Annotated in this window: 44 protein-coding genes, 1 tRNA gene and 2 pseudogenes (1 of these 47 running past the window's edge); 29 read left to right on the top strand and 18 right to left on the bottom strand. The window is 59.0% G+C overall.

Going from position 1 to position 57,671, the window contains the following annotated elements; all coding sequences use genetic code 11:
- Positions 1 to 135 precede the first annotated feature (135 nt).
- Both ABD837_RS02645 and ABD837_RS02650 read right to left on the bottom strand, forming a co-directional pair.
- Positions 136 to 333, bottom strand: a complete 198-nt coding sequence (locus ABD837_RS02645; RefSeq protein ID WP_345049955.1) for a hypothetical protein — start codon at positions 331 to 333, stop codon at positions 136 to 138.
- Positions 334 to 447: 114 nt separating this feature from the next.
- Positions 448 to 1,770 carry a competence/damage-inducible protein A gene (locus ABD837_RS02650; protein ID WP_345049956.1) on the bottom strand — a complete coding sequence of 441 codons (1,323 nt, stop codon included), beginning with the start codon at positions 1,768 to 1,770 and terminating at the stop codon, positions 448 to 450.
- A gap of 112 nt (positions 1,771 to 1,882) precedes the next feature.
- On the opposite strand from ABD837_RS02650, the gene ABD837_RS02655 reads away from it, so the two are divergent.
- On the top strand, positions 1,883 to 2,719 hold the full coding sequence (locus ABD837_RS02655; RefSeq protein ID WP_345049959.1) for a DUF4197 domain-containing protein: 837 nt from the start codon (positions 1,883 to 1,885) through the stop codon (positions 2,717 to 2,719).
- Between the two features lie 154 nt (positions 2,720 to 2,873).
- Here ABD837_RS02655 and ABD837_RS02660 read toward each other — a convergent pair whose 3' ends face one another.
- The 6 genes from ABD837_RS02660 to ABD837_RS02685 form a co-directional block, all read right to left on the bottom strand.
- The gene (locus ABD837_RS02660) at positions 2,874 to 3,236 is read right to left on the bottom strand and encodes a hypothetical protein (RefSeq protein ID WP_345049961.1); all 363 of its coding nucleotides are present in this window, start codon (positions 3,234 to 3,236) and stop codon (positions 2,874 to 2,876) included.
- Between the two features lie 355 nt (positions 3,237 to 3,591).
- Positions 3,592 to 4,218 (bottom strand): ABC transporter ATP-binding protein, encoded by a 627-nt coding sequence (locus ABD837_RS02665; RefSeq protein ID WP_345049963.1) that lies wholly within the window; start codon positions 4,216 to 4,218, stop codon positions 3,592 to 3,594.
- 117 nt (positions 4,219 to 4,335) lie between these two features.
- Positions 4,336 to 5,142, bottom strand: coding sequence for an acyl-ACP--UDP-N-acetylglucosamine O-acyltransferase (lpxA, locus tag ABD837_RS02670; protein ID WP_345049965.1), 807 nt, complete (start codon positions 5,140 to 5,142; stop codon positions 4,336 to 4,338).
- Positions 5,143 to 5,241: 99 nt separating this feature from the next.
- Complete coding sequence (locus ABD837_RS02675) at positions 5,242 to 6,636, bottom strand: bifunctional UDP-3-O-[3-hydroxymyristoyl] N-acetylglucosamine deacetylase/3-hydroxyacyl-ACP dehydratase (RefSeq protein WP_345049968.1); 1,395 nt, start codon at positions 6,634 to 6,636, stop codon at positions 5,242 to 5,244.
- A 99-nt stretch (positions 6,637 to 6,735) separates the two neighbouring features.
- Positions 6,736 to 7,776, bottom strand: coding sequence for a UDP-3-O-(3-hydroxymyristoyl)glucosamine N-acyltransferase (lpxD, locus tag ABD837_RS02680; RefSeq protein WP_345049970.1), 1,041 nt, complete (start codon positions 7,774 to 7,776; stop codon positions 6,736 to 6,738).
- A gap of 98 nt (positions 7,777 to 7,874) precedes the next feature.
- On the bottom strand, positions 7,875 to 9,104 hold the full coding sequence (locus ABD837_RS02685) for an HD domain-containing protein (RefSeq protein ID WP_345049973.1): 1,230 nt from the start codon (positions 9,102 to 9,104) through the stop codon (positions 7,875 to 7,877).
- Between the two features lie 259 nt (positions 9,105 to 9,363).
- Between ABD837_RS02685 and porX the strand changes: the two genes are divergently transcribed.
- A complete protein-coding gene (porX, locus tag ABD837_RS02690; protein WP_345049975.1) occupies positions 9,364 to 10,932 on the top strand; it encodes a T9SS response regulator signal transducer PorX in 1,569 nt (522 codons plus the stop codon).
- A gap of 69 nt (positions 10,933 to 11,001) precedes the next feature.
- Here porX and ABD837_RS02695 read toward each other — a convergent pair whose 3' ends face one another.
- A complete protein-coding gene (locus tag ABD837_RS02695) occupies positions 11,002 to 11,448 on the bottom strand; it encodes a DUF4265 domain-containing protein (protein ID WP_345049978.1) in 447 nt (148 codons plus the stop codon).
- A 34-nt stretch (positions 11,449 to 11,482) separates the two neighbouring features.
- Entirely contained in the window at positions 11,483 to 12,739 is a 1,257-nt protein-coding gene (locus ABD837_RS02700; RefSeq protein WP_345049980.1) for a pyridoxal phosphate-dependent aminotransferase, read from the bottom strand.
- A gap of 525 nt (positions 12,740 to 13,264) precedes the next feature.
- Here ABD837_RS02700 and tsaE point away from each other — a divergent pair.
- Positions 13,265 to 13,702: a tRNA (adenosine(37)-N6)-threonylcarbamoyltransferase complex ATPase subunit type 1 TsaE gene (gene tsaE / locus ABD837_RS02705; RefSeq protein WP_345049983.1), complete on the top strand. Its 438-nt coding sequence runs from the start codon at positions 13,265 to 13,267 to the stop codon at positions 13,700 to 13,702.
- Positions 13,703 to 13,793: 91 nt separating this feature from the next.
- Complete coding sequence (locus ABD837_RS02710; RefSeq protein ID WP_345049985.1) at positions 13,794 to 15,020, top strand: alanine dehydrogenase; 1,227 nt, start codon at positions 13,794 to 13,796, stop codon at positions 15,018 to 15,020.
- Positions 15,021 to 15,546: 526 nt separating this feature from the next.
- Here ABD837_RS02710 and ABD837_RS02715 read toward each other — a convergent pair.
- Entirely contained in the window at positions 15,547 to 16,458 is a 912-nt protein-coding gene (locus ABD837_RS02715) for a flavin reductase family protein (protein ID WP_345049988.1), read from the bottom strand.
- A 145-nt stretch (positions 16,459 to 16,603) separates the two neighbouring features.
- Between ABD837_RS02715 and ABD837_RS02720 the strand changes: the two genes are divergently transcribed.
- From ABD837_RS02720 to acs, 11 genes and pseudogenes are all read left to right on the top strand, one after another.
- Positions 16,604 to 17,869: an MFS transporter gene (locus ABD837_RS02720; RefSeq protein ID WP_345049990.1), complete on the top strand. Its 1,266-nt coding sequence runs from the start codon at positions 16,604 to 16,606 to the stop codon at positions 17,867 to 17,869.
- Positions 17,870 to 17,958: 89 nt separating this feature from the next.
- Positions 17,959 to 18,894, top strand: a complete 936-nt coding sequence (locus tag ABD837_RS02725) for a M28 family peptidase (RefSeq protein WP_345049992.1) — start codon at positions 17,959 to 17,961, stop codon at positions 18,892 to 18,894.
- A gap of 86 nt (positions 18,895 to 18,980) precedes the next feature.
- Positions 18,981 to 19,076 (top strand): annotated as a pseudogene (locus ABD837_RS24930) (transposase-like zinc-binding domain-containing protein); the annotation flags it as partial.
- A 12-nt stretch (positions 19,077 to 19,088) separates the two neighbouring features.
- Positions 19,089 to 19,403, top strand: a complete 315-nt coding sequence (locus ABD837_RS02730) for a helix-turn-helix domain-containing protein (RefSeq protein WP_345049993.1) — start codon at positions 19,089 to 19,091, stop codon at positions 19,401 to 19,403.
- 184 nt (positions 19,404 to 19,587) lie between these two features.
- The gene (locus ABD837_RS02735; protein WP_345049996.1) at positions 19,588 to 21,075 is read left to right on the top strand and encodes a hypothetical protein; all 1,488 of its coding nucleotides are present in this window, start codon (positions 19,588 to 19,590) and stop codon (positions 21,073 to 21,075) included.
- Between the two features lie 55 nt (positions 21,076 to 21,130).
- A complete protein-coding gene (locus ABD837_RS02740; RefSeq protein ID WP_345049998.1) occupies positions 21,131 to 22,615 on the top strand; it encodes an MFS transporter in 1,485 nt (494 codons plus the stop codon).
- A 101-nt stretch (positions 22,616 to 22,716) separates the two neighbouring features.
- Positions 22,717 to 22,965 (top strand): hypothetical protein, encoded by a 249-nt coding sequence (locus tag ABD837_RS02745; protein WP_345050000.1) that lies wholly within the window; start codon positions 22,717 to 22,719, stop codon positions 22,963 to 22,965.
- Between the two features lie 86 nt (positions 22,966 to 23,051).
- Positions 23,052 to 25,916 carry an ATP-binding protein gene (locus tag ABD837_RS02750; protein ID WP_345050002.1) on the top strand — a complete coding sequence of 955 codons (2,865 nt, stop codon included), beginning with the start codon at positions 23,052 to 23,054 and terminating at the stop codon, positions 25,914 to 25,916.
- A 113-nt stretch (positions 25,917 to 26,029) separates the two neighbouring features.
- Positions 26,030 to 26,407: a response regulator transcription factor gene (locus tag ABD837_RS02755; protein WP_345050003.1), complete on the top strand. Its 378-nt coding sequence runs from the start codon at positions 26,030 to 26,032 to the stop codon at positions 26,405 to 26,407.
- Between the two features lie 118 nt (positions 26,408 to 26,525).
- Positions 26,526 to 28,460: an AMP-binding protein gene (locus tag ABD837_RS02760; protein ID WP_345050005.1), complete on the top strand. Its 1,935-nt coding sequence runs from the start codon at positions 26,526 to 26,528 to the stop codon at positions 28,458 to 28,460.
- Between the two features lie 297 nt (positions 28,461 to 28,757).
- Positions 28,758 to 30,668, top strand: a complete 1,911-nt coding sequence (acs, locus tag ABD837_RS02765; RefSeq protein ID WP_345050007.1) for an acetate--CoA ligase — start codon at positions 28,758 to 28,760, stop codon at positions 30,666 to 30,668.
- Positions 30,669 to 30,870: 202 nt separating this feature from the next.
- On the opposite strand, the gene ABD837_RS02770 is transcribed toward acs, so the two are convergent.
- The 5 genes from ABD837_RS02770 to ABD837_RS02790 all read right to left on the bottom strand — a co-directional run bounded on the left by ABD837_RS02770 (position 30,871) and on the right by ABD837_RS02790 (position 36,229).
- Complete coding sequence (locus tag ABD837_RS02770) at positions 30,871 to 31,416, bottom strand: hypothetical protein (RefSeq protein ID WP_345050010.1); 546 nt, start codon at positions 31,414 to 31,416, stop codon at positions 30,871 to 30,873.
- An 11-nt stretch (positions 31,417 to 31,427) separates the two neighbouring features.
- On the bottom strand, positions 31,428 to 32,585 hold the full coding sequence (locus tag ABD837_RS02775) for a zinc-dependent alcohol dehydrogenase (RefSeq protein ID WP_345050013.1): 1,158 nt from the start codon (positions 32,583 to 32,585) through the stop codon (positions 31,428 to 31,430).
- A gap of 255 nt (positions 32,586 to 32,840) precedes the next feature.
- Entirely contained in the window at positions 32,841 to 34,322 is a 1,482-nt protein-coding gene (locus tag ABD837_RS02780; RefSeq protein ID WP_345050015.1) for an exonuclease domain-containing protein, read from the bottom strand.
- A gap of 151 nt (positions 34,323 to 34,473) precedes the next feature.
- Positions 34,474 to 34,944, bottom strand: coding sequence for a ferritin-like domain-containing protein (locus tag ABD837_RS02785; RefSeq protein WP_345050017.1), 471 nt, complete (start codon positions 34,942 to 34,944; stop codon positions 34,474 to 34,476).
- A 91-nt stretch (positions 34,945 to 35,035) separates the two neighbouring features.
- Positions 35,036 to 36,229 carry an AI-2E family transporter gene (locus ABD837_RS02790; protein ID WP_345050018.1) on the bottom strand — a complete coding sequence of 398 codons (1,194 nt, stop codon included), beginning with the start codon at positions 36,227 to 36,229 and terminating at the stop codon, positions 35,036 to 35,038.
- Between the two features lie 203 nt (positions 36,230 to 36,432).
- Here ABD837_RS02790 and ABD837_RS02795 point away from each other — a divergent pair, with 203 nt between their 5' ends.
- The 3 genes from ABD837_RS02795 to ABD837_RS02805 all read left to right on the top strand — a co-directional run bounded on the left by ABD837_RS02795 (position 36,433) and on the right by ABD837_RS02805 (position 43,019).
- Positions 36,433 to 38,376, top strand: coding sequence for a DNA topoisomerase IV subunit B (locus tag ABD837_RS02795; RefSeq protein WP_345050020.1), 1,944 nt, complete (start codon positions 36,433 to 36,435; stop codon positions 38,374 to 38,376).
- Positions 38,377 to 39,025: 649 nt separating this feature from the next.
- The gene (locus ABD837_RS02800) at positions 39,026 to 41,824 is read left to right on the top strand and encodes a DNA gyrase/topoisomerase IV subunit A (RefSeq protein WP_425554286.1); all 2,799 of its coding nucleotides are present in this window, start codon (positions 39,026 to 39,028) and stop codon (positions 41,822 to 41,824) included.
- A 340-nt stretch (positions 41,825 to 42,164) separates the two neighbouring features.
- Entirely contained in the window at positions 42,165 to 43,019 is an 855-nt protein-coding gene (locus ABD837_RS02805) for a tetratricopeptide repeat protein (RefSeq protein WP_345050070.1), read from the top strand.
- Positions 43,020 to 43,076: 57 nt separating this feature from the next.
- Here the strand turns inward: ABD837_RS02805 and ABD837_RS02810 are convergent, their stop codons facing one another.
- The gene (locus ABD837_RS02810) at positions 43,077 to 45,794 is read right to left on the bottom strand and encodes a T9SS type A sorting domain-containing protein (protein WP_345050026.1); all 2,718 of its coding nucleotides are present in this window, start codon (positions 45,792 to 45,794) and stop codon (positions 43,077 to 43,079) included.
- A gap of 260 nt (positions 45,795 to 46,054) precedes the next feature.
- Between ABD837_RS02810 and ABD837_RS02815 the strand changes: the two genes are divergently transcribed.
- The 5 genes and pseudogenes from ABD837_RS02815 to rplT all read left to right on the top strand — a co-directional run bounded on the left by ABD837_RS02815 (position 46,055) and on the right by rplT (position 50,934).
- Positions 46,055 to 47,191, top strand: coding sequence for a tetratricopeptide repeat protein (locus ABD837_RS02815; protein WP_345050028.1), 1,137 nt, complete (start codon positions 46,055 to 46,057; stop codon positions 47,189 to 47,191).
- Between the two features lie 129 nt (positions 47,192 to 47,320).
- Positions 47,321 to 49,255 carry a threonine--tRNA ligase gene (gene thrS / locus ABD837_RS02820; protein WP_345050031.1) on the top strand — a complete coding sequence of 645 codons (1,935 nt, stop codon included), beginning with the start codon at positions 47,321 to 47,323 and terminating at the stop codon, positions 49,253 to 49,255.
- A 293-nt stretch (positions 49,256 to 49,548) separates the two neighbouring features.
- Positions 49,549 to 50,106: pseudogene (gene infC, locus ABD837_RS02825) on the top strand (translation initiation factor IF-3); the annotation flags it as partial.
- A gap of 209 nt (positions 50,107 to 50,315) precedes the next feature.
- Positions 50,316 to 50,510: a 50S ribosomal protein L35 gene (rpmI, locus tag ABD837_RS02830; protein ID WP_046242504.1), complete on the top strand. Its 195-nt coding sequence runs from the start codon at positions 50,316 to 50,318 to the stop codon at positions 50,508 to 50,510.
- 79 nt (positions 50,511 to 50,589) lie between these two features.
- On the top strand, positions 50,590 to 50,934 hold the full coding sequence (gene rplT / locus ABD837_RS02835; RefSeq protein WP_345050037.1) for a 50S ribosomal protein L20: 345 nt from the start codon (positions 50,590 to 50,592) through the stop codon (positions 50,932 to 50,934).
- 175 nt (positions 50,935 to 51,109) lie between these two features.
- On the opposite strand, the gene ABD837_RS02840 is transcribed toward rplT, so the two are convergent.
- Positions 51,110 to 51,183, bottom strand: a tRNA-Met gene (locus ABD837_RS02840).
- A gap of 130 nt (positions 51,184 to 51,313) precedes the next feature.
- Here ABD837_RS02840 and ABD837_RS02845 point away from each other — a divergent pair.
- The 6 genes from ABD837_RS02845 to ABD837_RS02870 form a co-directional block, all read left to right on the top strand.
- On the top strand, positions 51,314 to 51,727 hold the full coding sequence (locus tag ABD837_RS02845) for an START-like domain-containing protein (RefSeq protein WP_345050038.1): 414 nt from the start codon (positions 51,314 to 51,316) through the stop codon (positions 51,725 to 51,727).
- Positions 51,728 to 51,838: 111 nt separating this feature from the next.
- Positions 51,839 to 53,293 (top strand): LptF/LptG family permease, encoded by a 1,455-nt coding sequence (locus ABD837_RS02850; RefSeq protein ID WP_345050041.1) that lies wholly within the window; start codon positions 51,839 to 51,841, stop codon positions 53,291 to 53,293.
- A gap of 135 nt (positions 53,294 to 53,428) precedes the next feature.
- On the top strand, positions 53,429 to 53,704 hold the full coding sequence (gene rpsO, locus ABD837_RS02855; RefSeq protein WP_208172960.1) for a 30S ribosomal protein S15: 276 nt from the start codon (positions 53,429 to 53,431) through the stop codon (positions 53,702 to 53,704).
- A 199-nt stretch (positions 53,705 to 53,903) separates the two neighbouring features.
- Positions 53,904 to 56,075: a polyribonucleotide nucleotidyltransferase gene (gene pnp, locus ABD837_RS02860; RefSeq protein ID WP_345050047.1), complete on the top strand. Its 2,172-nt coding sequence runs from the start codon at positions 53,904 to 53,906 to the stop codon at positions 56,073 to 56,075.
- 121 nt (positions 56,076 to 56,196) lie between these two features.
- A complete protein-coding gene (locus ABD837_RS02865) occupies positions 56,197 to 57,060 on the top strand; it encodes a sigma-70 family RNA polymerase sigma factor (protein WP_035566352.1) in 864 nt (287 codons plus the stop codon).
- Between the two features lie 108 nt (positions 57,061 to 57,168).
- Positions 57,169 to 57,671, top strand: partial view of a DUF6985 domain-containing protein gene (locus ABD837_RS02870; protein ID WP_345050057.1) — the 5' portion only. 67 nt of this gene lie beyond the right edge of the window; 503 of the gene's 570 nt are visible here — the first part of the coding sequence; its start codon is at positions 57,169 to 57,171; its stop codon lies off the right edge, out of view.

The raw sequence follows: 57,671 nt of genomic DNA on the forward strand, positions 1-57,671 counted from the left end.
AGTGTTTACTCGACTCATTCCGCAAATAACGAGCATAATGCAAACTAATTCATCCGACCTACTTAGCTCTTAACACCGAAGCCAGCCGGTCCAAGTCAACTGATGTAAACGGGATGCGGTCCTGCGCCACCCGTTTCAATTCTTCAACATCATCAAACAAGGAGCCGATGACGGGCGCGCGCCTTCAAGCTTCTCCCACTCATCGGTGGAAATGAGGGCGTAATAGTCTGTTTCGAGAACAAATGGCTGGTTTGAGGCTGACTGCAAGTATCGAGCAGCTTGGTGCAATAGCCCGTGCAATTCCTGCCCAGTGATTTTGACTGCTGCGTTCATGGGACTAGATGAGGAAGTATCTATAACTGTTCAAGAAAACGGTGCTTTAAATATATGCCGCACTAGTGCCGGGGTATATGCATGTAGGCTGGTCGAGGCGAACACAACCGGATGCTACACTTGCAGGGGCAGCGCCTCTTCCTGCGCCAGCTGCTGCCGCAGCAGCGTGAGCACAGATTGCGCGGCGTATTCCGTGTTTAGGGCGCGGCCTCGGTCGAGCACGTACTCGCGGCTGATGGTTTGGGTGGCGTCGGCGTAGGCCAGGCACACGGTGCCGACTTGCTTGGTCGCGGTGGCGCCGGTGGGGCCGGCAATGCCGCTGGTCGCTACGGCTACATCAACCCCCAGGTGGCGGCGGGCGCCCTCGGCCATTTCGCGCACGGTGGCCTCGCTCACGGCCCCGAATTCAGCCAGGGTCTCGGGTTTCACCCCGAGGTCCTGCTGCTTGATGTCGTTGTGGTAGGCCACGATGCCACCCCGGAAGTAGGCTGAGCTGCCCGACACGCTGGTGAGGCGCTGGGCCACCAGACCACCGGTGCAGCTCTCGGCCGTGCCCACTGTAAGTCCGCGGACTTTCAGCAATTCTCCAATGGCCGCTTCCAGGGTCGTTTCCTCTTCGGCGAAAATGAACTCGCCAATGCGCTCGCGCAAGGCGGGCAGCAGCGCCAGCATGCGACCGCGCAGGTCGGGCTGGCCATCGGCCGTACCGGTCAGGCGCAGGCGCACGGCCCCGAAGCTGGGCAGGTACGCCAATTTGAAGTTGGCTGGCAGGGCATCCTCCCAGTCCTCAATTTTCTTGGCCAGAAAGCTTTCGCCCAGCCCGGCGGTCATCACCACCACGTGCTCGATGGGCGCAATCTCGAAGCGGGCCTGCAGGCGCGGTAGCACGTGGTCCGTCATCAGGCGCTTCATTTCGAAGGGTACGCCGGGCATGCTCACAAACACGGTGCCCTGGTCCTCGAACCACATGCCGGGAGCCGTGCCCACCGCGTTGTGCAGCACTTCGCAGTTGGCGGGCACGAGGGCCTGCTGGCGGTTCACATCGAGCATGGGCCGCTGGAAGCGCTTGAAGATTTCTTCGACGTGGTGCAGCGTGGGTTCGTGCATCACCAACTCGGCACCGAAGTAGCGAGCCAGCACGTGCTTGGTCAGGTCGTCCTTGGTGGGGCCCAGGCCGCCGGTGATGAGGACTACCTGCGCCCGCTGCCGGGCCTGGTTCAGCGCAGCTACAATCTCCTCGGCCCGGTCCGATACCGACGAAATCTGGCGCACGCGCAGCCCAATTTTGCCCAGCTCTTGGCCCATAAAGGCCGAATTGGTGTCGATAACCTGCCCGTAAAGCAGCTCGTCGCCAATGGTCATGATTTCAACATCAGGCGGAGCTGCTGGCGTGAAAGGCGTGGCAGGAACGGCGGCAGGAGTGGGGTTCGTGGACATGTGGGAAGGGGAAAAGTAGGTTTGGCCGCAAAATTGTCTGCAATTTGCACACGCGGCGGCCCAAGGACAGCCACAGGGGCCTTCCGGTTTTCCCGTCGCAGTAGTTTAGTTCATGTTAATCCGACTCGCGAGCGCCTTGCTGCTCACCGGCCTGCTCGCCACGGCCGCCCCCGCCGCCCACGCCCAAACCACTGCTGCCAAAAAAGCCGCTGCTGCTAAAAAAGCTGCCGCCGCCAAAACTGCCGCCGCTAAAGCTGCTGCGGCCAAGACTGCCGCCGCCAAAGCCGCTGCCGCTAAAGGTGCTGCCGTCAAACCCGCCCCAGCCCCCTTGCCGCCCCTCACGCAGGACCAGGCCAGCGCCGGGGTAAAAGAAGCCCTCAATAAGGGCATCATCAAAGCCGTGCAGTTTGCCTCCGAGCCCGACGGCTTCAACGGCAATGACGACATTCACATCCCCACGCCGCCCGACCTCGACTTGGTGAAAAGCACCATTGGGCGCTTGCCCGGCATGACCACGCTGTTCACGCAGCTCGAAACCCAGCTCAACCGCGCTGCCGAAGCCGCCGCGCCCAAGGCCAAGGATATTTTCCTGAACGCCCTGTCTAACATGAGCTTCTCCGATGCCCTATCGCTGGTAACCAGCAGCGAAACCGATGCGGCTACCCAGTTTTTGCGCAAGTCTACGCAGTCGCAGTTGGTGTCGGCATTTCACGGTGACATTGAAGCGGCCATCGACCAGGTAGGTGCCGGCCGGGCCTATGCCACCATCACCAACACCTACAATAAAATTCCGCTGCAACAGCCGGTCACCCTTAGCCTGGCCGACTACACCACGCAGAAAGCCGTCGACGGCCTGTTCATTCTGCTGGCCAACGAAGAAGCCAAGATTCGCAAGAACCCCGCCGCTCGCACCAGCGACATTCTGAAGTCGGTTTTCGGCCGGAAGTAGATTTTAGTTGTCAGTTACTCGTTGTCAGTTATCAGGACTGTTCTAACATAAAGCCCCGGCTGGAATCTCCAGTCGGGGCTTTGCATTTTGGTTTAGAGTGAAAAGCTTTCAGTAAAACCCTAACAACTGACAACGAGCAACTGACAACTGAAATTTAGTAGTCGTCGCTGTCGAAGCTGCTGCCCCGGCGGGCACCGCGGCCGCTGCTGAAGCCTTCGTCCTCGTCTTCGTCGTCGTCGGCGAAATCATCCTCATCATCATCGAGGCTGGTGAAGCCGCCGCGGTCGGAGTTCTCGGCGCGTTCGGCTTCCACAAATTCCTCCTCGGTCATATTGGCCAGGTCGAGGGCTTCGTCGTGCGAGGAGCCGGTGTCGGTCCACATCAGGTAATCGGCGTATTTGGCCGAAAGGCGGTCTTCGGGATTGCCGAGGGCCGCCGCGCCGCCTTTCGCGGCATAGGAATCCAGCGTATCGTCGTCGTCGAGCAGGTCGTCGTCCAGGTCGTCATCATCAATCATGGCCGGGGCGGGGGTAAAATAGGTGGAAGAAATAAGTGCCAGTATCGGCCGCGAAGATACGGCGGACGGCTATTTTGAGTTGATTGAGGGGATTTATTTTGCGACCAAAGAAACAAGCTCAGGAGCTGTAAGCTGCCATTGCCTCCCAGAATCAACCCTATAGCGACGTGGCGGGCTGCAACTTACCCACAATCTTTTTGACCGCGTTTCAGAAAATAATGCACCGTTCGGCTGGGCTGCCGGGGATGGTATTGGCCTTCCAGCTGGCTTCTTGCCAAACTTTCCTGTTCGGCGTGGGCGTAAAGCTGAGCTGGGAATCTACGTTTTGCGAGCCGCTGCTCTTTACGCAATGCGCTTAGCGGGTTGTTTGAAAATCCGTCACCAGGAGTTGTTCATCGCAAAACGCATATTCCGCTGGCACGTTGGAGCTGAGCAGGAGCGTGCGGCCAGTGCGGGTGGCCTGTACGTGCTCCTGGTACCAGGCTACGCCGCTAGCGTCGAGGTTGGTAGTGGGCTCATCGAGCAGCAGCAGCGGAGCCTCCGCGTACAGGGCCAGCCCAAGCTTGAGCCGCTGCTTCATACCCGACGAAAACTCCCGAATGAGGCGCTGCCGGGCTTTCTCAAGGTACATGATATCCACGAGCCGCTCAATGCTTACCCCAGTCCGTAGCGGCTTAAATTGGGTGTGGAAACGCAGCAGCTCCAGCAGCGTCAATTCCTCCAGCAGTTCCAAATAGGGGGCCGCGTACGCCAAGTGCCGGGGCACGTCCTCCACGGCCAGCGCGTGGCCGGCCAATGCGTACGTGAGTTTCCCTTCCGTGGGCAGCAGCTGGCCCGAAAACGTATTTAATAGGGTACTCTTGCCCGCGCCGTTTGGCCCCAGCACGGCAGTAGCGCTGCCGGGCCGAAACGAGCGGGTGAGCCCCCGGAAAATCCAGTCGCGCTGGAAGCGCTTGCCCAGACCGGTGGCGTCAATCTGCAAGGAGATGTCAGTTACTGGTTGTCAGTTGTTAGTTATAATTTTCTCTTCCGAATGGAGGACGAACTGACAATTATCAGTAACTAGCAACTGACAACTAGTAACTGACAACGAATTCCCCTAATCGAGTTCGGCTTCGCCGGCTTTGTCGCGCTTGGGGCCTTTGATGATACCGCGCGTGGCCGCCCGAATGAATTCCAGGGCGTGGTCGCGCTCCGGCGAGGGCTCAATTTCGGCCTCAATGCGGGCAATGGCATCCTGCGTGTTCATGCCGCCCAGAAACAGCAGGCGGTACAGGTTGTGCAGGCCGGTAACCTGCTCCTCGCTAAAACCCCGGCGACGCAGGCCCACCGAGTTTACACCGGCGTAGGTGAGGGGTTCGCGGGCCGCCTTCACAAACGGGGGAATGTCTTTGCGCACCAGCGAGCCGCCGCCGAGGAAAGCATGCGCTCCGATGCTTACGAACTGGTGAATGGCCGAGGTGCCGCCCAGAATGGCCCAGTCACCCACCGTGACGTGGCCGGCAATCTGCACCGAGTTCGAAATCACGCAGTGGTCGCCAATCACGCAGTCGTGGGCCACGTGCACGTAGGCCTGCAGCAGGCAGTGGCTGCCCACCACGGTGCGGCCCCGGTCCACGGTGCCGCGGTTCACGGTTACGCACTCGCGCAGCACGGTGTAGTCGCCAATTTCGGCGGTGGTGTGCTCGCCGGCAAATTTCAAATCCTGCGGCACCGCGCCAATCACGGCACCTGGGAATACCTGACAGTGCGCCCCAATGCGCGTCCCGCTCATGATGGTCACGTTCGGCCCAATCCAACTGCCCTCGCCGATTTCGACGTCCGCCGCGATGGTCGTGAACGGTTCAACGGTGACGTTCGCCGCGAGGCGGGCTTCGGGGTGAATATGGGCGAGGGGGGAAATCATTCTTTATTTTAATGAAGAATGAGGAATGAAGAACGAAGAATTACACAACCGACAACAGGGAGCAATTCTTCATTCTTCATTCTTCATTATTAATTCAAATTACGCGTCTTTGCGGACGATGGCGGCGCTCATTTCGGCTTCGCACACCACTTTGCCATTCACAAAAGCCTGGCCACGCATTTTGGCGATGCCGCGCTTGATGGGGGCCAGCAGCTGGCAGTGGTAGACAATGGTGTCGCCGGGCAACACCTTCTTGCGGAAACGGGCATTTTCGATGCCCAGAAAATATTGCCAGTAGTTCTCAGGGTCGGGCACGGTGTTCATCACCAGAATGCCACCGGTCTGGGCCAGGCCCTCGATTTGCAGCACGCCAGGCATCACCGGGTTGCCGGGGAAGTGCCCTTGGAAGAAAGGCTCGTTAATGGAAACGTTTTTTACCGCCGTTACCACCTGGTCGTCCAGGTGCACCACCTTGTCAATCATGATGAAGGGGTAGCGGTGGGGCAGCACCTGCATAATGCGGTTGATGTCCATCACCGGCTCGCGGTTAGGGTCGTATAACGGCACCGGGTTGCTGCGCGACTCCAGCATCTTCTTCTTGATTTTCTTGGCGAACGCCACGTTGGCGGCGTGCCCGGGGCGAGCGGCCAGAATCTGACCTTTCAGCGGGCGGCCCACCAGGGCGAGGTCGCCCACAAGGTCGAGCAGTTTGTGGCGGGCGGGCTCATTTTTGTGGCGCAGGTCCACGTTGTTGAGAATGCCTTCCTTTTTTACCGCCACGCGGGGCTTGCCCAGCATTTTGGCCAGGTCGTTTAGCTCATCGTCGCTCACCACGCGGTCCACCACCACAATGGCATTGCTGAGGTCGCCGCCGCGAATGAGGTTGTTTTTGTAGAGCATTTCCAGCTCGTGCAAAAAGCAAAACGTGCGCGACGAAGCAATTTCTTCGCTGAATTTGCCAATGTCGTCCAGGGTGGCGTGTTGCGAGCCCAGCACCGGCGAGTTGTAGTCCACCATCACCGTGAGGCGATAATCGGGGAGGGGCAGGGCGGCTATTTCGACGCCGCGCGCATTGTCGACGTACCGGATACTTTCCGGGATTTCGTAGTAGTTGCGCAGCGCGTTTTGCTCCTCATATCCCACAGTGTCTAGGGCCTTGATGAACTCCGCTGACGAGCCATCCATGATGGGCGGCTCTGGGCCGGAAAGCTGAATCAGTACGTTATCAAGCTGCAAGCCAACCAAGGCGGCCAGCGTATGCTCCACGGTATTCACACGGGCCCCGTTCTGCTCGATGGTGGTGCCGCGGCTCAGGTCCACCACGTTGTCCACGTCGGCATCGACGACGGGCTGGCCGGGCAAATCGACCCGTTGAAATTTGTAGCCGTGGCCCACAGGCGCGGGGCAAAACGTCATGGTGGCCTCTACGCCCGTGTGCAGGCCAACGCCGCGCACCGTCACGGGCGCCTTAATGGTGTGTTGCTTGTCGTTCATTTCATTAGTTGTCAGTTGTTTGTTGTCAGTTGTTAGTTGTTTAAACACCTAATGGCGAACAACTGACAACTAGCAACGAACAACTAATAGTCTGCAAAGCTAGGGCTTTTCCGCCGTGTTTTGGGCCTTCTCCAGCGCTACTACGCGCTGTTCGAGTTCGGGCAGGCGGCGGAAAACGATTTGGGCGCGCTGGTTCTGCTTGAAGTCGAAGGCGGTGGAGCCTTGCAGGATGGTGCCTTCCTGCTTCACGTTCTTGCCCACGCCCGACTGCGCCGTAACCGTTGTTTTGTTGGCCAGTGTCACGTGGCCGGCCATGCCCACCTGGCCCGCTAGCACGCAATGGTCACCGATTTTGGCCGAGCCGGCGATACCCGTTTGCGAGGCAATGACGGTGTGCTGGCCGATTTCGACGTTGTGCGCCAGCTGCACGAGGTTGTCGATTTTGCTGCCCCGCCCGATGCGCGTCGAGCCCAAGGTGGCGCAGTCGATGGTGGCGTTGGCCCCGATGCTGACGAAGTCCTCGAGCACCACGTTACCGATTTGCGGAATGGCCTTGTAGCTGCCATCGGGCTGCGGCGCAAAGCCAAACCCGTCGGAACCGACCACCGCGCCGGCCTTCACGACGCAAAACTTGCCAATGATGGTATCAGGGTAAATCTTGGCCCCGGCGTGGATGATGCTGCCTTCGCCGATGGTCACCCGGTCGCCGATGTAGGCCTGCGGGAAAATCAGTACGTTGTCGCCCAACTGGCACTGCTCGCCGATATAGGAGAAGGCACCGCGGTAGTGGCCCGGGCCAATGCTGGCACTTTCAGCAATGAACGAAGGCTGCTCGACGCCGCGCTTGCCCGTACGAGTTGCCTGGGCGTAGAATTCGAGGAGTTGGCTGAAAGCGGTATAAGGGTTTTCGACGCGGATGAGGGCAGGGCGCACGGCCTGGCGCAACGCCTGCTCGCGGCCCACAATCACGGCCGAAGCGCCGGTTTCGTAGAGAAACGGTTCGTATTTGGCGTTCGACAAAAAGGTAAGCGAGCCAGCCTGAGCTTCTTCGATTTTCGCAAGGCTGGAGATGCGCTGGCTCGCGTCGCCCTCCACGGTGCCGCCGAGGACTTCGGCGATTTGTTGAACGGTAAATTCCATAAGGCAAAAGTAGGGCGGAGCCTTTGCTCCGCCATTCCTGCGACGGACTAATGAGGGACGGTCGTGACGCTGATGCATGGCGGAGCAAAGGCTCCGCCCTACACAATTTCCTTGGGGTAGCAGATGTAGAATTTCTCCACCCGTTGGCTCAGGGCGCGGATGTTGGGCAGGTCGGAGGCTTCCATTACGTTCACCACGTCACCTTTTTTGGTCAGAATTTCGATGGGCTCCTGGCTTTCGGCGTTGTAGGCGCTGTTGCTCAGGCGTCCCGGAATCATAAGCAGGGCGGCTTCGTCCATCGGCAGGCTGAATTTCTCGGCGATGAGCTCCTGGATGCCAAGCCGGAATTCTTCGTCGAACGGCTCGGGAGCCAGCACAATCTTGAGCAGATTGCGGTGCAGAATGCTTTTGGCCAGGTAGCTAAGCACCACATCGCGGTGCCCGGCCCAGGCCTTAATGGCCGACCAGATGTCGAAGTCGTCGAGCTCGACGAAATGGCTAAGAATTTTCTCGTTGTTTTCAAATTCGGCCAGGCTTACGGCGCGGCCCAGGAAGTAGCCCAGACAGCTGTTGGCGGGTACTTCCACGCCTTGGCGGGCCAGGTCGCGGGCCCGCTGCACCACCCGAATTACCATCTGCTCGGCCGAGGTGACGGTTTTGTGCAGGTACACCTGCCAGTACATTAGCCGGCGGCTCACCAGGAAATTTTCGACCGAGTACACGGCTTTTTCCTCCAGTACCAGCCGCTCTTCGTGCACGCGCAGCATTTTGATGAGGCGGTCGGCGCCGGGGCGGCCTTCCTCGACACCGGTATAAAAGGAGTCGCGGTTCAGGTAATCGAGGCGGTCCATGTCGAGTTGGCTGCTCACCAGCTGGTGGAAGAACGGCCGGGCGTAGCTGCCCTGAAAAATCGCAATAGCCAAATCGAGCTTGCCGTTGAACTCCTTGTTAAGCCGCTCCATCAAAAAAAGCGAGAGCTGCTCGTGCGGCACGTCCTGGAAAATGGCGGTTTCGAGGGCGTGGGAAAGGGGGCCGTGGCCCACGTCGTGCAGCAGAATGGCGGCCAGCGCGGCCTCGCCTTCGGCGGCCGTAATCTTCACGCCTTTGTCCTTGAGCGTGCGCAGGGCCAGCGACATCAGGTGCATGGCCCCGAGGGCGTGGTGGAAGCGTGTGTGCAGCGCCCCGGGGTACACAAATCCCGTAAGGCCGAGCTGCTGAATGCGCCGCAGCCGCTGAAAATACGGGTGCTCGATGAGGTCGAACAGAAACTCCGTCGGGATGGTGACGAAGCCGTAAACGGGGTCGTTGAAGATTTTCTTTTTGTTCACGGGAGGAGGCAGGGCGCGGGCGGCAAGGTGGCGTCGACAGGTAGAATTCCGGCGTGGCGGAGCAGAAATAGGCAATATTTGCTGCTGCTGCCCGTCAGTAGTCAAACGCGAAGCTACGGCTTGCCATTTCGGCAAATGCAACTTTGTGCGGAGAAGCCCGCTTCTTTAAGCGCGGGCTTCCCGCTATTTTCATCTGGGGCGTCCGAACGTTGTTCTTTCAACCAACGACCCTAAGTCCCCAACTTCCCAAGTCTCTCCTATGCAACAAACCACCATCCTCTGGGCCGACGACGAAATCGACCTGCTTAAGCCGCACTTGCTGTTTCTTAAGGAAAAAGGCTACGATGTGACCCCCGTGAACAGCGGCGCCGATGCCATCGAGGAAATCCAGGAAAAGAGCTACGACCTCGTGTTTCTCGATGAGAACATGCCCGGCCTCACCGGCTTGCAGACGCTGACCGAAATCAAAGCCATTCGGCCTACCGTGCCCGTGGTGATGATTACCAAGAGTGAGGAGGAGCACATCATGGAGTCGGCCATCGGGGCCAAAATCGCCGATTACCTGATTAAGCCGGTGAACCCGAGCCAGATTCTGCTGTCGGTGAAAAAGGTGCTTGACAACAAGCGCTTGGTGAGCGAAGCCACTAACTCTGGTTACCAGCGCGATTTCCGCCAGCTCGGCATGCAGCTGTCCGACCGCCTCACGCCCGCCGAGTGGGCCGACGTGTACAAGAAGTTGGTGTATTGGGAACTCGAAATCAACGAAACCGAGGGCAAGAGCATGGCCGAGGTTTTCAACATGCAGAAGGACGAGGCCAACACGTACTTCGGCCGCTTCATCACGGAAGACTACGAGGACTGGGTGAACGGCGACGACAAAAACGCCCCGCTCATGTCGCACCAGCTGTTCAAGGAGCGCGTGTTCCCGACGCTGAAGGCCACCGGCGACACGCCCGTGTACTTCGTGCTGATTGACAACCTGCGCTACGACCAGTGGAAGGTATTGGAGCCCATCATCACCGAAATGTTCACGGTGGACAGCGAAGAGATGTACTACGCCATTCTGCCGACCACCACGGCGTACGCGCGCAACGCCATTTTCTCGGGTATGATGCCGAGCGAAATCCAGAAGAAGTACCCCAACCTGTGGGTGGACGACCAGGACGACGAAGGCAAAAACCTGCACGAGGCCGAGTTCATGGAAATCAATTTCCAGAAGAACAACCAGAAGGTAAAGCACAGCTACCACAAGGTGACCAACCTGCAGGCCGGCAAGGACTTGCTCGGCAAGATGAGCAACCTGCACAACAACTACAAGTGCAACGTCATCGTGTACAACTTCGTGGACATGCTCTCGCACGCCCGCACCGACATGGCCATGATTCGCGAGTTGGCGGCCGATGAGTCGGCCTACCGCAGCATCACCCGCTCGTGGTTCCTGCACTCGCCGCTGTATGAAATGATGCAGCAGATTGCCGAGAAAAAGGGCAAGCTCATCATCACCACCGACCACGGCACCATCCGCTGCAAGCGCCCTTACAAGATTGTGGGCGACCGCAACACCAATACCAACCTGCGCTACAAGCACGGCAAAAACCTGGGCTTCGAAGACTCGCGCGACGTGTACGTGGTGCGCAAGCCGGAAAGCATTTTCCTGCCCCGTGAGAACGTGAGCACTGCTTACGTCTTCACCATCGGCGACTATTTCTTCGCCTACCCCAACAACTACAACTACTACGTGAACTACTACAAGGACACGTTCCAGCACGGCGGTATCTCGCTGGAGGAATGCATTATTCCTTATGTGACGCTCACAGCGAAGGGGTAGTTAGTTGATAAGAATAAACAAAAAAGCTCTTCTGAAATTCAGAAGAGCTTTTTTGTTTCCAGGCAAGCTTTAATGGGCTAAACATGCCTCTCTGTAAGCTAAAACCTCCTGTTTTTCTTGCCTTTTTAAATACGATTTAATTGGCCCGTATTTAACTTGAGCAGGCACATCAACGGAGAAATAATTAGGTAGATGACTGCCTTCCCAACTGCAGCCTAACGTTTGCAAATGCTTCTGGACTGCTGATATACGGTCTGATTTGAAAGAAATAATCTGCAACGTGCTATGTCCCGACTCTTCTATTAAATCCTGTACTAATAAGCGGCCGTCTTCTGGGATAGCATATACGACATCTTTATAGGAATAGCTTTCTACGAAAAAAGGGATGTTGTCCAACGCATAATATCCCTTTTGCTCATCTACGACAGCTGCACACAAACTTTCAGAGTAATCTTCATCAAGCACCGTGTTGAAGAAGTCAAAAAAAACTTTAACACGTTTCAATGAATCGGTCATTATCCTGATGGTAGTAGGGTGAACAGGACGATGCCTACTTCAACCCGTCCAGCGCCGCCCGTAGCCGCGGCAGGGCCGACTGAATCGACTCCACCGTTTCGGCACCGACCGAGGCGCGGAACCAGGGCTCAGTGGCCGGCGAACCGAAGGCTGAGAACGGCACCAGCGCCAGTTGGGCTTCGGCGATGAGGTAGGAAGTGAGCTCGGCGGTAGTGGCGAGTACGGTACCGTCGGGGGCAGTGCGGCCCAGTACGTCGATTTTGGCGGTGAGGTAGATGGCCCCGGCCGGCGCTACGGCATCAACGGGGTAGCCCTGAGCCTTCAACTCTTTCAAGCCTTTGAACAGGCCTTCGAGCGAGCTGTCGAGGCGCGTTTTCATACCGGCCAGAAATTCGTCGACTGCTTCCGTTTGGGGCAGGAAATGGGCAGTGGCCACCTGCTCGGCCTTTGGGGCCCAGGCGCCAACGTGACCCAGAATGGATTTCATCTGGTTGATGAGAACGGGCGGGCCAAAGGCGTAGCCCACGCGCACGCCGGTGGCGGCAAAGCACTTCGAGGTGCCGTCGATGTAAATGACGTAGTCGCGCAGCTCGGGGCGTAGGCTCACCGGGTCGAAGTGCTGGGTATCGCCGAAGGTGAGGAGGCAGTAAATCTGGTCGTACATGATGTACAACGGTTTCTCGTCGGAGCCGCGGCGCTTGTTCTCCGCAATTACCAAGTCGCAGATTTCTTCCAGGCCTTCTTTGGTAAACACGGTGCCGGTTGGGTTCAGCGGCGAGCACAGGGCCAGCAGCGTGGCGCCGGCCACGTGCGGGGCCAGGTCGGCCGCGGTGGGCATGAAGTTGTTGTCGGCGCGGGTGGGCACGGCCACGGGCGTGGCGTCCACGAGGTGGCAGTAGTGGTTGTTGTTCCAGCTGGGCAGCGGGAAGATGACGCGGTCGCCGGCATCCACAATGGCGCGGTAGGCGGCGTAGATGAGCGGCCGCGAGCCGCCGGCAATGAGAATATCGTCGGGGCCGTAGCTCAGGCCCTGGCGCTCCTTCAGAAATTTCGATACCGCGTCGCGCAGTTCGCCCATGCCGGCCGCCGGCGGGTAATTGGTCAGCCCCGCTTTATAGGCGTCGATGATGCCGGCAGTGAGGCCCGCCGGAATCGGGAAAATCTTCGAGTCGAAGTCGCCGATGGTCAGGTTGCAGATATTGGCCCCCTGGCGCACCTGCTCGCTAACCTGGTTGCCGATTCGAATAATTTCGGAGCCGCGCAGACCGGCGGCCATCTTGGAGATTTGCATAAGCTGAAAGCCGCAGTAGAGTGGCCACCACGGCGCACGAAGGTAGGGGACGCTACGCTTAATGAGGAATGAATAATTAAGAAGGAGGAATTGGTAAATGGCCTGGTGGTTCCAAAATCTGAATTCTTCCTGTAGCGTAGCATCTCTGCGCGCCTGCCATCGGTTAATATCTCCGGGTCCAGAGGCTCAGTAGGCCCGTTATACTGCCCGCACACCTTGGTACGTCAGGCGCGCACAGCAGCATATTGTGGGCACTGGCCTGGCCCTAGCGGGGGCAATGGTTGCCTCCACCGAATCGTTGGCCCACTACAAGGAGAGGGGAAACTTTAGTGTATGCTCCTTGCATTAGCCCTGTCCGGCTGGAAATGCTGGCTAACGGTGTCAAGTTGGAAGGACGCGGATACAGAAGCAGGCGGTTTGTACTGAAGGAATTAGGCAGCTAAGCAGGGTTTGAAGTGAGGCCAAGCCATTGGTATTCCATCAGCTGGTATCAGTGGAGTGCGGCGACAGCGGTAAATTCGCCCCATGCTGCCTCACACCATTGCCCTGCCCACTTTAGCCGAACTCCCCACCGCTGCCGCTGAGTTGCGCGCTGCCATTGCCGAAACGGGTTGCCTGGTAGTGGCCTTCGAAGGGGAGATGGGGGCTGGCAAGACCACGCTTATCCGTGCTCTATGTGCCGCCTTGGGGGTGGCCGACGACGTGAGCAGCCCCACTTTCGCGTTGGTGAACGAGTACCGCGATGGCTACAATAAGGCCGTGTACCACTTCGATTTTTACCGGATTGATTCGGAAGATGAGGCCGAACGCATCGGGGCGAGCGAGTATTTCTATTCGGGGTATCTTTGTTTAGTGGAATGGCCTGCCCGGGTGGCGGCTTTATTGCCGTTGCCTTACCTTGAAGTGCGCCTGACCGTGCAGCCCGACGAAAGCCGGATGATTGAATTAAAAATTATAGATTAAGAATTGAAAATGGCCTTCGTTCTACCAAGCACAGCCATTGTTGATTGTTGGTGATTTTTAATTCGTAACGTATATTTTTTAATTCTCAGTAATGCCCGAGCAGCTACCTTCCGGATTTGAGTCCCTGGCCACTAGTCGTGCCTATTTCACGCAGGAATCGATGCTGGCTGTGGAAACGCGCAAGCGCAAGCTGTTTATCGGCATGCCGCGCGAAACCTCGCTTCAGGAAAACCGCCTCGGCCTCACACCCGAAGCGGTGCAGCACCTCGTTTCGGCCGGGCACGAAGTAGTGATGGAAGCCGGCGCCGGCGAGCCCAGCAAATACGCCGACCACGCCTACTCCGAAGCCGGAGCCCAGATTGCCTATTCCACCGAAGAGGTGTTCAAGGCCGATATTTTGCTGAAAGTGGCCCCGCCGACGCTTGAGGAAATTGAGTTGCTGCACCCCAACCAAACCCTGATTTCGGCCCTGCAAATGGGCTCGATGACGCCGGACTACATTGCGGCTCTCTCTCGCAAGAAAATCAATGCCATTGGCTTCGAGCTGATGAAAGACCCCAGCGGGGCCCGCCCCGTAGTGCGCGCCATGAGCGAAATCGCGGGCTCGACGGTGATGCTGATTGCGGCCGAATACCTGGCCCGCTCCAACGAGGGCAAGGGCATTATTCTGGGCGGTATTACGGGCGTGCCGCCGTCGCAGGTTGTTATTCTCGGGGCCGGCACAGTGGCCGAGTACGCCGCCCGCGCCGCCACGGGCCTCGGGGCCGAAGTGAAGGTGTTTGACAACCATCTTTACAAGCTGCGCCGCCTCAAGCACAACCTGGGCATGCAACTCTACACCAGCACGCTGGACACGTTTGCCCTGAGCCAGCAAATTCGCCGGGCCGATGTGGTTATTGGCGCCCTGGCGGTGGAAGACGGGCGCATTCCCTATATGGTGCCCGAGGAAATGGTGGCCAGTATGGCCCCCGGCTCCATCATCATCGACGTGAGCATCGACCAAGGCGGCTGCTTCGAAACCAGCGAGATGACCAGCCACAGCAAGCCCGTGTTCCGCAAGTACGACGTGGTGCACTACTGCGTGCCCAACATCGCCTCGCGCGTGCCCCGCACCGCCACCAACGCCCTCAGCAACATCTTTACGCCCATCCTCCAGGAAATCAGCCAGCACGGCGGCATCAACGAGGTGCTGTTCACCAACGAGCATTTCCGCAGCGGCGTCTACATCTACCGCGGCTCGCTGACGAATGCGATGATTGCGAAGAAATTTAACCTGCGGTACAAGGAGTTGGGGCTGCTAATTGCCGTGCGGAATTAATGTTATAAAGGAACTAACCTGTAGTATCGCCCTATACCATAAGCTTAGAATGGTATTGCAACTGTAATGAGTGGAAACCCCATTTTTAGGTTTGTTATAGTTATTAACTATTATGTGTATAGCTTTTATCAAAAGTGGTACCCTGACCCTTCAGGTCATGCTGTGCAGGTAAGCGGGTTTCTTTTTGCACTTACCATCGCAGAAGTAGCTAATCTTTTTGGATTATTAGATTCCCCACCTCCAGGAGGACTTTTACTGTGGCTTCTGTTAATTGCTTTGCTTATTTGGTTGAATTATCTATTAGTGTTTTCTAAGGACAAACACAACGAGTTGTTTATACAGATAAGCCACGGAAGTTTAGAAAGCAGAAAGACTAATTTTATTATCTTCTGGTCATATTTTTCTATAACAGTAGTGCCATTCGCTTATTTTATATTCATTAGAATAAGCAACTTAAAGTAAAATAACAGGGGTATTGAAATCCTTGTAGAATGGTTTAGTAATACTGAGGGGGAAAGATGGTTGTTTAACTACCAATTTGTAACACCTTCCACGCCTCCCCCAGCCGCCCTTCCGCCAGAAACTGGCGGCCCAGTTGCAGCAGCTGTTTCTTCAGCTCCGGGTCATCGTCGCGATACTTGTTGAGGAGGTAGGCCACCATTGGTTCGGATTTAAATTCTTCGACTTGCGCAGGCGTGGGCAAGGCGTCGCGCTCGATGTTGGCGAGGCGGCCCAGCTCGTTGCCGGTGAGCACGTCGGAGGTGCGCAGGTGCTCGGGCAGCTGGTCGATGCCGATGCCAATGTGGCGGTTGGGCTTGGGCACTTCGAACAGGCTGCTGCCGCTGGCACGGCAGTACCAGTCGCCGCCGAGGCGAGCCACGGCATCCAGCTTGAAGGGGTCGATGCCGGTGGCATCGGGCAGGAGAATATCCTGGCGGAAGTGGGCGCGCACCACCCGGCAGATGATGAGGTTGCCGGCCCCGTTGTTCTGGCCCAGCTCGATAATCTGCTCCACCACGCACTCAAATGCTGCCGGCGCTCCGGCCACGCGGGGCGGGCGCACCTGCTCAGAGGCCAACTCGGTGAGGCCGGCTTTGGTGAATTCGTTTACGCCCTTCGCGTACTCGGTGCTCGATAATGACATCTGCTCGACCAAAGCGTAGTCGCAGATGTTGATGACGACTTCGGGCACCTCGCGCACGTTTTGCAGGGTGTGCTTCTGGGTGTTGTCGCGCACGCGGTTGGCGGGCGAAAACACCAGAATGGGCGGGTTCGAGCTGAAGGCGTTGAAGAAGCTGTAGGGGCTCAGGTTCACGCGGCCGTCGGCGTCGATGGTGCTGGCGAAGGCCACTGGGCGCGGGGCCACGGCACCCACTAAGAATGGGTGCCACTGAGCGGGCGTGAGGTCGGAGGGGGAGAGGGAATGAAAATCGGCCATAGGGCCGCAAAGAAACGGCGCTCGACCGTAGCGTGGGCTTTTAGCCCGCGCCCGACCGGCCAATGCTGCGCCGGTTGGTTCTCCCTTGGGTGTCGCGGACTAAAAGTCCGCGCTACTTTGCGGATTCAACTGCTAGTAATTGCTCGTGAGCCAACCGCTACTAACTCCTCCTACTACCATTCGTCCCGCCGTGGGCGTGTTCAGCGCCATTGTGTTGGTGGCCTCATTGGGCAATTTTGTTGACCTCTACGACTTGGTGCTTTTCGGCATTGTGCGGGTGGATAGCCTGCACGAGCTCGGCATCACGAACGCCGCTGAGGTTACCAACAAAGGCCTCTACCTGATGAATATGCAGATGGGTGGGATGCTGCTCGGCGGCCTCTTGTGGGGCATGCTCGGCGACAAGCGCGGCCGCCTTTCGGTGCTGTTCGGCTCCATTTTGCTCTACTCGCTGGCCAACATCGCCAACGGTTTCGTGCAGACCGTGGACCAGTACGCCTGGCTGCGGCTAATTGCCGGCGTGGGGCTGGCCGGCGAGCTGGGTGCGGGCGTAACGCTGGTGGCCGAAACGCTGCCCAAGGAAAAACGCGGCTACGGCACCATGCTGGTAACCTCGGTGGGCGTGCCAGGCGCGCTGCTGGCCTATTATGTGGGCGAGCGTTTGGGCTGGCGCAATGCCTATTTCATGGGCGGCGGGCTGGGCCTGGGGCTGTTGGCGCTGCGGGCGGGCGTGTTCGAGTCGGGCATGTTCGAGCACACCCGGCAATCTGGAGTGGCGCGCGGCAACTTCCTGAGCTTGTTTGCCAACCGCTTCCGGGCTTCGAAATACCTGCGCTGCCTGCTGTTGGGCATTCCGTTCTGGTTTATGGCGGGCATTCTGATAACCCTGGCCCCGGAATTTGGGCGCGCCTTCCATTTGCAGGGCGCCGTCACGGGCGGCGCCAGCATTGCGTGGTGCTACCTGGGGTGCACCATCGGGGATTTCACCAGCGGGGCGCTGGGGCAGTTGCTGCAAAGCCGGTTGCGGGTGCTGCGCATGTTTTTCGTGGGCAGCGCGGCGGCAGTAGCCTGGTTTCTGTTTGGGCTGAACGGAGCCAGCGTGGCAGCATTCTACTTCGCCTGCTTTCTGGTGGGCGTCGCCGGCGGGTTCTGGACCTTGTTTGTAACAGTTACGGCCGAGGAATTCGGAACCAATATCCGGGCTACAGTTGCTACCACGGCTCCCAATTTTGCCCGGGGCTCACTGGTGCTGGTCTCGCTGCTATTCAAAAGCCTGAAAGAGGTGCCCACGCTGGGCATGGTTGGCGCAGCGGCGATAATAGGCGCTGTGCTGCTGGTGTTGGCGTTTTTCAGCGCCAGCACGTTGCCCGAGACTTATGGCAAAGAGCTGGACTACGTGGAGGAGGCCTAGTTTGGCTCAGGCCCAGCTCCCTCCCTCGTATTGCCGCAACCTGTATTGATGTAAAGTCAAGCTTAATTAAAGCAGCCTTGATAAACCACATGAATATGACCTTGGCTATGCTGCTGTGTCTGTTACTGGGTGAAGCGAAAGCCGCGCCCCTGGCTCCAGCTCCGGCAGACACGGTTCTGCTTCGGCGGCACCTCGAGTTTCTTACTACCACGCCGCAACCACGTAACCACCTGCACCCGGCTGTGCTCGATTCGGTGGCTGCGTACCTCACCCAGCAGTTCCGGGCGGCTGGGGCACATCTAGTTGGCGAGCAGCCTTATCTGGTGCAGGGGCGTACCTACCGCAACGTGCTGGCATCCTTTGGTCCGGTTGATGGCCCGCGCCTGGTAATTGGCGCGCACTACGACGTCTGCGGCGAGCAGCCGGGAGCCGACGACAACGGCACCGGCGTAGCCGCCCTGCTGGAACTTGCCCGCCTGCTCGGCCAGCAGCAGAACCTGCCATACCGCATCGACTTGGTTGGCTACACGCTGGAAGAACCGCCGTTTTTTCGCACGCCGCAAATGGGCAGCTACGTGCATGCCGCGGCACTGAAGGCCGCCGGCGTGCCAATACGCGGCATGGTCGCCCTCGAAATGCTCGGTTACTACGACGACCACCGGGGCTCGCAGCACTATCCCATCCGGCCCCTGAAATTCATTTATGGCAGCCGGGGAAATTATGTAACGGTGGCCCAGAAATTTGGCAATGGCCGGTTTGGACGGCGCTTTGCGCGGCAATACCGGCAGGCAGCCGCGTTGCCGGTTAAGCGCTTCAAAGCCCCGGCGTGGCTGCCGGGCATCGACTTCTCCGACCACCTCAACTACTGGAAATTTGATTACTCGGCCGTCCTGCTCACCGACACGGCTTTTTACCGCAACCTCAGTTACCACGAGCCCGGCGATACGCTGGCCCGGCTGGATATGCGCCGCCTGGGCCTCGCCGTGGATGCGCTGATGGCCACCGTATTGGCTGGCAGGTATTGAGTTGAAAGCGGACGCTTATTTGCTAAACTGGTATATGTTTGCTAAATAGAAGTAGCTTTGAAGCAGTAACCCAACGATTGTACCCAATGAATGCGCCCGCCTGCCCTAAATGCGACTCCGCTGAAGCCACTAAAAGTGGCGTAATCAATGAACGGCAGCGGTTTAAGTGCCGGCAGTGCGGGTACCACTACACGGTGGCCAAAGTCGGCCGCGAGGTTGATAGCTACTACGTCATCAAGGCCCTGCAGCTCTACATCGAGGGCGTGAGCTACCGCGAGATTGAGCGCCTGCTCGGGGTAAGCCACGTGAGCGTGATGAACTGGGTGAAGAAGTACGGCGTGAAAGCCCCGCGGCAGCCCGACTACCATCCAACTTACAAAATACTCAATCACAAGGAGCTGGCTGATTTTTTCCAGGTGCCGGGGAACTTGAAAGGGGCTGGCATGGTGGTCACGGAGCTGGGCGACAAGTTCATGGTGATTCGTTGGGAGCGGTTTCGGGCCGGGTAGAGGCGGCCGGGTATAGTTGCTTAGCAAAACGATAGCGGCCGGGTAGCTGGCGGCGCAGATTGGGTGCTACTTCACCAAACCAACGGCTTTGGCCGGGGTGGCTGGTGGCGGAACTGCTTCAGAACCTGCTTCTGAGGAAGCCCGCCGACTGGCCGCGTTTCTGTTCCACCATCTTTCCCACCCCATGCGACACACTCGCTACGCCTTGGCCCTTGGGGGCTTACTTTTTGCAGGGGCCGCTTTCGGCCAGGTTATTCCGCCCACCACGGGCACGGCCCCTCCGCCTGCTGAGCCAGCTGCTCCGCCTACGCCAGTAGCCCCGGCCAAATCGGCTGCCTACGGACCGGGTATGAAAATCAACATCTCGCCCGACGGGTCCAAATACCTGCGCTTCCTGCTCTGGACTCAGGTGTACGCCCGCTACACGGAAAACAACACCGGCACCCTGCGCGCGCCCAGCCAGCTCAAGGAGAGCCAGGTTGATTTCGGAATCCGGCGTTCGCGCATGGTGATACTGGCCCAGCTCAATCCGCGGTTTCTGATTTACACGCACCTGGGCATCAACAACCAAAACGCGGTGAGCGGCGGCGTGGCCCCGGCCACCGACGGCAAAAAACCCCAGTTCTTCATTCACGAAGCCGTGACAGAGTACAAGGTGAACAAGTACCTAAGCCTGGGCGCGGGCCTGCATTACTTCAACGGTATTTCACGGCTCACCAGCGCCAGCACCACCAGCATTCTGCCGATGGACCTGCCGCTGACCAACTTCCCTACCATCGAGCTAACCGACCAGTTTGCGCGCTGGCTGGGTATCTACGCCAAAGGCCGCATCGCCAAGTTCGACTACCGGGTGTCGATGAGCGATTCCTACCTCACCAACCAGGCTAGCACCCCACTCAGCCTGGGCACCACCGCGGCCGGCGTGAATACCGGCACGGGCGTAGCCAATTACAACCCGCAGAACACCAGCCATGTGTACCAGGGGTACTTCAGCTACAACTTCCTGGAGCCTGAGGCCAACCTGCTGCCCTACACGCAGGGTACTTACCTGGGCACCAAACGGGTGTTTAGCATCGGTACGGGCTTTCTGTACAACAAGGACGCCATGTACTCGCGCTCGTCCGGCAGCGTGGTGCCCGTAACGTCAGCCGTTTCGGCCGACCCGTTTGGCACCGTGGCCACCACCAAGCACGACATGGTGATGCTGGGCTTCGACGCGTTTTATGACGCACCGCTGGACACGACTTCGCGCACGGCCATCACCCTCTACGGGGTGTACTACAACTTCAACATGGGCCCGAACTACGTGCGCTTTGTAGGAGCAGAAAACCCCGGCTACGGGACCGCTGCCCTGCGCGGCAACGCGGTGCCTCAGTCGGGTACGGGCGGCGTATTTTATGGCCAGGTTGGCCTGCTATTGCCCAAAAACCTGCTTGGCCCCAAGGCCCGCCTGCAGCCCTACGTGGCTTACCAGCACGCCAACTACGACGGCCTGAAAACCTCGGATGGCAGCACCAAGGGCGTAAATATTATGGACGCCGGCCTGAACCTGCTACTCGATGGCCACAACGCGAAAGTGACCCTGAACTACCGCCCGCGTCCCGACTTCACCAACGTGAACGACGTGAAGTACCGCCCCGAAGTGACGCTGCAAACGCAGGTGTTTTTGTAGGCCCAGCCGCTTCCTTTCCTCTGCATTTCTAACTCTTAATTACTTGACCAACGGCATGGAACAGCGTTTAAACCCGCCTTACGCGGCCGCCGATGCGGCGGTAGAGCACGACAACAACACCACCTCGACTAGCACCATCTGGCAGGTTATCACGGCCTCGTCGGTAGGTACGGTGATTGAGTGGTACGACTTCTACATTTTCGGCTCGCTGGCCGCTATTATCGGGCCGGTTCTTTTCGGTTCGAAGGGCAAGATTGAGGACACTCTGCTGGGCGCGCTGGCCGTGTTTGGCGCGGGCTTCGTGGTGCGGCCGTTCGGGGCCATGTTCTTTGGCCGCCTCGGCGACATGATTGGCCGGAAGTATACCTTCCTCGTCACGCTGCTCATTATGGGTGGGGCCACGTTCATCACCGGCCTCATTCCGAGCTACGATACAATTGGCCTCGCGGCGCCAGCCATTGTGGTGGTGCTGCGCCTGCTGCAGGGCCTGGCCCTGGGCGGTGAATACGGCGGCGCCGCCACCTACGTGGCCGAATACGCCCCCGACGCCCGGCGCGGCTATTTCACCAGTTTCATCCAGATTACGGCTACTGGCGGCCTCATCCTCAGCATCTCGGTTATTCTGATAACCCGAAAGCTCCTGGGCGAAGATGCCTTCAAGGAGTGGGGCTGGCGCATTCCGTTCCTGCTCTCGGGCTTCCTGTTGGTAGCTTCGTACTACATCCGCCGCAAGCTGCACGAGTCGCCGCTGTTTGCTAAAGCTAAGGCTACCGGCACCACCAGCAAAAGCCCCCTGCGCGATTCGTTTATGAACCCCGTGAACCGTCGCCTCGTCCTCATCGCCCTGTTCGGCGTGACGATGGGCCAGGGCGTAATTTTCTACACCAGCCAATTCCAGGCCTTCACCTTCATGAATGCCACGCTTAAGCTCGACATCGTGCATTCGAGCATCATTATGGTGGTGGCCATGCTGCTGGCGACGCCGTTGTTCGTGTACTTCGGTTCGCTGTCGGACCGCATCGGCCGTAAGCGCATCATCATGACTGGTATGATTTGCGGGGCGCTGTTCACGGTTCCGCTATTCTATGGCATTAAGGCGTTTGCTGGTCCCCTCACCGAAATCACGCCCGCCACGGTAGATGCCGCCGGCAAAGCCGTGCCCGCCGTCATGAAAGCCCTCACGCCCAACATCCCGGCCATGATTGCCATGGTGTTTTGCCTGGTGGTGTTCGTCACGATGGTGTACGGGCCCATTGCAGCCTACCTGGTTGAGCTGTTCCCAACCAGCGTGCGCTACACGTCGCTCTCGGTGCCCTACCACATTGGCAATGGCGTATTCGGGGGCTTCGTACCGCTGATTGCCACCTCCATCGGCGTGTGGGCGGCGGCCCAGCCGGCCGGCACCTTCGCCAAGGAGCATAGCAGCCTGGTGGGACTGGTGTATCCGGTGGTTATTGCGCTCATTTGCTTCGTGGTGGGCATGGCCTTGATGAAAGACGTGCGCAACGTGAAACTGATTGACGAACAGCCCGCCGCCTAATACGTTCGCGTGCCTGCGGTACGGTACGAAAGTCCGCCGGGCCCCGCGCCCGGCGGACTTTTGCTTAGATTGGCCAGCCGTTCTTCACCCCCCTAATTTCCATGCTGCCTCCCGTCCTCAACTCCTCACCACCGGTCCGCCCGGCCCCGCGCCGCGGTCCAAAGCTGCTGTTTCTGGCGGTGCTTTTCGGGGTGCTGCTCAACTATCCGCTGCTGGCCGTATTCGACCACAACGGCCGCGTAGGCGGAGTACCGGTGCTGTACCTCTACGTGCTGCTCGTATGGATTGCACTGGTGGCCCTGACGGGCTGGCTGGTGCGAAAAAAGGGTGAGCCAGAGGAGGGTACGTGAGGAAGCCAGCAGCCTTGATGCGCAGAATGCTCGGCATCACGTCCTTTTAATACGCTAACATCAGCCTTCACCAATCACCCGACCCCATGTCCAAGCTGCTCGTCATTGGCTTCTCATTCGGCTACCTGGCCTTGCTTTTCGGCGTGGCCTACGCCGCCGAGCGCCGGTCGGAAGCCCGAAAAAGCCTGGTGAGTAACCCTTATGTGTACGCCCTGAGCATGGCCGTTTACTGCACGGCCTGGACGTACTACGGCTCGGTGGGCCGGGCAGCGCACAACGGGCTGGAGTTTGTCGGCATCTACCTCGGGCCGACCTTGCTGGCCCCGGCCTGGTGGCTGGTGCTGCGCAAAATCATTCGGGTGAGCCGGCAGCAGCGGCTCACCTCCATTGCGGACTTCATCTCGGCCCGATATGGCAAGAGCGCCGGGTTGGGCGCGCTCGTTACGGTGGTGTGCGTGCTGGGCATCGTGCCCTACATCGCGCTCCAGATTAAAGCCATTGCTACTTCGTTTGTCACGCTTACGGGCAGTGGGGCGGGGGGGGGCGGGCCAGCTGCCGCCACGGCCCTGTACACCACGGGAGCGCTGGCGGTGTTCACCATCCTGTTCGGAGTTCGCTCGGTGGAAGCAACCGAGCGGCACGAGGGCATTGTGCTGGCCGTGGCGGTAGAAAGCCTGCTGAAGCTGGTGGCGTTTCTGGTGCTGGGGGGCTTTGTCACGTTCGGGTTGTTCAACGGGTTCACCGACGTGTTCGACCAGGCGGCAGCGGTGCCGGCGCTGCGGCAGCTGTTCACGCTGCGCGGCGCGGGTACGAGCGGGGCCGAGTGGTTCACGCTGTTGGTGCTCAGCATGTCGGCGGTGCTGCTTCTGCCGCGCCAGTTTCAGGTAGCGGTGGTCGAGAATGTCGACGAAAACCACTTGCGCAAGGCCATGTGGCTGTTTCCGCTCTACCTCATTGTCATCAACCTGTTTGTGTTGCCCATTGCCTTTGGGGGCCTGCTGAAGCTGGGCCACACCGGCCTCGACGCCGATACCTACGTGCTGGCGCTGCCGCTGGCAACCGGCCATTCGTGGCTGGCGCTGCTCACCTACCTGGGCGGCTTGTCGGCCGCCAGCAGCATGATTATCGTCGAAACCATTGCCCTGAGCGTAATGATGAGCAACCACCTGCTGATGCCGCTGCTGGTGCGCCTGCCCAACGCCCGCGCCAAAGGCCAGACGCGCTGGTTTGCCTACCTGGGCCGCGTGGCCCTCGAAAGCCGCCGCCTGGCCGTGGTGCTGGTGCTGATGATAGCCTACGGCTACTATGCCGAAGTAGGCAAGCAGCTTCCCTTGGTAAATACCGGGCTGGTGTCTTTCGCCGCCGTGGCGCAGTTTGTGCCCGCCGTACTGGGCGGCCTGTATTGGAAGGGAGGAACCCGGCGCGGCGCTACGGTGGGCCTGCTGGCGGGCTTTGCGGTGTGGTTTTTTACGCTGGTGCTGCCCGCGCTGGTGGGGCCGGGCCGGCTCCTGCCCGCCTCGGTGCTCACGGCCGGCTTGGGCGGCGTGGCGGCCTTGCGGCCGTTCGCGCTGTTTGGGCTCGAAGGGCTGGATTACCTCTCGCACGGCCTGTTCTGGAGCTGGCTGTTCAACATCGGGCTCTACGTGGGCCTCTCGCTGGCCTGGCCACCCACGGCCCTGGAGCTGCGGCAGGCCGACGTGTTTGTCGACGTGTTCACCCGCCGCAGCTTGGCCGAAGAAGTAACCGGCTGGACGGGCCGCACGCCCTTCCCCGACGTGCGTGCCCTGTTACTGGGCTTCCTGGGCAAGAAGCGCACGAACCAGGCGCTGCGGGCGTTCACCGACCGGTTTCCGGATGCCATGCCCGAGTCCACGGCGGCCTTTCCGGCTCCCGACGCGGCCGTTACCTCGTTTCCGCCTGCGGCCATTCAGCCCCTGCACGAAACCGCCGACCCGCGCCTGCTCAACTACGCCGAGAAGCTGCTGGCCGGCAGCCTTGGGCCCGCTTCGGCGCGCATGCTGGTGGCCTCGGTGGCAGGAGCGGAGCAAATTAGTTACGACAGCGTGGTGGGCATTCTGCGCGAAAGCCAGCAGCTGCTCGAAGCCAACCGCCAGCTCCAGAAACAAAGCCGCCAGCTGCAGCGCCTCACCGACGAGCTGCGCGCCGCCTACGACCAGCTCCAGGCGCTCGACCAGCGCAAGGACGAATTTCTGTACACCGTGACGCACGAGCTGCGCACGCCGCTCACCAGCATTCGGGCGCTGGCCGAAATCCTGGCCGACAACCCCGAGCTGGCCGAAGCCGAGCGCCAGCACTTCCAGCTAACTATCGGCCGCGAAGCTGAGCGCCTCACCCGCCTTATTACCCTGGTGCTCGATTTGGAAAAGTTCGAATCGGGCCAGGCCACACTTACCCGCACGGCCGTGCCAATAGCGGACCTTGTAGCCGAAGCCCTCGATGCGGTGGGCCAACTGCTGCGCGACAAGCATATTACCCTACACGTCGATACGCCCGACGACCTACCCATTCTGTACGCCGACCGCGACCGCCTGATGCAGGTACTCGTCAATCTGCTCTCCAACGCGATTAAAGCCAGTCGGGCCGACGGTACGGGCCGCATTGCCGTGCTGGCCTGGCCCGCCGCCAGCCTCGTGCTGCTGTGCGTGGAAGACAACGGGCGCGGTATTTCGCCCGCCGCCCAGCACCTCATCTTCGACAAGTTTTACCAAGCCCAGAATCAGACTACCCGCAAGCCCGAAGGCACCGGCCTGGGCCTGGCCATCACCCGCAAAATAGTGGAGCTGCACCGCGGCCGCATCTGGGTCGAGAGTGCCGTGGAGCAGGGCGCCCGTTTCTTCGTGGAGCTGCCGTTGGTGCAGAATGACCCGGAAGAACTGCCGGCTGAGCTTGCCGAGACGTCTTTGCTGCCTGCTGCAATTAACAAGCTGTAGGTGTGTCCGGCAAAATGAATCGATAAACTAAGTATGACCCGCTATTCTGTTTTTTAGGCTTTCCATCTGCCACTGCCACTTGCTGCCCTACTACACGTTTCCTTCCCTGCTGCATGAAAACGCCCCATATTCTTATTGTTGACGATGAGCCCAACATCGTGATGTCGCTCGAATTCCTGATGCGCAAAAACGGCTACCAGGTCGGCATTGCCCGCAATGGAACGGAGGCCCTGGCGGCCATCGACCAAACGCCCTACGACTTGGTGTTACTCGACATCATGATGCCTGACGTGGACGGCCTGCAAGTGTGCCGCCAGCTGCGCCAGCGCCCCGACCGCGCCGGTACTAAAGTCATTTTCCTCTCGGCCAAAAGCCGCGAAGCCGATGTGCAGAAGGGCTACGAAGCCGGGGCCGACCTCTACATTCCCAAACCCTTCAGCACCCGCCAGCTCATGGACAAGGTGCGCGAGTTGTTAGGTCTGGCGGCGTAGGGGCGGGGCTTGCCCCCGCCCGACATTGCGCGGCCGTTATGGCCGTGGCGCACCCGCCGGGTGGGGGCAAGCCCCGCCCCCTACTTTTTTATCTCCTCCCGATTCCTATCCAACTCCTATGAAACCCGCCTGCTCCTACGCCGCAACTCACGCTGCCAGCCTGGCCAATCCGGCCGGTTTCTGGGCGGCCCAGGCCCAACACCTAGCCTGGGACCGCCCCTTTGCCGAAGCGCTGAGCCAGGACGAAAACGGCACTTACCACTGGTTCCGGGGTGGGCAGCTCAACACCAGTTTCCTCTGCCTCGATGCCCACGTGCAGCAAGGCCGCGGCAACCAGTCCGCCCTGATTTACGACTCGCCCGTCACCAGCACGCTACGCACCTACACCTACGCTGAACTGTTGGACCTCACGGCCCGCTTTGCCGGCGGCTTGCGCAACCTGGGCGTGGCGTTTGGCGACCGGGTCATCATTTACATGCCCAACATGCCCGAGGCGGTGGTAGCTATGCTGGCCTGCGCCCGGCTCGGAGCCATTCATTCGGTGGTGTTTGGTGGTTTCGCGCCGCACGAGCTGGCCGTGCGGATTGATGACGCCCAACCGCGCGTTATCATCTGCGCCTCGGGTGGCATCGAGTTCGACCGCGTCATTCCCTACAAACCGTTGGTGGAGGAAGCCTTGGCAAAAGCTACCCACCAGCCGGCCCACGTGGTAGTATGCCAGCGCGGGTTCGTGACGGCCGCGATGCAGCTTGGCCGCGACGTGGATTTCGCCACTTTGCTCCAATCCGAGCCCGTGCCTGCCGTGCCGGTGCCGGCCACGCACCCGCTCTATATTCTGTACACCAGCGGCACGACCGGCCGGCCCAAAGGCGTGGTGCGCGACCACGGCGGCCATGCCGTGGCCCTGCACTTCAGCATGCGCACCATCTACGGCCTTGCGCCGGGCGAAACCATCTTCACCGGTTCCGACATCGGTTGGGCCGTGGGCCACAGCTACATCGTGTACGGGCCGCTGCTACGCGGCTGCACTACCGTGCTCTTCGAAGGTAAGCCCGTGCGCACCCCCGATGCCGGTACCTTCTGGCGGCTGGCGGCGCAACACCACGCCAAGGTGATGTTTACCGCGCCCACGGCCATCCGGGCCATTAAAAAGGAAGACCCTGAGGGCTTGCTGGCTCAACAATACGACCTCAGCGGCCTGCGCCACCTCTTTTTAGCCGGCGAGCGCTGCGACCCCGCCACGTATGCCTGGGCCGGGCAGTTGCTGGGCGTGTCCGTAGTCGACCACTGGTGGCAAACCGAAAGCGGCTGGCCCATGCTGGCCACGCTGGTGGGCCTCGAAGGCATGCCCGCGCCCCGCGCCGGCAGCGCCGGCCACCCCGTGCCGGGCTACGACGTGCAGGTGCTCGACGAGGCCGGCCACCCCGTACCTGCCGGCACCACCGGCCTGGTAGCAGTGAAGCTACCGCTACCGCCCGGCTGCTTTCCCACGCTCTGGCACGATGACGTACGGTACCAGGACTACCTGAAAACCTTTCCCGGCTATTACCTCAGCGGCGATGGCGGCTACCGCGACAGCGAAGGCTACTGCTACATTATGGGTCGCGTTGATGACGTGATTAATGTGGCCGGCCACCGCCTGAGCACCGGCGAAATCGAGGAAATTCTGGCCGCCCACCCAGCCGTGGCCGAGTGTGCCGTGCTTGGCCTGGCTGACAGCCTCAAAGGGCAGGTGCCCGCTGGCCTGGTGGTGTTGAAAGACGGCCAGGCGATGGGAGAGGAGCAGCTGGAAAAGGAATTGGTGGCGGCCGTGCGCGCCCGCATCGGCGCGCTGGCCTGCTTCCGGCAAGTGCTGGTGGTGGCGCGCCTGCCCAAAACCCGCTCCGGCAAAATCCTCCGCAAAACCCTGCGCCAGCTGGCCGACGGCGAGAATTTCGCCCTGCCCGCCACCATTGACGACCCGCTGATTCTGGACGAAATCCGCGCCGGCCTGCAACGGCGGAGCCTCGGCGCGGCTTTCGAAACCTCTCCTCCCACGCCTCCCATGTTATAACCCATCCTCAAACAGCATTTCCCAACCCGCAAAAGCTGTTTGGGGATTGTGAAACATGATTTCCCAATCCCCAAATACGATTCCCCAACTCGCAAAAACCATTTGCGGGTTGGGCAACACGATAACCCAACCCGCAAATACGATTTACCAACCCGCAAACACGATAACCCAATCCGCAAACACGATTTGCGGGTTGCCGAAAAGGATTTACTAACCCGCAAATAGCACTGGCGAACGGCCGTGCCTCCCATGCTGCTCGTTTGCTTTTTACTTTTCAATTCCTAACTCCCCAGACCCATGCACTCCCGCATTCGCACCCTCGCCCAGTACCACGCCGATTACCAACAGTCCGTTGAAGAGCCGGACACCTTCTGGGCCGACGTGGCAGCGCCCTTCACTTGGCGCAAAAAGTGGGACACCGTGCGCGGCGGCGAGTTTTCGCCGGCCGGCGACAGCACCTGGTATGCCGGCGCCCGTCTCAACATCACCGAAAATTGCCTCGACCGCCACCTGGCCCAGCGGGCCAACAAGCTGGCCATCATCTTCGAACCCAACGACCCCAAAACCCGGCACCTGCGCCTCACCTACCGCGAGCTGCACGAGCAGGTGTGCCAGTTTGCCAACGTGCTGAAGAAAAACGGCGTGCGCAAGGGCGACCGCGTGGTGCTCTACCTGCCCATGATTCCGCAGCTGGCCGTGGCCGTGCTGGCCTGCGCCCGCATCGGGGCGGTGCACGGCGTGGTGTTTGCCGGCTTCTCGGCCACGGCCATTGCCGACCGCCTCAACGACGCCGAGGCCACCTTCGTCATCACGGCCGACGGCCTGAACCGCGGTGCCAAGCAAATCCCTGTCAAGAGCGTGGTCGACGAGGCGCTGGCCCAGTGCCCCTCGGTGCGGCGCGTGCTAGTGGTGGAGCACACCGGCTGGCCCATCGAGATGCAGGCTGGGCGCGACGTGTGGTTTCACGACGAGGTGCAGGACGTGGAAAAGACCTGCTCAGCCGAAGAAATGGACGCCGAAGACCCCCTGTTCATCCTCTACACCAGCGGCAGCACCGGCAAGCCCAAGGGCGTGGTGCACACCACCGCCGGCTACATGGTGTGGGCCGACTACACCTTCCGCAACGTGTTTCAGGTGGAAGAAAACGACGTGTACTGGTGCACGGCCGACATCGGCTGGGTAACCGGCCACACCTACGGCCTGTACGGGCCGCTGCTGGCCGGCAGCACCACGCTGCTTTTCGAGGGCGTGCCCACCTTTCCGAGCGCCGGCCGCTTCTGGGAGGTGATTGATAAGCACCACGTCACCATTTTCTACACCGCGCCCACGGCCATCCGCAGCCTCATGGCCACGCCCCTCGACAACGTGTTGGCCTACTCACTCAGCAGCCTGCGCGTGCTTGGCTCGGTAGGCGAGCCCATCAACGAGGAAGCCTGGCACTGGTACCACCAGCACGTGGGCAAGGGCCGCTGCCCCATCGTAGACACCTGGTGGCAGACCGAAACCGGGGGCATTATGATTTCGGCCCTGGCCGGCATCACGCCCAGCGTGCCCGCCCGCGCCGGCCTGCCGCTGCCCGGCGTGCAGCCCGTGCTGCTGAACCAGGACGGAACTGAAATCGAAGGCAACGACCAGGAAGGCTACCTCGCCATCAAGGGCAGCTGGCCGGGCGTTATCCGCACCACCTGGGGCGACCACGAGCGCGCCCAGCAAACCTACTTCCAGCCCTACCCCGGCTACTACTTCACCGGCGACGGCGCCCGGCGCGACGAGCAGGGCCTCTACCGCATCATCGGCCGCGTCGACGACGTGATTAACGTGAGCGGCCACCGCTTCGGCACGGCCGAAATCGAAAACGCCATCAACCAGAGCGAGTACGTGGTTGAAAGCGCCGTGGTGGGCTACCCGCACGACGTGAAGGGCCAGGGCATCTACGCCTACGTCATTTGCCAGCACGGCGTGCCCACCACCGACCTCGAAATCCAAAAGGCCGAGGCCAGCATCGTCGAAGCCGTGGTGGCCGCCATTGGCCGCATCGCCAAGCCCGACAAGGTGCAGTTCGTGTCGGGGCTGCCCAAAACCCGCTCGGGCAAAATCATGCGCCGCATCCTGCGCAAAGTGGCCGAGGGCGAAACCAGCAACCTCGGCGACGTAACCACCCTGCTCGACCCGCTGATTGTGGACGAGATATTGGCGGGCAAGAAGTAGCAGCAGTTTAGTCAGGCATAAGTAATTCGGCATCGGCCCGGTCCGACCGCCCTAGGCGGTCTGACCGGTTGAAGCACCTCCGGTTTTGCGCTGACGACAACCGGTGGGACCGCCTAGGGCGGTCGGACCGGGCGATGACCTGATTACTTCTGCTCGACTACTTAAACGAAGAAAGCCGGCCCACATGGGCCGGCTTTCTTCGTTATAACTGGTTCACCCGGTCGTAATCCCGCTTGTTATACTTCTTGGCTTTTTTGCCAGGCTTACTGCCCGAGGATGCCAGCAAGTACACCAGGCCGGCGGTGATGGCGGCCACGGTGGCCAGCTTGGTTATTAGGCCCTTCTTGTCGTGTTTCCACTCCGAGTTGTAGCCTTTCTCGGCCCAGATGTTGGGCAGCGTGCCGTGCATCAGGTCGTCGATAAGGCCCTCTACCACGTTGATTTTGTCGGCCGCAACTAGCGGCAGCCAGTGCAGGTACTCGTTCTCGCTGTACTTGAAAGCGAAGCGCCGAATCCATCCGCTCAGGCCGGAAGGCGGCACCGAGTTGCCGACCACGGCCGTGTAGTTAGGCCGCTCGATGGAGTGCAGCACCTCGCGGTCGAGCACCTGTTGGGTGGGCCGTATCCAGGAGCGGCCGTCGTGCTCCTCGCCCGTGCGGTGGCGGTTGGGATAGGTGGGGTCGTTTTTGGGGTCGGCGTCGATGCCCCAGCCCGGGATGTGGGCGAAATCTTCTGCGGTCTTTTTCATGGGAAGCGGCGTTACGAATTAGCGGTAGGAGGGAGCAGGACCGGCTTAATCATGTTATCGAGCTTGGCTGAGAACATGTGGTAGCCTTCGGCCACGTCCTCCAGCGGAATGCGGTGCGTAATCAGCAGGCTCGGCTTGAGGATGCCGTTCATCACGTGGTCAATCAGGCGGGGCAGGTGGCGCTTCACCGAAGCCTGGTTGCCCCGGATGGTGAGGCCCTTGTTCATGGCGTTGCCGATGGGCACCAAGTTGTCGGTCGGGCCGTACACGCCCACGATGGACACCACGCCGCCCTTGCGCACCGAGTTGATGGCCCAGTGCACGGCCGTGGCCGAACCGGCCTGCAGCAGCGTCTTGCGCCCGGTGATGGTTTGCAGCGCGTTGCCTTCGGCCTCGGCTCCCACGGCGTCGATGCAGGCGTCCGGCCCAATCCAATCGGTTTGCTTTTTCAGAAACATCACCGGGTCTTCCATGTCGGTCTCGAAGTTGTAGGCTTCGCACTTGGCAAAATTCTTGGCGAACTCCAATCGATAGTCCAAGTTGTCGAGGATGATGACCCGGCCGGCGCCAAACAGCCAGCAGCACCGCGCCGCCATAATGCCCACCGGGCCCGCCCCAAACACCACCACCGTATCGCCGGGCTGAATGCCGGCCATTTCGGCCGCCTGGTAGCCGGTCGGCGTCACGTCGGTGAGCATCACCGCGTCGTCAAGGTCCATGCCCGCCGGAATGATGGTGGGCCCGAAGTTGGCGTACGGCACCCGCACGTACTCGGCCTGGCCGCCGTCGTAGCCGCCAGCGGTATGCGAATACCCGTAAATGGCGCCCACGGCCGTGGCCTCCGAGTTCGATTCGTGGCAGTTGCCGAACATACCCTGCTTGCAGAAAATGCACCGGCCGCAGGCAATGTTGAAGGGCACCATCACCACGTCGCCCACTTTCACCTCGGTCACCTCGGCGCCGACTTCCACGATTTCGCCAATGAATTCGTGCCCGAACGTCATGCCCACGCGGGTATCCGGCACGTTGCCGTTGTAGAGGTGCAAGTCCGAACCGCAGATACAAGTGCGTTTCACCCGCACAATGGCATCCTCAGGATGCTTTATTTCGGGCATGGGTTTCTGCACGGCGCGGACCCTTCGGGGGCCGCGAAAATCCATTGCTAACATAGGGAAGGAGGTTAAAGATGAACGGAACTGTTTCGCCCGATTCGCCGCGGCAACCAACGCTTTCACAAGCCCCAGTGCCCCACCAAGCGATACCAAGGCTTACTCAGTACCATTCTCCGAAGTTGTTTTTTGCCTCCTATTGCGCCGTAAACCGGTATTTATACCAATACCGTTGGTATAAATACGTAAGAGCACAAGCCAATACGGCTCCTTGTTATTCGTGCCGCATTCTGCTCTGTCCCTCACCAGCCTGAGTTAGCCGAATACCTTAATTTTTTCCCCCTTGCGCTTGGTGCGCAAATGCAGGCGGATAATCTGCTGAATGTCTTTATTATCGGTATACTCCTTAATTACTTCGCGGAAATCGGCCAGCTTGCGGGCCGAAAAAGTCTCATCAACATACCCGAAACCTCGGTAGCGCCCATTCTCAACGAGCACAATGCTCTTCTCCAACTCGCTGCGCCCGGGCCCGATGACCACAAACGACTCGTGCTCGTAGCTGATGGAATCGATGGCCTCGTCGACGCGCAGGTTGTAACTCTCGGGCGATTCTTCGCCCACGCAGGCCCCTAGGCAGCGGTGCACCTGGTAGTCGAAGCACGGCCCCGTTGTTTTGTAGAGCCCGCACAGCTTCTGGCACAGGTTGAACTTGGCCACTTTGTGGTACAGAAAGCCCTGCGCCTTGTACTGGTTGCCCAGCGCGATGATGGGAATTTCGGCATTGCGTGCATCGGCCCGGCCGTAAGCCAGCCGCTTATAGCCCTGCTCGTCCGTGCGCAGGTAAATGCCGGCCGGGAACACCGAGCGCCGCTGGGCCCGGTTATAGGCCGGTTTCATGTGCTTAATCAGGTGCGACTCGTACAGCAGCGCCACTAGCTCCGAGCCGGTCAGCTCCCAGGTTATGTCCGCAATTGAGTTTTTGAACTCCAGGCTTTTGCGCGACTTCACATCAATGGCAAAGTGCTGCTGAATGCGCTTGTAGATGTTGATGCTTTTGCCCACATAAATTACCTCGCCCGCCTCGTTGTGAAAGTAGTACACACCCGTGGCCTGCGGGAGGCTGGCCACCACCGAGGCCTGCAACAGCGGCGGCATCAGGGCTTCGCGAATGGCGGTTTGCACGGCGGCCACGCGCTTGGGCGAGGGCTTTTTGGCGCTAGCCGCCTGGCCCGACGGGGCGAGCGCATCGACGCGGGCCAGGGTGTGGCTGGTATCGGTGCCGTGGGGCAAGTCTTCGGTTTCGGAGGTGATTTTGAGCAGCTTGCCGAATAGCAGCGCAGTGGCGTGGGCATCGCCGGCGGCGCGGTGGCGGCCTTCGAGCGGGATGCCAATGTTCTGGCACAACTTGCCCAAACTGTAGCTCGGCTGGCCCGGAATGAGGCTGCGCGAAAGGCGCACGGTACACAGCGTTTTGCGCGAGTAGTTGTAGCCCAGGTCAGCAAACTCCTTCTTCAGAAACGAGTAGTCGAAACGCACGTTGTGGGCCACAAACACGCAGCCTTCGGTCATCTCCACCACTTTGCGGGCAACTTCGTGGAACTTGGGGGCGTCGCTCACCATGTCGTTGGTAATGCCGGTGAGCTGGGTGATAAAAGGCGGAATGGCCCGGCCAGGGTTTAGCAGCGTAGCGTATTCATCAACGATTTTCTCGCCGTCGTGAATGAAAATGGCTATTTCGGTGATGCGGTCCTGGGTAGGCTGCCCGCCGGTGGTTTCAAGGTCGATGATGGCGTACAAGGCGGCGCGGAGATAAGTCGGGAGCTATACTAACAAGGTTAGCCCACCGGAAGGTTGCACAAAAAAAGCGGCCCCTTCCGGAGCCGCCTTTTTAGAGGGGGATGTAGCGGGGCGTATCCGGGGTGGAAAAGCCAACTGCTGCTTTGGCTGGTTAGGCCTGAGCCTTATGCTGGGTAACCCAGTTTTTGGCTTCGAGCACCTTGCTGTGTTGCTTCTCAAGCACCGACTTGGCCTCAGCGGGCAAGTTAGCCGCTTGCATAGCCATTTCGTACGCTTTCAGTGCCACAGAATCGCCGGTTTCGCACTCGCCCAGAATAGCCGAGTCGCTCTGCCCGGTGATGGCCGACTTCAGGTTAATCCAGCCGTGGTGCACGGCAGCGGCCGCGTCGGTCAGCAGGCCTTCTATCGTATTGCCTTCCGTCACGTTCAAGCCGTACTGGCTGGCGTGCTGCGTGAGCTCGGCCGCAAACTGGGCACGCTGCTGCGACAAGCGGCTCAGTTCCGATTTCAGTTGCGGGCTGCTCACGCCTTCAGCAGCTTCCTGGTATCCTTTAGAACCCGTTTTGTTGATTTCAACTAGGTCGTTGTAAGCGCGAGCGGTGGTTTCGTTGGTCGTAGCCATGAGAATAAATAAGAGGGGGTGAAAGAAAAGCTTTGGCCTGTTATACTGCGGGTTGAGTAGAGTAGTTGTCTAAAAAAGCCTAAGCTGGACACTACATTTTCTTAACCATGCGCACGGCCTTGCCAAAAAATCCCAGCTTGGGCACCGCCCGGTGCTGGTGGCTTTCGTCCATGTCTGAAATGTCTCCCAGCAAAAAGCCCCACGGTTCCAGCGACTTATTCGCGTCGAACACCACTTTGAGCACCGCCACCAGCGGAATGCTCAGAATCATGCCGGCCGTGCCCCACAACTCGCCGCCCAAAATCAAGGCGACAATGGCTGCCATGGGGTTGATGCTCACTTTAGAGCCCGTAACCATGGGCGTGATGAAATTGCCCTCTAGAAACTGCACCACCAAAAACACGCCCACTACCGCCGCGGCTCGCGCCGGCGAGCCGGTTTCGACCAACGTTACCAGCGCGGGAATAGCCGCACCCACCATGATGCCGATGTAAGGAATCACCGCCATCACCGAGGCGAAGGCCGCGAAGAAAATGGCGAATTTCACGTTGAGCACCAGCAGCCCGACGGCGTTCAACACGGCTACAATGAGAATAACCGTGAGCAGCCCCGAAATGTAGGCCTGCACCACGCTCTGGATATTGTCCATCGTGGTGAGTACGGCGGTGCGCTTATCGGGCGCTATAAACCGGAACATGAATTGCCGCATGTGGTCGCGGTAGTACAGGAAGCAGAAAATGTAGATGGGCACCAGCGTGAGCACGCTCAGCACGCCGGCCGTGGTGCTGAGCGTAGTGCCCAGGTAGCCTCCAGCCGATTTTTTGAATGACTTCATCGAGCTGTCAATGAGCTCCTCCTTGCTCATCACCTCAAGGCCGAAGCGCTGGTGCGCCCACTGCTGGCCCTGGTCGAAGAGTACCAGCAGCTTTTGCTGCAACAGCGGAAGCTCGGTGCGCAGCTCCAGCAGTTGGGTGCCAAACAGCACGATGAGTACGCTAATGGCCAGCACCATTACCAGCAGCGCCGCGATAATTGCCAGCACCGGCGGCCAGCCCCATTTTTCCAGGCGCAATACGATGGGCAGCAACAGCACTGCAAGCAGGGCCGCGAAAAACAGGGGCAGCAGTATGCCGTCCAGCTTGTGCAGCACAAACACCAGCAGCGAGGCACCAAGCAGCAGAAAAGTGTAGTGAACGACGGGTAGTTGCTTGACCTCGGCTGGCGCGGTGTGGGGCACGGCGGAGGTGGCCCGTGTGCCAGTCCGGGCAATTAAATGTGGGAACATGAAGCAGGAGTAAGGGAGTGAGGCAATTACTAGTAGGGCGACCCAGGCCGAAATTGGCTGCGAAGCGGGCGTGAACCTGCAGCCCGGTGGCGGTGTTGCGAACTAACGAAATTAGTGTGCGATGCTAAACAAGCTGGCAATAAAGCTTGCCCTCGCGCTTATTTCTCCGTTATTTTACCCCAAAACTGGAATACAGTTGCCCGATGAACGACGAATTACTGACCGACGACCTCCAAACCCCCGCCAAAGCCCCCGACCACGGGTATAACGAAGACAGCATCCGCTCGCTCGACTGGCGCGAGCACATCCGCCTGCGGCCCGGTATGTACATTGGCAAGCTCGGCGATGGCTCGGCTTACGACGACGGCATTTACGTGCTGGTGAAGGAGGTCGTCGACAACTGCATCGACGAGCACGTGATGGGCCACGGCCGCACCATTGACATCAAAATTTCCGACGCCAAGGTGCAGGTGCGCGACTACGGCCGCGGCATTCCGCTGGGCAAGGTGGTCGACGTGGTGAGCAAAATCAACACCGGCGGTAAGTACGACAGCAAGGTGTTCCAGAAGTCGGTGGGTTTGAACGGCGTGGGCACCAAGGCCGTGAATGCCCTCAGCGGCTACTTCCTGGTGCAGAGCGTACGTGAAGGCATTCTAAAGGCGGCCGAGTTTGCTCAAGGCAAGCTCACCAGCGACGCCAAGCCCAGCAAAACTAGCCAGCGCAACGGCACGCTGGTCGTATTCCAGCCCGACGACACCATTTTCAAGAACTACCGCTTCATCCCGGAGTATCTCGAAAATCAAGTCTGGAACTACGTTTACCTGAACGCCGGCCTCACCATCAATTTCAACGGCCAGAAGTATTACTCCGAAAACGGCCTGCTCGACCTGCTCGCCCGCAAGGCCGACGTTGAGCACCTGCGCTACCCCATTATCCATCTCAAAGCCCCGGATATTGAGATGGCCATGACGCACGGCAACGACTACGGTGAGGAATACTACTCGTTCGTGAACGGCCAGTACACTACGCAGGGCGGCACGCACTTGGCGGCTTTTCGCGAAGCCGTGGTGAAAGCCGTGCGCGAATTCTACAAGAAGGATTACGATGCGGCCGACATCCGGGCCAGCATCATCGCCGCCATTTCGGTGCGGGTGCAGGAGCCGGTGTTTGAAAGCCAGACCAAGACGAAGCTGGGCTCGGTGAATATGGGCGAAGACGGACCCACGGTGCGCGGTTTCATCCTCGACTTCGTGAAGGAGCACCTCGACAATTACTTGCACAAGAACCAGCTGGTGGCCGAGCAACTGCGCAAGCGCATCGAGCAGAGCGAGCGCGAGCGCAAAGACATGGCCGGCGTAAAAAAGCTCGCCAACCAGCGCGCTAAAAAAGCCAACTTGCACAACCGCAAGCTGCGCGACTGCCGCTTCCACCTGGGCGAAAATGCCAAGGACGGCGCCGAAAAAGAAGCCCTCACCACCCTGTTCATCACGGAAGGCGACTCCGCTTCGGGCAGCATCACCAAGAGCCGTAATGTGGAGCTGGAAGCGGTGTTTAGCCTGCGAGGCAAGCCGCTGAACTGCTTCGGGCTGAAGAAGAAAATTGTGTACGAGAACGAAGAGCTGAACCTGTTGCAGCACGCCCTCAACATCGAAGAAGGCATTGAGCACCTGCGCTACAACCGCGTGGTAATTGCCACCGATGCCGACGTCGACGGCATGCACATTCGCCTGCTGCTGCTCACGTTCTTCCTGCAGTTCTTCCCCGACCTCGTCCGCAACGGGCACGTGTTCATTCTCGAAACACCGCTCTTTCGGGTGCGCAACAAGAAAGAAACCATCTACTGCTACAACGAGCAGGAAAAGCAAAACGCCATGCGCAAGCTGGGCAAAAACCCCGAAATCACCCGTTTTAAGGGCCTCGGTGAGATTTCGCCCGACGAGTTTGGCAAGTTCATCGGCGAAAATATCAAGCTCGAGCCCGTGATTCTGCAGTCGGACCGCAGCATTCAGCAGGTGCTCACGTACTACATGGGCAAGAACACGCCTGCCCGCCAGGAGTTTATCATCGAAAACCTGCGTCTGGAGAAAGATCTCATCACTTCGGATGTGCTCCCCGCCGCCGAGGTGCCGGTCGAAGACCTGGCGTAGTCATTCAAAAAATCGACTTGGCCGGATGCCCATGAGTAGTAGCTTATTCCGCAATGCTCAAGCTCAACCCTAAACGCGTTAGAGTGATGGGTAAAATAAGTATAAAAGTTTGCAGTAGTAAAAAACCTGTGTACTTTTGCATTGTCGGCTAGGGGTAGACTAGTCGACATATTCCACGGAAAAGCTCGCGCCTTTGGCGCGGGCTTTTTTGTTGGATAATATTCCCAGAATGCTGGTTCGGATATTCGGAAAATTGCCGGTGTTGGCTAGTTTATTTAGCTTGGATTTGGGTGAAAAATTAGCGAAATTTGGGCCTATGACCCAGTTAATTCAATTTGGTGTAGTTGCTACGCTTTCAGCAACGCGCTAATATAATTGGGAACTTTCTCCATCACTGACGGTTTAGGTTACTTGCGCTCCGCGCTGATTCCGGTACTTTTGGTGGCACTTCGCCGTCTTCATTCGCTTCTTTTACGTGGCTACTACTGATACTCCTGCTTCCGACGCTCCCGACCAACACTTTCTGCAGCCCGGCGATTCGGTAGACTTTGACCTTGGGGCGTTTTCGCCGGCAGCCAACGCCGACGCAGCCGAACCAATCGACGCGCTCACCGAGCCTGTAGAGGGCGATGAAAACGCGGAGAAACAAATGGACGAGGCCGACGAGGCCCCGCTCGCAGCCGACCTGTTCGGGAAGTTGCCGGTAGCCCCCGTTGCCGAGCCCATTCCGGCCACAGAGCTGACCGAGGAAGAACCCAAATTTGCCCCCGGTGAAACCATCCACGACGTGGCCACGGTGCGGGGCATGTACCAGAACTGGTTTCTGGACTACGCCAGCTACGTGATTCTGGAACGCGCCGTGCCGGCCATTGAGGATGGCCTGAAGCCCGTGCAGCGCCGCATTCTGCACGCCATGAAGGAGATGGATGACGGCCGCTTCAACAAGGTCGCCAACGTCATCGGCCAAACCATGCAGTACCACCCCCACGGCGACGCCAGCATCGGCGATGCCATGGTGAACCTGGGCCAGAAGGACCTGCTCATCGAGACCCAGGGCAACTGGGGCGACGTGCGCACCGGCGACGGCGCGGCCGCGGCCCGCTACATCGAAGCGCGCTTAAGCAAGTTTGCGCTCGACGTGGTGTTTAACCCCGACACCACCGAGTGGCAGCTTAGCTACGACGGCCGCAAGCGCGAGCCCACCACGCTGCCCGTGAAGTTCCCGCTGCTGCTCGCCCAGGGCGTGGAGGGCATTGCCGTGGGCCTGAGCACCAAGATTATGCCCCACAACTTCCGCGAACTGTGCAAGGCCAGCATCGACGTGCTGCGGGGCCGCGAGGTGCAGCTGTTTCCGGACTTTTCGACTGGTGGCTTGTGCGACGTGACCAACTACAACTCGGGCATGCGCGGTTCGCGAATTCGCTTACGCGCCACCATCGAGAAGGTGGACAAGACCCTGCTCATCATCCGCGACATTCCCTACGGCTCCACCACCACGGCGCTAATGGAGAGCATCGTGAAGGCCAGCGAGGCCAATAAAATCAAGATTAAGAAGGTGGTCGACAACACGGCCGCCAACGTCGAGATACAGGTGCAGCTGCCCACCGGCGTGAGCCCCGACCTCACGATGGATGCGCTCTACGCCTTCACCGACTGCGAAATCAGCCTCTCGCCCAACACCTGCGTCATCATCGACGACAAGCCGCGCTTTGTGGGCGTGGAAGATGTGCTGCGCCAAAGCACCAAAGCCACGGTGCGCCTGCTGGAGCGCGAGCTCGAAATCCGGCAGGAGGAACTCTGGGAGAAGTGGCACAACGCCTCGCTGGAAAAGATTTTCATCGAGAACCGCATTTACCGCAAAATAGAGGAGTGCGAAACCTGGGCCGAAATTCTTGAGACCATTGACAAAGGCCTGCGCAAGTTTGTGCGCATCGACGGGGAGAAATCCAAGGCCGACGACCAGCGCATTGTGCTGCGCCGCCCGCTGACGGAAGATGACCTCACGCGCCTGACCGAAATCCGCATCAAGCGCATTTCGAAGTTCGACGCCTTTAAGGCCGACGAGTACTTGCTGCGCCTCACCGAGGAGCTGGCCGAGGTAGCCGACCACCTGGCCAACCTCACGCGCTACGCCATTGCCTACTTCGAAGGCCTGCTGAAAAAATACGGCACCGGCCGTGAGCGCAAAACCCAGCTTCGCACCTTCGACGTAGTGACGGCCCAGAAAGTGGCCATCGCCAACCAGAAGCTGTATGTGAACCGGGCCGATGGTTTCGTGGGCTTTGGCCTGAAAAAAGACGAATTCGTGTGCGACTGCTCGGACCTCGACGACATCATCGCCATCAAGCGCGACGGCACGTTCATGGTAACGAAAATTGCGGAAAAGACCTTCGTAGGCAAGGATATTCTGCACGTGGGCGTGTACAACAAGAACGACGACCGGCTGGTGTACAACATGGTGTACATCGATGGGGCTTCGGGTATTTCGTTTGCCAAGCGCTTTCTGGTATCCGGCATCACTCGCGATAAAACCTACGACCTCACCAAGGGCACGAAAGGCAGCAAGTCGTTATATCTCACGGCCAACCCCAACTCGGAGTCGGAGATTGTGAGCATCCAGCTTTCCGACAAAGCGCCGGCGCGGGTGAAGCAGTTCGACTTTGACTTTGCCGACCTCGCCATTAAGGGCAAAGGCTCGATGGGCAACATCGTAACCAAGCAACCGATTAAGAAAATCACCCAGAAGTCGTTGGGCGACTCGACGCTGGGCGGGCGCGAGGTGTTTTTCGACAGCGTGGTGGGCAAGCTCAACCACACGGGCCACGGCCGCTACCTGGGCACTTTCGATACCGACAATACGGTGCTGGTGGTGTACAAGGACGGCAGCTACGAGTTGAAAGCCGCCGACCCGGGGCTGCACTTCGACGTGCCCAACATTGTGCTGCTACGCAAGCTGGAGGCCGATACGGTTATCAGCACGGTGTACGTGGAAGGCGAAACGAAAACGCACTACGTGAAGCGGTTCAAGATTGAAACCAGCACTCTCGACAAGCGCTTCCTGTTTATCTCCGAAGCCAAAGGCTCGAAAATGCTGGCAGTAACCGCCAACCCCGAGCCGTTGGTGGAGGTGAAGTTTCAGAAGGACAAAAAGGCCGAAAAGGAAGCCGAAAAAATAGCCCTGCACGAGTTCATTGACGTGAAAGGCTGGAAGGCCATGGGCAACAAGCTCAACTATTTCCGCATCAACAGTCTCGACTTGCTTACCGACGAGGGCCCCGAGCCCCAGCGCCGGGAGGTGAAGAAGCGTGTGGCCCAGGCTCCTGCCAAGCCAGGAGAGGAAGCGGCTCAGGCTGCCGAAACGCAGGGGCCAGTCGACATAACGGCTGAGGACGTGGCCCGCTCGCTGGAGTTACTTAAGCGGCCCAAAGCCCAGTTGGGTTTGTTCTAGGTCCGGCAAGCGCAGTTCCCCGCTTCCGCTCTCCCGCATTGTAAGCACCAGTTTTTGGCCTGGTGATGCCACGAGCGAAGGAGAGGAGGCGGGGGCTTTTGCTTCCCGCACCGTATAGCCTCCGAACTTGGCTCATGCTTCCGTCGTTTGCGCCGCTGCTACTTTATTTGCTGCTATGCTTGTGTTTGCTCGGTTTAGGTATGCTGGTGCCTCGCGGTTATCCGTCGGAATGCTGGGCACTGCCATAGCCTTGCTTGTTGGCGTAGCACCGCCCGCAACCGCACAGCCATGGTCGCGGACTGTTGCCAAATCAACGCGGGCAAAAGCTGCAATACCCTTGGTGCCAGACCCGCCCGCCGACCCACCGGCCGTGCGAACCAAGCTGTTTCAGGCAGCAGCTTTGGTCAACACATTCAAGGAGTCGGAGGCCCTGGGCGTATACCAGGAAGTGTTGAAAATCAACTCGCAACACTACCTAGCCCTGTGGCAGGCGGCCGTGCTCAGCGTGAAAATAGGGGCCCGATACTCCGACGAGACCCGTAAATCGGCCTACTTCGACGCCGCTCGCCAATACGCCGACCGGGCGCTCGCTTTGCGGCCTGAGGGCGGCGAGAGCAACTACGCCGTAGCGCTGGCCCTATTCAGCCAGGCTACGCTCTACAATGCTGGCGCGCGCCTCGAAGCCTTCCGCGACCTGCGCTCGCATGTGTACCTGGCCACCCAGCACCGCCCCGATTTGGCCGAAGCTTGGCAGCTGCGCGGCCGTTGGCAATACCGCGTGTCGCATTACAATGTGCTGGAGCGGCTCTACAGCAAGCTGGTGCTGGGTGGAGTGCCCAGTGGGGGCGACAGCCGTGAAGCCATGGAAGACCTTGAAAAAGCGCTAGTTCTGGCCCCGCAGAGCCTGCCTCTGTACTACGACCTCGCTCGCATGTACAAGTACCAGGGCCGCCGCCGCCGGGCCATTGCGACGCTTGAGGCCGCGCAGAAAATCCCCCCCATTACCAGCGAAGACCTGGTGATACTACGCTCCTGCAGCATGCTGCTACCGCCGCTGTTGCGAGCCGATGCCCGCCGCCAGCGACAACGCGTGCGAATGGGCCAAAAAGTAAAGGCGCCACTACAGGAATTGCCCGTCAGCAGCCCAACAACGCTTATGCCGGTACCCGCGGATACGGCCACCAAAAAGCCCTGACTGGGCGCACAAAGTTTGCGCGTTCAGTCAGGGTTTTCGCTTAAGCTTGCCAGCGTTTTAGTGCTTCGTTACGCGACGGCTGGTTTGCCGGCCGGCTTGGATTACGACCAGCGTATAATTGCCAGGCGCCAACGTAGCAGGCACCGGGAAGTGCAGCGCTCCATTTTGTGGTTGTACCGTTGTTGTATACACCCGCCGTCCCAGCGCATCGGCCAGGTATACGGTGGCAGGAGTACGGGCAGCCGTAGGCGCCAGGTCCAAGTTCAGCTCGTTGGTGAAGGGATTGGGGTAAGCTGAGGTGAACAGGTCAGCCGCATTTGGCTTTGTTGCCAACGCCGACGTGGCGAGCACATTCGATGTGAATAGGCCCCGGCCGTAGGTAGCGGCCGCTACCGTTTGGTCACCTGAACGGTAGCGCAACATGTAAACGCTGGTATTGAGCAAGCCGTTGTTGGCAGGCATCCAGGCAGTAGCCGAACCGCTGAGCGATTCAGTCGAATACACGCCCATTTCGGTGGCTAGCATGGCCCGGGCAGGGTTGCGTGGGTCAAAAAGGGCCCACCGTACCGGCATGTCGGGCAGCCCACCTTCTACACTGGTCCAGGTAGGGGTAGCGGCATCGGCATCTTGGGTTTCGTACACGCTCACAATACCGTAGTTCGAATACGTCACCAGCAGGTGCTTTTCGTTGGTGGGGTCGATGGCAACACACGATACGGACGAGCCGGCCGTGCCAGTGCGCAGCGTGCGCACTACCGGCGTCGTGGTATGGGCGCTATCCACCACCAACACTTTGCCGGCATTGGTACCCACGTAGATGCGCTTGCGGATAAACGGCGACACCTTAACGTGGGTAACCCGGCCCGCGCCAGCTCCCAGGCTGGGGGTAATCGTTGTCGGCGTACTAACCGTAACATCACCGGCATTGGTCCACGCCAGGTACGTATCGGTGTTGTAGCAGGCATACAGTATGTTGGCCTGGCTGTCGTATTCCCAGGGATTAATAAACGAGCCGGCCGTTGCGCTGATGTTAAAGTTAGCGAAGCTATTGCCGCCGTTGGTGGAGCGCCGGTATTGGTTGTACACGTAACTGGTGAACTGCACGGCAGGATTGTCCTGGTCGATGGCGCAAAAGGCGCCATCGCCTCCCGTGACTTCCGTGGTTGCATTCATGCCCGCAACGGTGAATTGGTGGGTGCCGTTATCCTGGGCTCCCGCCAAAAAGTAATTAAAATTCGTCGGGTGCATTGCCACAGCATAATACTGGGTAATGTTGAAGTTGGTATTACGCTGGCTGAATTGCGGCTGTGGTCCGTTGCTGATGGATGCGTCGGCCGAGTAGGCTACGCCGCCATCACTACCAAAGAAAGCTTTGTTGGCGGGCGCCACAGTGGTAGGTACAAAGGCGATGGCGTGCTGGTCGGCGTGTACATAATAGACCGACGTACGGGTAGTGTTCCACGCAGTTTCCTGGTCCCAAACAATGCTGTCGGCCTTGGCTTTGCCCCCGTTGTTGGTAAACCACAGGTCGATGCCGCCCACATACAAAGCATTGGCATCGGCTGGCGATACCGCCGCCGCCAAGTCATACCAGGATTGGCCCCGCGTAAAATCAAAGCTCGGATTGGCTGCAGTGGCACCGGGACGGGCCATCGTGACCCACGTATTTCCCTTGTCCATCGAGCGGTATATATTCAAAAAAGGAGTTCCTGACGCCGACGACTGAAACAACGCATACACGCGGTTCGCATCGGAAGGAGCACAAGCCACCTCGATGCGGTTGTACCCGGTTGTAGGCAGGCCCGAGCCAGGCAACGTGTTCAGCTTGGTCCAGGAACCAGCATCTCCGGTCGCCGAGCGGTAAATGCCGTCGGTGGAGAAGATACCCAGTGCGGCAAACAGCGTATTGTCGGCAGCAATTTCAATGTCAGCGACACGTGGCGTTGCTGTGGCAGGCGAAACGGTAGTAGCAAGCACAAGCGTCCAGGTGGTGCCGCCGTTCTGGCTGCGCCACAAACCACTTCGGGTTGCCGCATATACATCGCCCGAAACCGGATGCACCAGTACTTTTTGTACGTAGTAGAAGTTGGAACTATTCGTGCTGGCCAACTGGGTCCAGGTGGCGCCACCATCCGTCGATTTCCAGATACCGGCCCCCTGAATAGCACCTCCGTTGTTGTATCCCTCGCCGGTGCCACAGTACATGGCCGGTGGGAGCGAGGCAGGGCCCGCGGCAATGGTGGTAACGGCCAGGTTCGACAAGAAAGAATTGACGTTACTCCACCGAATACTGCTGGTGGTGGCATTGGTGGCCTTCCACAGGCCACCGCCGGCCGCGCCCGCCCAGATGGTATTGCCACTGGCATCGCTGGGGTCAACCAACAAGCCCAGCACCCGCCCAGCTACGCTCGAAGGGCCGCGCTCCGTCCAAGTGGCATTCGAAAGAGCACCCGCCGTGGGACGTTGGCCGGCCATTTTGGCCAGCATGTCCTCGTTGTACTGCGCGGCGGCTAGCAGCCGTTGCCGGGGTACCAGGCCAGTCGCGGGGTCGCGGGTGAGCTCCATTTCCTGCTCCAGCGCCAGGTCGGGCCGGTCGTTGAAAACCCGGTCTCCGTCGTCTCCTTCTTCTTCGTTTTCATTCGCCAACTCGAGGAACATAGCGCTTTTGCTGAGTTTAGTCGACTGGCCCAGGTAAAAACTGCCCGAATAGAATAAGCCAATCAAGCCCACGGCCAACCCTTGGCGTAACAGGTTAGAAGAGAAAGAATGCTTCATGTAACGTGGTTATGTAGCGGAAAAATGGTTCTTGCAAAGTTACCAAAGTAAAAGGCGTTGAGAATAGTTTCTGACAAATGAAATTGCGTTTCGCTAGGCATTTTATTAACAGAACCCCTGAATTAAGTGGCTATTCGTAATTGTGCAGGTATTATTCGATTGAGCGTGACATGCTGAATCTTTACGGGGCTGAAGTGTGTGCGTCGGCGCTACAACCATTCGCTGCTGCTACTTTTGAAAAGTTTTAGAGCAGGCCTCCTATGTTTTCCACTCGCCGTTTCTTCCTGTTTTTGGGCTTGCTGGCTGGCTGCCAGTCAGCACCCGCCGAACGGGCCGATACGCTCATTGACTTGGCGACGGTACAAAGCGGCCCCCGCGTGCAGGCCGATGAATTGAACGGCGCTATCCAACTCGAACCACGCAATACTGCGCTATTGGCCCGCCGCGCCAGTCTGCGCCTGGCCGCTGGGCAGCCCCGGGCCGCCCTGGCCGATGTTGCCAGCGCCTTGGCTATCGATGATGCCGATGGCAAGCTGTATTTCCTGCAAGCCCGGGCTTTCCGCGCCTTAGGCCAACTCAACGAAGCGTTAAGTGCTGCCCGCCAAGCCGCTGAGCATGGTTTCCGCGGCCCCGAGTTGCCGCTCCTAGTAGGCGAAACCCACCTCGCCGCCCGCAACTACCCCGCGGCTCTCGACAACCTCGACCGCACCTTGCGCCTTGACCCCGACCAGCCCGCTGCGCTCTTCTACAAAGGCCTGGCCTACGCTGCGTCCAACGATACCAGTACCGCCGTGCAATACTTGCAGGATGCCCTGGCCCGCGACCCCCGGGAGCCCGAAATCCTGCACCAGTTGGCCTTTTTGCTGAATGCCTGGCACATCCCAATGGAGGCTGCCCGCTACGCCGCGCTGGGCATGAAGCTCGATACTGCTTCCGGCCAATTGCGCTACGACTATGGCCGCCAGCTGGAGCTGCAGGGGCGCCCCGACAGCGCCCTCTGGTACTACCGCCGCGCCCTGGCCCTGGACACGAGCGTGTACCGGGCCGATTATCGTTTGGGTTTGGCAGCGGCCAAAAACCGTCAGCCGGCCGCGGTCATCGCCCACATGGCGCGAGCCCTCCGTCGCAACCCGCGCCTGCCCCAGGCCCGCGCCCTGCTGGCCGAAGCCCTCGAAACGCAAAACCGCCTCCCCGAAGCCTTGGCTCAGTACCGCTTGCTGGTTGCCGAAAACCCCGGCAATGCTCATTGGACCTTCAAGGCGTGGAAAGTGGGGGATGCCACCTTGCCCGACAGCCTGCGCCGTGGTTCGCGGCCAAAGTCGCGCCTGTCAGCTCGCCCAACTGGTTTCGAGCCACTGGCTCCGGTGAGCGCGTTAAAGCCCGTGCCAGGCCAGTAGCTGCGCCCTGATGGGTCAGCTTTCGAGGATGCCTGGCAATTGTTGGGGTCAATAAAAAGAAGCTCTCTCCCGGCGCACGTGCTAACTTGCGCCCTGCCTGCCCCAAGCGGGGCCTTTTTACCTAGTATTATGCTCAACATCACTCTCCCCGACGGTTCCGGTCGCCAGTTGCCCCAAGGCGCAACCGGCTACGACGTCGCCGCCAGCATCTCCGAAGGCCTCGCCCGCAACGCCCTCGCCGTAACAGTGAATGGGGACGTGCGCGACTTGCACCGCCCCTTGCCCGACAACGCCACCGTCAGCATCCTTACTTGGAATGACACCGCTGGCAAATCGACTTACTGGCACTCGTCGGCCCACCTCATGGCCGAGGCGCTCGAAGCGCTGTACCCCGGCGTGAAGCTGGCTATTGGCCCAGCCATCGAAAACGGCTTCTACTACGATGTCGACCTCGGCGAGGGCCGCAGCATCAGCAGCGAAGACTTCCCCGAAATCGAGAAGAAGATGCTGGAGCTGGCCAAAAACAAGAGCCGCTACGAGCGCAAGGAAGTTTCGAAAGCAGACGCCATTGCCTACTTCACCGACAAGCAGGACCCTTATAAGCTAGAGCTGCTCGAAAACCTGGAGGACGGTAGCATCACCTTTTACACGCAAGGCGGTTTCACCGACCTCTGCCGCGGCCCGCACATACCCGACACCGGGACCATCAAAGCGGCCAAGCTGATGAACGTGGGCGGCGTGTTCTGGCGCGGCGATGCCAACCGCCAGCAGCTGACCCGGGTGTACGGCATCACTTTCCCCAAAGCCAAGGACCTCACCGAGTACCTCGAGCGCCTCGAAGAAGCCAAGCGCCGCGACCACCGCAAGCTTGGCAAAGAGTTGAAGCTTTTCGCTTTCTCGGAGAAAGTAGGAGCGGGGCTGCCGCTGTGGCTGCCCAAAGGCACCGCCCTGCGCGAGCGCCTCGAGCAATTTCTGCGCAAAGCCCAGGTAAAGGCCGGCTACTTACCCGTTGTCACGCCTCACATCGGAGCCAAAGAGCTGTACGTAACCAGCGGCCACTACGAAAAGTATGGGGCCGACTCGTTCCAGCCCATCAAAACGCCCAATCCCGGCGAGGAATTCTTCCTCAAGCCGATGAACTGCCCGCACCACTGCGAAATCTATAAAACCGAGCCCCGCAGCTACCGCGACTTGCCCGTGCGCCTCGCCGAATTCGGCACCGTGTACCGCTACGAGCAGTCGGGCGAGCTGCACGGCCTCACCCGCGTGCGCGGCTTCACGCAGGACGATGCCCACCTGTTTTGCCGCCCCGACCAGGTGAAGGACGAGTTTATGAAGGTGATTGATATCGTGCTCTACGTGCTCAAGGCGCTTGATTTCACCGATTTCACCGCCCAGATTTCGCTGCGCGACCCCGAGAACAAAACCAAGTACATCGGAACCGACGAAAACTGGGCGTTGGCCGAAAGCGCCATCATCGAAGCCGCCGCCGAAAAAGGCCTCATCACCACCACCGAATTGGGCGAAGCGGCTTTCTACGGCCCCAAGCTCGACTTCATGGTGCGCGACGCCATTGGCCGCCGCTGGCAGCTGGGCACCATTCAGGTCGACTACAACCTGCCCGAGCGGTTCGACCTCGAATACACCGCCGCCGACAACTCCAAGCAGCGCCCCGTGATGATTCACCGCGCCCCATTTGGCTCACTCGAACGCTTCGTAGCAGTGCTCATCGAGCATTGCGGCGGCAATTTCCCGCTCTGGCTCACGCCCGAGCAGTTCATCGTGCTGCCCATTTCCGATAAGTACAGCGACTACGCCTACGAAGTGAAAGCCCAACTGGAGCAGCACGACCTGCGCGGCACCGTTGATGGCCGCGACGAGCGCATCGGCCGCAAAATCCGCGATGCCGAAATGGGCAAGATTCCTTACCTGCTGGTAGTGGGGGAGAAGGAGGCCCAGGATAACATCATTTCCGTGCGCAAGCATGGCGAAGGTGACCTTGGCTCCATGCCGCTCGACGCCTTCGTGAAGAGTGTGCAGAGCCAGATGATAGCCGCGATGTAGCGTTGGCAGGCCAAGGCGTTCATAATTGACCCGTCATGCTGAACGCAACGAAGCATCTTTACCGCAGCAGTAATTAAATTTACTAAGGCTGTAGAGATGCTTCACTGCATTCAGCATGACGTTCTTACTTAACAGGATAGGCTCAATTTTGAACGTCTGGCAAATTCCTTCTGTGCTTGGCTTGTCTTTCCAATTTTAAATAACGATATTTGCCCCCTGATTGCCAGGCCTTAATCGGCCTAAACCGCCCAGAATCTCATTCCCCGCCACTTTTTTAGCAGGAGGACCAAACCATAGCAGCCCCGAACCGTCGGTACGTGCCCCGCCAGCAGGTGGAAGAGCCGTTCAAAATCAACCAGAAAATTACGGCCCGCGAAGTGCGCCTCGTTGGCGACAACGTGGAGCAAGGCGTCTACCCGACTGACCAAGCCCGTAAAATGGCCCAGGACCAAAATCTCGACCTCGTCGAGATTTCGCCCACGGCCACTCCTCCCGTTTGCCGCGTCATCGACTACTCGAAATTCAAGTACGAGCAGAAGAAGAAGACCCGCGAACTGAAGGCCAAGCAAACCAAGGTCGTCCTGAAGGAAATTCGTTTCGGTCCCAACACCGACGAGCACGACTTCGACTTCAAGGTGAAACATGCCCAGGAGTTTCTGCGCGAAGGCGCGAAAATCAAGAGCTATGTCCACTTCGTCGGCCGCAGCATCGTCTTCAAGGAGCGCGGCGAAATCCTGCTGCTCAAATTTGCCCAGGCCCTCGAGGACTTGGCCAAAGTAGAGCAGTTGCCCAAGCTCGAAGGCAAGCGCATGTTCCTCTACCTCGCTCCTAAGGCGGCGGTAGTTGCCAAAGCCGCTGCTAAGGCTGCTGCTCCTGCTGCTGGCGACGCAAAACCCGAGAAGAAAGCCAAGCCGGCCGACAATCCTGCTCCGGCCTCCTCCGAAGCTGCCCCGGCCCCAGCCGACGCTGCCGAATAGCATTACCCGGTTGAAGATGGCTTGCCGACCCTTGGTGGGCGAGCAATCAACAATCAACAACCAACCCTCCAACAACCACTACGATGCCGAAAGTAAAGACGAAATCCGGTGCCAAGAAGCGCTTTGCGCTCACCGGAACGGGCAAGGTGAAGCGGAAGCACGCCTTCAAATCGCACATTCTGACCAAGAAGACGACCAAGCAGAAGCGCGGCCTGACCCACACCGGTCTGGTAAGCAGCGCCGACATGAATCGGGTGCGTCAGATGCTCAACATCTGAGTCAATTAACAAGCAATTTTCACCAGGCTTCCGGCTCTAAGACTTAACCCGTCGCCGGCTGCCAAAAACTCTCTAGGTTATGCCAAGAAGTGTCAACCACGTGGCCTCGCGCCACCGCCGTAAGAAAATCATGCGTTTGGCGAAGGGCTACTATGGCCGTCGCAAAAACGTGTGGACCGTAGCCAAGAATGCCGTTGAAAAAGGCCTTCTCTACGCTTACCGCGACCGTAAAGTAAAGAAGCGCGAGTTCCGCGCCCTGTGGATTCAGCGTATCAACGCCGGTGCGCGTGAGCACGGTCTGTCGTACTCGCAGCTGATGGGCGGTCTGAAAAAGGCTGGCATCGAGCTCAATCGCAAAGTGCTAGCGGACTTGGCCCTGAACCACCCGGATGCCTTCAAAGGCATCGTGGAGAAGGTGAAATAACTGCCCCTGTGCGCTATTGACCAAGAAGACGCTGGCTCCTTTGTGGGTCCAGCGTCTTCTTGTTTCGGGCATTCCCACTTCGCGCCGCATGGCTGGGTGGAGTGTTACACGGCCGCCTTCGGAAGGCCGGAAACGAAAAAACCGCTCCAGCGCAATGCTGAAACGGTTTTCGACGTAGCGGGAGGCGGGCTCGAACCGCCGACCTCAGGGTTATGAATCCTGTGCTCTAACCAGCTGAGCTACCCCGCCGGGTTTTGTGGGTGCAAAGGTACAATGACGAAAACCCGTTGTGCAAGCCCATAAGCCAAAAAACACTGTTTTTATGTTGCGCCCCGTTGGTTTCAGTCCAAGGGGGGCGCCGAATTTTCGACTTCCTCCAATGGCTTTATCTGATACTCAAACGAAAGCGCGCTTCGTAGCGGAATTCCCCGTCAATGCTTCGCCCAAAATTCTTTTTCCTTACCTGGCTACGGCTTCCGGCCTCACCCAGTGGTTTTGCGACGATGTGCGCTACGTGGAGGGCCAGCGCCTCAACTTTATTTGGGACCACGAAAACCATTACGCCGAAATTTCGGGCCAGCGCCTGAACCGCGCCGTGCGCTTCGTGTTTCTCGATGACCACCGCCAGTCGCTGCCCGATGCCAATTACCTGGAGTTTTCCCTAGATTCCTCACAGGTAACCGACGAGGTTTACTTACGGGTAATTGATTACTCGGCTGCGCTCGACCCGGCCGAGCAGCAGGAAATGTGGGAAGGCCTCGTGGCCAAGTTGCGCGAGCAGGTAGGGGGCTAACTTTGCCGCACTGCCAGCCCCGAGTACCCCGTTGGCCCGGCCGGCGGGGTACTTTTTTTTGGCCCGGTGCGTTGGCACTGCGCGGTTGCTGACCCACCTTAGGTTTTGATTATGCTCAAAAAGCTCGATAAGCTCATTCTAAAGGCCTTTGCTGGGCCCTTCCTGCTCACCTTCGCGGTGGTGCAGTTCATCCTGCTTACCCACACGCTACTCAAGTACCTTGACGACATCATCGGTAAGGATTTGGGCACTGCCGTGTTGTTGAAGCTGCTTTTTTATTTCAGTGTGCTCATCGTGCCGGTTTCGCTGCCGCTGGCGGTGCTGCTTTCCTCGCTGATGACGTACGGCAACCTGGGCGAGCACCACGAGCTCACGGCAATTAAAGCATCGGGTATTGCGCTCACGCGCATTTTGCGGCCAGTATTGCTGCTTACCATTGGGCTGGCGGTGGGTGCGTTCTGGTTCAATGAGAACATTGTGCCGAAGGCGAACCTGAATGCCTACAGTTTGCTCTGGGATGTACGCCAACAAAAACTGGCCCTTGATATCCGCGAAGGCGTGTTTTACAGTGGCATCCCTGGGTACACCATCAAAGTAGACAAGAAGACTGGGGAGAACGGCGACCACCTGCACGGAGTGATGATTTACGACCACACCCAGAAGTCGGGCAATTCCACTGTGATGCTGGCAGACTCGGGGCAGATGTCCACTACACAAGGCGGCAGTGCGTTGGCATTAAAGCTGTTCCACGGGCATAGCTATGTAGAGCAACCCGACGCTTCGGACCGGGCCGGGGCCAGCTTTGTTCGTCAGGGCTTCGACAAAAGCGTCGTAACCTTTTCGCTGGCTTCATTTGGATTGGGCCATACCGATAAGGAATTGTTCAAAACCAACCGTATGATGCTTAACATAAAGCAACTGCATGAGGGAACGGATTCTGTGCAGCGTAAGCTTCATCAAGAAGAGCAGCAGATTCCACGGCAAATGAATGCCTACTATACTTATGCCCGTTTCGATACCACCGGTAAAGCTGCTGACCGCAAAGCCGACGCCATTGTGGTGGCACCCGGCAAATTAGCACCACTGTCCAGCGCGGTTTTGGAACAAGCCCAAAACCGAGCGCGCAACCTCCAGAGTTTTGCAAACTCTACTGCCGAACGCCTCAACGAATATGCCCGCAACTCGGCCCTGTTTCGCATTGAGGTGTACCGCAAGTACACGCAGTCGGTAGCTGTTTTGCTGATGTTTCTCATTGGGGCGCCGCTGGGTTCCATCATCAAGAAGGGTGGGCTGGGTGTCCCCATTCTGATTTCCATTCTCTTCTTCATCGTGTACTACGTGGTGAGTATCATGGGCGAGAAGTATGGCCGCGAGTTTGTGATGCCAGTAGGCGTGGGCATGTGGATGTCGAACCTAGTGCTGCTGCCAGCGGGCTTGTTCTTCCTGTACCAGGCTTACAACGACTCCGGCCTGCTGGAGCTCGACTTCTGGCGCCGGCTGCCGCAGCGTCTGGGCATACCGGCGCTGCGCAAAATCACCGAGCCGGAAGAAGAAGTCGTTGCGTAGGCACTGAGCACAAATCTCGTCAATGCTCTTTCATCCTGTTTTTAAATTTCGTACCTTTGCGGCACCCCAATGTGTGGGGTAATCAAATTCCTTTTTTCATCCTAAAATCTAAGACGGGGTCACACCTATCAGCCGATGATTTTAAATACCGAAGCAAAACAGGCCATCTTCGAAAAGAACAGCCTGCAGAAAGTAAAAACCGATACTGGTTCGGCCGAGTCGCAAATTGCCCTCTTCACGCACCGCATCACCCACCTCACCGAGCACCTGAAGGTGAACAAGAAGGACCACAGCACCCGCCTGGGCCTCCTGAAGCTCGTAGGTAAGCGTCGCAGCATGCTGGATTACCTGCAGCACCGCGAAATCAACCGCTACCGCGCCATCATCAAGGAGCTGGGCATCCGTAAGTAAGTCCAGAAACTGAGAGTAGGGAGCCTTCCAACGAAGGTTCCCTACTCTTTTTTTGTTCGGGTTGGTTCGGCCCCGAGGCCCGCCCGGAAAGCTGTTTTGCCATCGGTGCATTGTTGTGTTTACCTGAGTAATGAGGGCCGCTCGCGGTGCTCGTTTTTGGCTGCTCGCCCGCTGTCGCTTTTCCAAGCAAATCCCGCTGATGTCCCAACCCCACGCCATTACCAAAACCCTGGCGCTGCCCGACGGCCGCGTTATCTCCATCGAAACCGGCAAGCTGGCCAAATTCGCCGACGGCGCCGTTGTGGTTCGCCTCGGCGACACCATGCTGCTCGCCACGGTGGTTTCGGCCCCGAGCCAGCGCGACGGCGTTGACTTTCTGCCCCTGTCGGTAGACTACCAGGAGAAATTCGGCTCGGCCGGCAAGATTCCCGGCTCGTTTCAGCGCCGCGAAGGCCGCTTGAGCGACTACGAAATCCTGATTTGCCGCCTCGTCGACCGCATCCTGCGGCCGATGTTCCCGAAAGACTACCACTACGAGGTGCAGGTGATGATTACCCTCATCTCGGCCGACAAAGAGGTGCAGCCCGATGCCCTGGCTGCCCTGGCTGCTTCGGCGGCGCTGTCGATTTCGGACATTCCGTTTGCCGGCCCGATTTCCGAAGTGCGCGTGGCGCGCATCGACGGCCAGTTCCAGATTAACCCCAAGACTTCGGACCTGGCCCGTGCCGACATGGACCTGATGGTGGGCGCTACCGCCGATTCCGTGGCCATGGTGGAAGGCGCCATGAAGGAAGTGAGCGAAGAGGAAATGGTGGCGGCCATTGCTTTCGGCCACGAAGCCATCAAGGCTCAGTGCCAACTGCAGAAAGATTTGGCCGAGGCCGTAGGCCGTACTGCCGACTCGCCGACTCGGGACTACCCCAAGTACGACGAGAACGAAGAGCTGAAAAAGCGCATCCACGAAGGCACCTACCAAGGCGCTTACGACGTGGCCCGTGCCGGCAATACCAGCAAAGCCGGCCGTAAGGAAGGTTTCTCGGCGGTGAAAAAAGGCATTTTGGACCAGTTGCTGGAAGAGAACCCCGAACTGGACAAGAAGATGTTCAGCCGCTACTATGGCTCGGCTGAAAAGAAGGCCATTCGCGACATGATGGTGAAAGAGCGGGTGCGCCTAGATGGCCGCCAGCTCACCGAAATTCGCCCCATCTGGTCGGAAATTAACTACCTGCCCGGTGCGCACGGCTCGGCCATCTTCACCCGTGGTGAGACGCAAAGCCTGACCACGGTAACGCTCGGCACCAAGCTCGACGAGCAGATTGTGGACCAGCCGCTAGCCAAAGGCTACTCGAAATTCATGCTGCACTACAACTTCCCCGGTTTCTCGACCGGCGAAGTGAAGCCGAACCGGGGTGCTGGCCGCCGCGAAATCGGCCACGGCAACCTGGCCCTGCGCTCGCTGAAGCAGGTTCTGCCTTCGGACGATGAGAACCCCTACACCATCCGCATTGTGTCGGACATCTTGGAGTCGAACGGTTCCAGCTCGATGGCTACCGTGTGCGCGGGTTCGCTGGCGTTGATGGATGCCGGTGTGAAAGTGTCTGGTGCCGTGTCGGGCATTGCCATGGGACTTGTGCAGGACAAGGAAACCGGTGAGTACGCTGTACTAAGCGACATTCTCGGCGACGAGGACCACCTCGGCGACATGGACTTCAAGGTAACTGGTACCGAGAAAGGCATTTGCGCTTGCCAGATGGATATCAAAATCCAGGGCCTGAGCAACGAGATTCTGACCGCCGCGCTGCATCAGGCCCGCGAAGGCCGCCTGCACATTTTAGGCGAAATGGCTAAAACCATTGCCGCGCCGGCTGCTGAGTTGAAGGCCCACACGCCTCGCTCGCACAAGATGTTGATTGATAAAGAATTCATCGGTGCCATCATCGGCCCAGGCGGCAAGGTCATTCAGCAGATTCAGAAGGATACCAACGCCACGGTGATTATCGAGGAGAAGGACGAGAAGGGCCACGTCAGCATCTACGCCTCGAACCAGGAGGACATGCAGGGCGCCATCGACCGGATTCGCGCCATCGCCGCGCAGCCCGAAGTGGGCGAGGTGTACAAAGGCAAAGTGCGCAGCATTCAGCCCTACGGCGCCTTCGTGGAGATTATGCCGGGCAAAGACGGCCTGCTGCACATCTCGGAAGTGACGCACGAGCGCATCCAGACGCTGGAAGGCTTGCTGGAAGTTGGACAGGACATCGACGTGAAACTGGTAGAAATCGATAAGAAAACCGGCAAGTACCGGCTTTCGCGCAAAGTGTTGCTGCCCAAGCCAGAAACGGCCGGCGCCAGCAACGGCGAAGCCCAAGCCTAGCCAACCGCGGCAGTTCCGAACTAATGTCGCAGGAAGCCTGTTGGTTTCCTCTGACTTAGGGACTGCCCGAACGGACTTTTCTTACGTATAAACCCCCAGATTATCGTTCTTACCTAGTCCCATGAGACAGTTAAAAATTAGTAAGCAGATTACCAACCGCGAAAGTCAGTCGCTGGATAAGTACCTCCAGGAGATTGGCAAGGTTGATTTGCTCACGCCCGACGAGGAAGTAACGCTCGCCCAGCGTATCCGCGACGGAGACCAGCAAGCACTGGAAAAATTGACCAAAGCCAACCTGCGTTTTGTAGTGTCGGTAGCCAAACAGTACCAGAACCAGGGCCTCAGCCTCGGCGACCTTATCAACGAAGGCAACCTCGGTCTCATCAAAGCCGCCAAGCGCTTCGACGAAACCCGCGGCTTCAAATTCATCTCGTACGCCGTTTGGTGGATTCGCCAGTCGATTCTGCAGGCCCTGGCCGAGCAGAGCCGCATCGTGCGTCTACCGCTAAACCGCGTGGGTTCACTGAACAAAATCAGCAAGTCCTTCTCGGAACTGGAGCAGAAATTTGAGCGTGAGCCTTCGCCCGAAGAAATTGCCGAAGTACTGGAGTTGACCACTTCGGAAGTAGTGGACACGCTCAAGATTTCGGGCCGCCACGTATCGGTAGATGCTCCATTTGTGCAGGGCGAAGAAAACCGCCTGCTCGACGTACTCGAAAACGAGGACGAGGAGTCGCCGGACATGGCCCTGATGAATGACTCGCTCCGCAAGGAGGTGCAGCGCGCCCTAAGCACGCTCACCAAGCGCGAAGCTGACGTTATCACGCTCTACTTTGGTCTGAACGGCGAAGCCGCCCTCACGCTGGAAGAAATTGGCGAGAAGTTTAACCTGACCCGCGAACGGGTGCGTCAGATTAAGGAAAAGGCCATTCGCCGCCTCCGCCACACCTCGCGCTCGAAGGCATTGAAGCCTTATCTCGGCTAATCAATTAGTTTTGCAGAATGAAAAACCCCGACCATTAGGTTGGGGTTTTTTGTACGGTTTTGCGCTTGTCTGCGTCTATCGTGTTTGTAAAACAGTTTGCCCCGCGTCATGCCCGATTCCTTGGTAAGTAAAGCAGCTGGTGCGCTGAGACTGGATGTCGTGTTCGGCGATACTTGGGAAGCTGTTGCGCCGTTGGCTGTGCCTTTTTTTGATGGGCAGCAGGTGCAGGTGGCTTTCGATTGTGGAGCTGTTCCCGAGGCGGGGTTCATGCGGGCCGCAGATGCAGCTTTACTGAATTTGCTGGCTTTGGGCGAGGCCGAACGGTTGGCGGTGACGGACGCTGTAATGGCTAATTATCAGCAAGCCTTGCTTGATGATGGCGAGCCTTTGCCGTTGACGCAGCCATCCGATATCTGGCAATATATTCAGCCCCGGCATCTGCTTGTTAGATTCGAAGAAGACGAAGCCCAACACGACATTTATCTGTTGATAGAGGCAGAATGCGCATGGGAAGTAGAACACGGACTGCAGTTGGTCTTTCGCCAGGGCCGGATGCTGACTAGGATGAGCCAATGCGATGGCCACTTGACGGAAAGCTCGGCAGAAGGGAT

It is taken from the genome of Hymenobacter glaciei (genome assembly GCF_039539585.1).
In the GTDB taxonomy this organism is placed as follows: Bacteria; Bacteroidota; Bacteroidia; order Cytophagales; family Hymenobacteraceae; genus Hymenobacter; species Hymenobacter glaciei.

Coding starts and splice junctions, on each gene's coding strand:
- ABD837_RS02645 (WP_345049955.1), bottom strand. CDS start 333: ATGAACGCAGCAGTCAAAATCACTGGGCAGGAATTGCACGGGCTATTG.
- ABD837_RS02650 (WP_345049956.1), bottom strand. CDS start 1,770: ATGTCCACGAACCCCACTCCTGCCGCCGTTCCTGCCACGCCTTTCACG.
- ABD837_RS02655 (WP_345049959.1), top strand. CDS start 1,883: ATGTTAATCCGACTCGCGAGCGCCTTGCTGCTCACCGGCCTGCTCGCC.
- ABD837_RS02660 (WP_345049961.1), bottom strand. CDS start 3,236: ATGATTGATGATGACGACCTGGACGACGACCTGCTCGACGACGACGAT.
- lpxA (WP_345049965.1), bottom strand. CDS start 5,142: ATGATTTCCCCCCTCGCCCATATTCACCCCGAAGCCCGCCTCGCGGCG.
- ABD837_RS02675 (WP_345049968.1), bottom strand. CDS start 6,636: ATGAACGACAAGCAACACACCATTAAGGCGCCCGTGACGGTGCGCGGC.
- lpxD (WP_345049970.1), bottom strand. CDS start 7,776: ATGGAATTTACCGTTCAACAAATCGCCGAAGTCCTCGGCGGCACCGTG.
- porX (WP_345049975.1), top strand. CDS start 9,364: ATGCAACAAACCACCATCCTCTGGGCCGACGACGAAATCGACCTGCTT.
- ABD837_RS02695 (WP_345049978.1), bottom strand. CDS start 11,448: ATGACCGATTCATTGAAACGTGTTAAAGTTTTTTTTGACTTCTTCAAC.
- ABD837_RS02700 (WP_345049980.1), bottom strand. CDS start 12,739: ATGCAAATCTCCAAGATGGCCGCCGGTCTGCGCGGCTCCGAAATTATT.
- tsaE (WP_345049983.1), top strand. CDS start 13,265: ATGCTGCCTCACACCATTGCCCTGCCCACTTTAGCCGAACTCCCCACC.
- ABD837_RS02710 (WP_345049985.1), top strand. CDS start 13,794: ATGCCCGAGCAGCTACCTTCCGGATTTGAGTCCCTGGCCACTAGTCGT.
- ABD837_RS02715 (WP_345049988.1), bottom strand. CDS start 16,458: ATGGCCGATTTTCATTCCCTCTCCCCCTCCGACCTCACGCCCGCTCAG.
- ABD837_RS02725 (WP_345049992.1), top strand. CDS start 17,959: ATGAATATGACCTTGGCTATGCTGCTGTGTCTGTTACTGGGTGAAGCG.
- ABD837_RS02735 (WP_345049996.1), top strand. CDS start 19,588: ATGCGACACACTCGCTACGCCTTGGCCCTTGGGGGCTTACTTTTTGCA.
- ABD837_RS02740 (WP_345049998.1), top strand. CDS start 21,131: ATGGAACAGCGTTTAAACCCGCCTTACGCGGCCGCCGATGCGGCGGTA.
- ABD837_RS02745 (WP_345050000.1), top strand. CDS start 22,717: ATGCTGCCTCCCGTCCTCAACTCCTCACCACCGGTCCGCCCGGCCCCG.
- ABD837_RS02750 (WP_345050002.1), top strand. CDS start 23,052: ATGTCCAAGCTGCTCGTCATTGGCTTCTCATTCGGCTACCTGGCCTTG.
- ABD837_RS02755 (WP_345050003.1), top strand. CDS start 26,030: ATGAAAACGCCCCATATTCTTATTGTTGACGATGAGCCCAACATCGTG.
- ABD837_RS02760 (WP_345050005.1), top strand. CDS start 26,526: ATGAAACCCGCCTGCTCCTACGCCGCAACTCACGCTGCCAGCCTGGCC.
- acs (WP_345050007.1), top strand. CDS start 28,758: ATGCACTCCCGCATTCGCACCCTCGCCCAGTACCACGCCGATTACCAA.
- ABD837_RS02770 (WP_345050010.1), bottom strand. CDS start 31,416: ATGAAAAAGACCGCAGAAGATTTCGCCCACATCCCGGGCTGGGGCATC.
- ABD837_RS02775 (WP_345050013.1), bottom strand. CDS start 32,585: ATGTTAGCAATGGATTTTCGCGGCCCCCGAAGGGTCCGCGCCGTGCAG.
- ABD837_RS02785 (WP_345050017.1), bottom strand. CDS start 34,944: ATGGCTACGACCAACGAAACCACCGCTCGCGCTTACAACGACCTAGTT.
- ABD837_RS02790 (WP_345050018.1), bottom strand. CDS start 36,229: ATGTTCCCACATTTAATTGCCCGGACTGGCACACGGGCCACCTCCGCC.
- ABD837_RS02795 (WP_345050020.1), top strand. CDS start 36,433: ATGAACGACGAATTACTGACCGACGACCTCCAAACCCCCGCCAAAGCC.
- ABD837_RS02800 (WP_425554286.1), top strand. CDS start 39,026: ATGGACGAGGCCGACGAGGCCCCGCTCGCAGCCGACCTGTTCGGGAAG.
- ABD837_RS02810 (WP_345050026.1), bottom strand. CDS start 45,794: ATGAAGCATTCTTTCTCTTCTAACCTGTTACGCCAAGGGTTGGCCGTG.
- ABD837_RS02815 (WP_345050028.1), top strand. CDS start 46,055: ATGTTTTCCACTCGCCGTTTCTTCCTGTTTTTGGGCTTGCTGGCTGGC.
- thrS (WP_345050031.1), top strand. CDS start 47,321: ATGCTCAACATCACTCTCCCCGACGGTTCCGGTCGCCAGTTGCCCCAA.
- rpmI (WP_046242504.1), top strand. CDS start 50,316: ATGCCGAAAGTAAAGACGAAATCCGGTGCCAAGAAGCGCTTTGCGCTC.
- rplT (WP_345050037.1), top strand. CDS start 50,590: ATGCCAAGAAGTGTCAACCACGTGGCCTCGCGCCACCGCCGTAAGAAA.
- ABD837_RS02845 (WP_345050038.1), top strand. CDS start 51,314: ATGGCTTTATCTGATACTCAAACGAAAGCGCGCTTCGTAGCGGAATTC.
- ABD837_RS02850 (WP_345050041.1), top strand. CDS start 51,839: ATGCTCAAAAAGCTCGATAAGCTCATTCTAAAGGCCTTTGCTGGGCCC.
- rpsO (WP_208172960.1), top strand. CDS start 53,429: ATGATTTTAAATACCGAAGCAAAACAGGCCATCTTCGAAAAGAACAGC.
- pnp (WP_345050047.1), top strand. CDS start 53,904: ATGTCCCAACCCCACGCCATTACCAAAACCCTGGCGCTGCCCGACGGC.
- ABD837_RS02865 (WP_035566352.1), top strand. CDS start 56,197: ATGAGACAGTTAAAAATTAGTAAGCAGATTACCAACCGCGAAAGTCAG.